47 protein-coding genes (1 of these 47 only partly in view) are annotated in these 57,671 nt (G+C 73.6%); 9 read left to right on the top strand and 38 right to left on the bottom strand.

All coding sequences use genetic code 11. From position 1 onward, the window contains the following. Positions 1–152: 152 nt before the first annotated feature. The gene (locus tag ACFY2K_RS21260) at positions 153–1,055 is read left to right on the top strand and encodes a sucrase ferredoxin (RefSeq protein ID WP_380590526.1); all 903 of its coding nucleotides are present in this window, start codon (positions 153–155) and stop codon (positions 1,053–1,055) included. A gap of 107 nt (positions 1,056–1,162) precedes the next feature. Here the strand turns inward: ACFY2K_RS21260 and ACFY2K_RS21255 are convergent, their stop codons facing one another. The 3 genes from ACFY2K_RS21255 to ACFY2K_RS21245 are packed head-to-tail and all read right to left on the bottom strand — an operon-like array spanning position 1,163 to position 3,937. Beyond that, positions 1,163–2,218, bottom strand: a complete 1,056-nt coding sequence (locus ACFY2K_RS21255; protein WP_380527114.1) for an ABC transporter substrate-binding protein — start codon at positions 2,216–2,218, stop codon at positions 1,163–1,165. Between the two features lie 38 nt (positions 2,219–2,256). After that, positions 2,257–3,138 (bottom strand): ABC transporter permease, encoded by an 882-nt coding sequence (locus ACFY2K_RS21250; protein WP_375889270.1) that lies wholly within the window; start codon positions 3,136–3,138, stop codon positions 2,257–2,259. After that, positions 3,128–3,937, bottom strand: coding sequence for an ABC transporter ATP-binding protein (locus ACFY2K_RS21245; RefSeq protein ID WP_387713137.1), 810 nt, complete (start codon positions 3,935–3,937; stop codon positions 3,128–3,130). Before ACFY2K_RS21245 ends, ACFY2K_RS21250 begins: the two co-directional genes overlap by 11 nt. A gap of 303 nt (positions 3,938–4,240) precedes the next feature. On the opposite strand from ACFY2K_RS21245, the gene ACFY2K_RS21240 reads away from it, so the two are divergent. Together ACFY2K_RS21240 and ACFY2K_RS21235 are read left to right on the top strand one after the other, a co-directional pair. Continuing rightward, the gene (locus ACFY2K_RS21240; protein WP_375889276.1) at positions 4,241–5,851 is read left to right on the top strand and encodes an ATP-binding protein; all 1,611 of its coding nucleotides are present in this window, start codon (positions 4,241–4,243) and stop codon (positions 5,849–5,851) included. Next, the gene (locus ACFY2K_RS21235; protein WP_387713134.1) at positions 5,851–6,537 is read left to right on the top strand and encodes a response regulator; all 687 of its coding nucleotides are present in this window, start codon (positions 5,851–5,853) and stop codon (positions 6,535–6,537) included. Before ACFY2K_RS21240 ends, ACFY2K_RS21235 begins: the two co-directional genes overlap by 1 nt. Positions 6,538–6,607: 70 nt before the next feature. Here the strand turns inward: ACFY2K_RS21235 and ACFY2K_RS21230 are convergent, their stop codons facing one another. The 6 genes from ACFY2K_RS21230 to ACFY2K_RS21205 all read right to left on the bottom strand — a co-directional run bounded on the left by ACFY2K_RS21230 (position 6,608) and on the right by ACFY2K_RS21205 (position 13,748). Continuing rightward, on the bottom strand, positions 6,608–8,284 hold the full coding sequence (locus ACFY2K_RS21230; RefSeq protein ID WP_375889279.1) for a cation acetate symporter: 1,677 nt from the start codon (positions 8,282–8,284) through the stop codon (positions 6,608–6,610). Beyond that, the gene (locus ACFY2K_RS21225; protein WP_380590523.1) at positions 8,281–8,922 is read right to left on the bottom strand and encodes a DUF485 domain-containing protein; all 642 of its coding nucleotides are present in this window, start codon (positions 8,920–8,922) and stop codon (positions 8,281–8,283) included. The genes ACFY2K_RS21230 and ACFY2K_RS21225 overlap by 4 nt, the downstream gene beginning before the upstream one ends. Before the next feature lie 128 nt (positions 8,923–9,050). Further along, entirely contained in the window at positions 9,051–9,794 is a 744-nt protein-coding gene (locus tag ACFY2K_RS21220; RefSeq protein WP_387713130.1) for a response regulator, read from the bottom strand. Then, complete coding sequence (locus tag ACFY2K_RS21215) at positions 9,791–10,966, bottom strand: sensor histidine kinase (RefSeq protein ID WP_375889287.1); 1,176 nt, start codon at positions 10,964–10,966, stop codon at positions 9,791–9,793. Before ACFY2K_RS21215 ends, ACFY2K_RS21220 begins: the two co-directional genes overlap by 4 nt. Positions 10,967–10,996: 30 nt before the next feature. Continuing rightward, complete coding sequence (locus tag ACFY2K_RS21210) at positions 10,997–11,482, bottom strand: DUF1453 domain-containing protein (protein ID WP_375889290.1); 486 nt, start codon at positions 11,480–11,482, stop codon at positions 10,997–10,999. A gap of 154 nt (positions 11,483–11,636) precedes the next feature. Then, positions 11,637–13,748 (bottom strand): type IIA DNA topoisomerase subunit B, encoded by a 2,112-nt coding sequence (locus ACFY2K_RS21205; protein WP_380529964.1) that lies wholly within the window; start codon positions 13,746–13,748, stop codon positions 11,637–11,639. Between the two features lie 538 nt (positions 13,749–14,286). On the opposite strand from ACFY2K_RS21205, the gene ACFY2K_RS21200 reads away from it, so the two are divergent. Next, positions 14,287–14,520 (top strand): hypothetical protein, encoded by a 234-nt coding sequence (locus ACFY2K_RS21200; RefSeq protein WP_375889296.1) that lies wholly within the window; start codon positions 14,287–14,289, stop codon positions 14,518–14,520. A 217-nt stretch (positions 14,521–14,737) separates the two neighbouring features. Here the strand turns inward: ACFY2K_RS21200 and ACFY2K_RS21195 are convergent, their stop codons facing one another. The 8 genes from ACFY2K_RS21195 to ACFY2K_RS21160 form a co-directional block, all read right to left on the bottom strand. Beyond that, a complete protein-coding gene (locus ACFY2K_RS21195; RefSeq protein WP_375889299.1) occupies positions 14,738–15,658 on the bottom strand; it encodes a trypsin-like serine protease in 921 nt (306 codons plus the stop codon). A gap of 214 nt (positions 15,659–15,872) precedes the next feature. Continuing rightward, positions 15,873–17,516, bottom strand: coding sequence for an RNA polymerase sigma factor (locus tag ACFY2K_RS21190; protein ID WP_375889302.1), 1,644 nt, complete (start codon positions 17,514–17,516; stop codon positions 15,873–15,875). A gap of 515 nt (positions 17,517–18,031) precedes the next feature. After that, positions 18,032–18,910 carry a FadR/GntR family transcriptional regulator gene (locus ACFY2K_RS21185; protein ID WP_387713124.1) on the bottom strand — a complete coding sequence of 293 codons (879 nt, stop codon included), beginning with the start codon at positions 18,908–18,910 and terminating at the stop codon, positions 18,032–18,034. 251 nt (positions 18,911–19,161) lie between these two features. Beyond that, positions 19,162–20,067 carry a hypothetical protein gene (locus ACFY2K_RS21180; protein WP_387713121.1) on the bottom strand — a complete coding sequence of 302 codons (906 nt, stop codon included), beginning with the start codon at positions 20,065–20,067 and terminating at the stop codon, positions 19,162–19,164. A 3-nt stretch (positions 20,068–20,070) separates the two neighbouring features. Next, the gene (locus ACFY2K_RS21175) at positions 20,071–21,531 is read right to left on the bottom strand and encodes an ATP-binding cassette domain-containing protein (RefSeq protein WP_387713118.1); all 1,461 of its coding nucleotides are present in this window, start codon (positions 21,529–21,531) and stop codon (positions 20,071–20,073) included. Between the two features lie 212 nt (positions 21,532–21,743). Beyond that, positions 21,744–22,031 (bottom strand): hypothetical protein, encoded by a 288-nt coding sequence (locus tag ACFY2K_RS21170; RefSeq protein WP_375889310.1) that lies wholly within the window; start codon positions 22,029–22,031, stop codon positions 21,744–21,746. Positions 22,032–22,142: 111 nt separating this feature from the next. After that, a complete protein-coding gene (locus ACFY2K_RS21165; RefSeq protein ID WP_375889312.1) occupies positions 22,143–22,901 on the bottom strand; it encodes an NUDIX domain-containing protein in 759 nt (252 codons plus the stop codon). Positions 22,902–23,022: 121 nt separating this feature from the next. Then, complete coding sequence (locus ACFY2K_RS21160) at positions 23,023–25,146, bottom strand: glycogen debranching N-terminal domain-containing protein (protein WP_387713115.1); 2,124 nt, start codon at positions 25,144–25,146, stop codon at positions 23,023–23,025. Between the two features lie 628 nt (positions 25,147–25,774). Between ACFY2K_RS21160 and ACFY2K_RS21155 the strand changes: the two genes are divergently transcribed. Continuing rightward, positions 25,775–27,088: an alpha/beta fold hydrolase gene (locus tag ACFY2K_RS21155; RefSeq protein WP_387713112.1), complete on the top strand. Its 1,314-nt coding sequence runs from the start codon at positions 25,775–25,777 to the stop codon at positions 27,086–27,088. Between the two features lie 31 nt (positions 27,089–27,119). On the opposite strand, the gene ACFY2K_RS21150 is transcribed toward ACFY2K_RS21155, so the two are convergent. Then, positions 27,120–28,649, bottom strand: coding sequence for a DUF4192 domain-containing protein (locus ACFY2K_RS21150; protein WP_387713109.1), 1,530 nt, complete (start codon positions 28,647–28,649; stop codon positions 27,120–27,122). Between the two features lie 229 nt (positions 28,650–28,878). Here ACFY2K_RS21150 and ACFY2K_RS21145 point away from each other — a divergent pair, with 229 nt between their 5' ends. After that, a complete protein-coding gene (locus tag ACFY2K_RS21145; protein ID WP_387713107.1) occupies positions 28,879–31,074 on the top strand; it encodes a RecQ family ATP-dependent DNA helicase in 2,196 nt (731 codons plus the stop codon). Positions 31,075–31,441: 367 nt separating this feature from the next. After that, the gene (locus ACFY2K_RS21140) at positions 31,442–32,161 is read left to right on the top strand and encodes a hypothetical protein (protein WP_375889320.1); all 720 of its coding nucleotides are present in this window, start codon (positions 31,442–31,444) and stop codon (positions 32,159–32,161) included. Positions 32,162–32,346: 185 nt separating this feature from the next. On the opposite strand, the gene ACFY2K_RS21135 is transcribed toward ACFY2K_RS21140, so the two are convergent. The 3 genes from ACFY2K_RS21135 to ACFY2K_RS21125 form a co-directional block, all read right to left on the bottom strand. Next, positions 32,347–32,793 (bottom strand): hypothetical protein, encoded by a 447-nt coding sequence (locus ACFY2K_RS21135; RefSeq protein WP_375889322.1) that lies wholly within the window; start codon positions 32,791–32,793, stop codon positions 32,347–32,349. A gap of 389 nt (positions 32,794–33,182) precedes the next feature. After that, complete coding sequence (locus ACFY2K_RS21130) at positions 33,183–33,881, bottom strand: ribonuclease HII (protein WP_380529950.1); 699 nt, start codon at positions 33,879–33,881, stop codon at positions 33,183–33,185. Between the two features lie 81 nt (positions 33,882–33,962). After that, a complete protein-coding gene (locus ACFY2K_RS21125) occupies positions 33,963–34,601 on the bottom strand; it encodes a TetR/AcrR family transcriptional regulator (protein WP_380404202.1) in 639 nt (212 codons plus the stop codon). Positions 34,602–35,142: 541 nt separating this feature from the next. Here ACFY2K_RS21125 and ACFY2K_RS21120 point away from each other — a divergent pair. Then, positions 35,143–36,594, top strand: coding sequence for an MFS transporter (locus ACFY2K_RS21120; protein ID WP_375889459.1), 1,452 nt, complete (start codon positions 35,143–35,145; stop codon positions 36,592–36,594). 206 nt (positions 36,595–36,800) lie between these two features. Here the strand turns inward: ACFY2K_RS21120 and ACFY2K_RS21115 are convergent, their stop codons facing one another. The 16 genes from ACFY2K_RS21115 to nrdR form a co-directional block, all read right to left on the bottom strand. Then, positions 36,801–38,528, bottom strand: coding sequence for a DUF4153 domain-containing protein (locus ACFY2K_RS21115; protein ID WP_387713102.1), 1,728 nt, complete (start codon positions 38,526–38,528; stop codon positions 36,801–36,803). 254 nt (positions 38,529–38,782) lie between these two features. After that, entirely contained in the window at positions 38,783–39,673 is an 891-nt protein-coding gene (locus ACFY2K_RS21110; protein ID WP_380526516.1) for a carbohydrate ABC transporter permease, read from the bottom strand. 50 nt (positions 39,674–39,723) lie between these two features. Beyond that, positions 39,724–40,746 (bottom strand): carbohydrate ABC transporter permease, encoded by a 1,023-nt coding sequence (locus ACFY2K_RS21105; protein WP_380590496.1) that lies wholly within the window; start codon positions 40,744–40,746, stop codon positions 39,724–39,726. 262 nt (positions 40,747–41,008) lie between these two features. Then, positions 41,009–42,394, bottom strand: a complete 1,386-nt coding sequence (locus ACFY2K_RS21100; protein ID WP_375889335.1) for an ABC transporter substrate-binding protein — start codon at positions 42,392–42,394, stop codon at positions 41,009–41,011. Between the two features lie 303 nt (positions 42,395–42,697). Then, the gene (locus ACFY2K_RS21095; RefSeq protein WP_375889336.1) at positions 42,698–43,918 is read right to left on the bottom strand and encodes a cytochrome P450; all 1,221 of its coding nucleotides are present in this window, start codon (positions 43,916–43,918) and stop codon (positions 42,698–42,700) included. Between the two features lie 161 nt (positions 43,919–44,079). Then, a complete protein-coding gene (locus ACFY2K_RS21090; RefSeq protein WP_375889338.1) occupies positions 44,080–45,318 on the bottom strand; it encodes a cytochrome P450 in 1,239 nt (412 codons plus the stop codon). After that, positions 45,315–46,043: an ATP/GTP-binding protein gene (locus tag ACFY2K_RS21085; RefSeq protein ID WP_387713096.1), complete on the bottom strand. Its 729-nt coding sequence runs from the start codon at positions 46,041–46,043 to the stop codon at positions 45,315–45,317. The genes ACFY2K_RS21090 and ACFY2K_RS21085 overlap by 4 nt, the downstream gene beginning before the upstream one ends. Next, positions 46,024–46,392, bottom strand: coding sequence for a DUF742 domain-containing protein (locus ACFY2K_RS21080; RefSeq protein ID WP_387713093.1), 369 nt, complete (start codon positions 46,390–46,392; stop codon positions 46,024–46,026). Before ACFY2K_RS21080 ends, ACFY2K_RS21085 begins: the two co-directional genes overlap by 20 nt. Next, on the bottom strand, positions 46,389–46,835 hold the full coding sequence (locus tag ACFY2K_RS21075) for a roadblock/LC7 domain-containing protein (protein ID WP_375889342.1): 447 nt from the start codon (positions 46,833–46,835) through the stop codon (positions 46,389–46,391). Before ACFY2K_RS21075 ends, ACFY2K_RS21080 begins: the two co-directional genes overlap by 4 nt. Next, positions 46,835–48,655 carry a sensor histidine kinase gene (locus ACFY2K_RS21070; RefSeq protein ID WP_387713090.1) on the bottom strand — a complete coding sequence of 607 codons (1,821 nt, stop codon included), beginning with the start codon at positions 48,653–48,655 and terminating at the stop codon, positions 46,835–46,837. The genes ACFY2K_RS21075 and ACFY2K_RS21070 overlap by 1 nt, the downstream gene beginning before the upstream one ends. Before the next feature lie 262 nt (positions 48,656–48,917). Then, a complete protein-coding gene (locus tag ACFY2K_RS21065) occupies positions 48,918–49,064 on the bottom strand; it encodes a Clp protease N-terminal domain-containing protein (RefSeq protein WP_387713169.1) in 147 nt (48 codons plus the stop codon). Positions 49,065–49,154: 90 nt separating this feature from the next. After that, positions 49,155–49,481, bottom strand: a complete 327-nt coding sequence (locus tag ACFY2K_RS21060; RefSeq protein WP_387713087.1) for a Clp protease N-terminal domain-containing protein — start codon at positions 49,479–49,481, stop codon at positions 49,155–49,157. 3 nt (positions 49,482–49,484) lie between these two features. Next, the gene (locus ACFY2K_RS21055; protein WP_387713085.1) at positions 49,485–49,721 is read right to left on the bottom strand and encodes an RNA polymerase subunit sigma-70; all 237 of its coding nucleotides are present in this window, start codon (positions 49,719–49,721) and stop codon (positions 49,485–49,487) included. An 85-nt stretch (positions 49,722–49,806) separates the two neighbouring features. Next, on the bottom strand, positions 49,807–50,568 hold the full coding sequence (locus tag ACFY2K_RS21050) for an SDR family oxidoreductase (protein WP_387713083.1): 762 nt from the start codon (positions 50,566–50,568) through the stop codon (positions 49,807–49,809). A gap of 176 nt (positions 50,569–50,744) precedes the next feature. After that, positions 50,745–53,642, bottom strand: coding sequence for a vitamin B12-dependent ribonucleotide reductase (locus tag ACFY2K_RS21045; RefSeq protein ID WP_375889350.1), 2,898 nt, complete (start codon positions 53,640–53,642; stop codon positions 50,745–50,747). Positions 53,643–53,880: 238 nt separating this feature from the next. Beyond that, complete coding sequence (nrdR, locus tag ACFY2K_RS21040) at positions 53,881–54,378, bottom strand: transcriptional regulator NrdR (protein ID WP_360237507.1); 498 nt, start codon at positions 54,376–54,378, stop codon at positions 53,881–53,883. 439 nt (positions 54,379–54,817) lie between these two features. Here nrdR and lexA point away from each other — a divergent pair, with 439 nt between their 5' ends. Further along, complete coding sequence (lexA, locus tag ACFY2K_RS21035) at positions 54,818–55,603, top strand: transcriptional repressor LexA (protein WP_380526524.1); 786 nt, start codon at positions 54,818–54,820, stop codon at positions 55,601–55,603. A gap of 105 nt (positions 55,604–55,708) precedes the next feature. On the opposite strand, the gene ACFY2K_RS21030 is transcribed toward lexA, so the two are convergent. Continuing rightward, positions 55,709–57,671: the 3' portion of an ATP-dependent DNA helicase gene (locus ACFY2K_RS21030; RefSeq protein WP_375889353.1), read on the bottom strand. 167 nt of this gene lie beyond the right edge of the window; 1,963 of the gene's 2,130 nt are visible here — the last part of the coding sequence; its start codon lies beyond the right edge, outside the window — the gene reads right to left on this strand; its stop codon occupies positions 55,709–55,711.

Genomic DNA, 57,671 nt, shown 5'->3' with positions numbered 1-57,671 from the left:
GCTCGCCCGTGCTGACGGGGTCGGAGGGCGGGGTGCCTGCGGGTGCCCCGCCCTCCGGCGCGTCCGGGGCCGGTCGCGGCCGCTCCGGGCCTGGTCGCGGGCGTTGCGCGGCCCCCGGGCCGGGCCGGACCGCCGGGGGTAGCCTTGCCCGGGTGAGCACCTGTGCGACCCTCTCGCGTGAACTTTCGGAACCGTTGACCGCGACGGCGGCGGTGGCGACCACCTGGCTGCTGCTGGAGCAGAACGGCCCCTGGGGCGCGAAGGCTCTGGGCGAGAGCCACCTGGACGGGGCGGTCGGGCGCGCGCTGGAGGCCGCCGCGGCGGGCACCGGCGTACGGGTCGCCCTGATCCGGCGCCCCGGGCGGCACGCGGACTGCCTGCCGACGGCGCGGCACGAGGTGGTCGTGGCGCACGCGGTGCCGGGCCGCGGCTGGGTCCGCCGGGCGCAGGTGGCGGATCCGGCGGAGCTGCTGGGGCTGGACTTCGCGGCGCTGGGCGCCGGTGACCACACGGGTTTCGGGGTGGAGCACGTCGGCGGCCCGCTGGCGCTGGTGTGCACCAACGGCCGCCGGGACCGCTGCTGCGCGCTGCTGGGCCGTCCGCTGGCCGCGGAGCTGGCGGCGGCCGGGCACAGCGAGGTGTGGGAGGTCACCCACCTGGGCGGGCACCGCTTCTCCCCCACGATGCTGGTGCTGCCGTACGGCTACGCGTACGGGCGGCTGACGCCGGAGAGCGCCAAGGAGGTGCTGGCGGCGACGGCGGCCGGGCACATGGTGCCGGAGTGGTCGCGGGGCTGCTCGGGCTGGGAGCGGCCGGGCCAGGCGGCCGAGCACGCGGTGCGGCTGGCGATCGGCGAGACCGGGGTGGACGCGCTGACCCTGGCGCAGCGGGTGGACGGCCCGGGCCGCTGGCTGGTGGCGGTGATCCACCGGGACGGGCGGGCCTGGGAGGTGGACGTGATCGAGTCGGTGAGCGAGCCGGCGCGCCCGGAGAGCTGCGGCAAGGCGGCGGGGACGCCGTCGCGGATGGACGTGCTCTCCGTACGGGGGATCTGAGCCGGGAACCGAGCCAGGGAACCGAGCCAGGGAACCGAGCGGGGGGTCCGAGCACCAGGGCGGCCCCGCGCCCGTGGGGGTGGGCGCGGGGCCGCGAGGGCCGGGCGTCAGCCGGCGGCCTTGCCGACGAACTCCGTGGTGTACGTCCTGGCCAGGTCGATCGTCCCTTCCTTGCCCTTGACGTCCGGGTGGAAGGCGGCGAGCACCGCGAGCACGGTCCTGGGCCCGTCGGCGGGCATCACCCCGTCGGTGGTGAACATCGGCAGGGTGGACTTGATGGCAGCCGCGTACTGCTCGGCGCCGCCCTGCGCGTAGTCGGCGGGCATCTTCGCGGCGATCTCCTCGGGGCTGTGGGTGGACATCCACTTGAGGGTCTTGACGAAGGCGTTGGTGAGCTTCTGGGTGGTGTCCTTGTTCTTCTCGACCCACTCGGTGTTCATGTACAGCGAGGAGGACGGGTAGAGCCCGCCGAGCGCCTGGCGCGAGCCCTCGGGGGTGCGCATGTCGTAGAGGATCTTGCCGAGGCCCTTGTCGAGGACGGTGGCGACGGTCGGGTCGGTGGTCATCCCGGCGTCGATGCTGCCCTGCTGGAGGGCGGCGATGAAGGTCTGCCCGGCGCCGACCGCGATCGGGCTGAAATCGCTGACGGAGGCGCCGTTCTTGACCGCGAGGTACTTGGTGAGGAAGTCGGTGGAGGAGCCGATGCTGGTGACGCCGAGCTTCTTGCCCTTGAAGTCGGCGCCGGACCTGATGGCGTCGGCCTGCTTGGCGGAGACCAGTTCGACCTCACCGGGGGCCTGGGCGAACTGGACCACGGACTCGACGTGCTTGCCCTTGGCCTGGAGGTCGATGGTGTGGTCGTAGAAGCCGACGGCGCCTTGGACGTCGCCGGCCAGCAGCGCGGTGGTGGCGTTGACGCCGGCCGGTTCGGTGAGCAGTTCGACGTTGACGCCGGCCTCGGCGAAGTAGCCGAGCCGCTGGGTGAGCATCGCGGGCAGGTAGATGACCTTGTCCAGGCCACCGACCATGATCTTGACCTTGGGTCCGTCGACCTGCTGCCCAGCCGGGGCCGCGCCGTGGGACGAGGTGGCGGCGTCGTTGGCGCAGGCGGAGAGCGGGACGAGCAGGGCGGCGGCGAGGACGGCAGTGAGAGCTCTGCGCATCGTGGGGGAACCTCTCGGTGCGTACGGGTGGGGGGAGTTCAGCGGCCGTCGCCCGCGTCGGCGGGCTTCCAGCGGAAGAGTCTCTTCTCGGCGAAGGTCAGCAGCCCCTCGGTGAGCAGCGCGACGACGGCGAGGATGGTCATGGCGGCGTACACCCCGGCCGCGTTGAAGGTGCCCTGGGCGGCGGCGACCAGCAGGCCGAGGCCCTTGGTGGCGCCGATGTACTCGCCGACGATCGCGCCGATCAGCGCGAAGCCGAAGCTGACGTGGAGGCTGGTGAAGATCCAGGTGGTGGCGGCGGGGATGACCACCTGGAGGGTGACCTTGCGGTTGTCGGCGCCCAGGATGCGGGCGTTGGCGACCAGGTTGCGGTCGACCTCGCGGGCGCCCTGGAAGGCGTTGAAGAACACCGGGAAGAACACCAGGACCACCGCGGAGGCGACCTTGGAGGCCGGGCCGAGGCCGAACCAGATCAGGAAGATCGGGGCGAGCACGATCCGCGGGATGGCGTTGAGGACCTTGATGTACGGCCCGAACACGTCGGCCAGGAAGCGGACCCGGCCGAGCGCGATGCCCAGCAGCACACCGCCGACCACGCCGATCACCCAGCCGGTGAGGGCCTCGTACAGGGTGTAGCCGATCTGCTCGCCGAGCGAGCCCTGGGCGGTGCCGTGGGTGGTCCACTGCCAGATCTGGTCCCAGATCCTGGACGGCTGGGAGAAGTTGAACGGGTCGATGACCTCGGTGCGGGCGCACACCTCCCACAGGCCGAGGAAGGCGACCAGCACCCCGAGCCGGGCCGCGTAGACGGTCAACTTCCGGTTGCGGGCGGCCCGTTCGCGGGCCTCGGTTCTGGTCGTGGCGGCCGGGGGCTTCCCGGCGGCGGTCGACGCGGTCTCGGACGCGGTCTCAAGCGGCACGACCCGCTCCTCTCTCCCGGGTGATGCGCACCTCTTCGCCGAGCGAGGCCCAGATCTCGCGGTACAGCTCGACGAACCTCGGTTCCAGCCGGACGGCCTCCACGGTGCGCGGTCGTGGCAGGTCGACGGTGAAGACCTCCTTGACGGTGGCCGGTCCGGCCGTCATCACGACGACCCGGTCGGCGAGCGCGATGGCTTCGTCCAGGTCGTGGGTGACGAAGACGACCGACGAGCCGGTGCCGGCCCACAGCTCCAGCAGCTGGTCGGACATCAGGGCGCGGGTCTGCACGTCCAGCGCCGAGAACGGCTCGTCCATCAGCAGGATGGTCGGGTCGTTGACGAAGGTCTGGGCGAGTGCGACGCGCTTGCGCATGCCGCCGGACAGCTGGTGCGGGTAGCGGTCCTCGAAGGCGGCCAGGCCCACCCGGCCCAGCCAGTCCCGGGCCCGCTCCTTCGCCTCGGCGGCGGTCACGCCGCGGAAGCGCGGCCCGGCCATCACGTTGGACAGCACGGTGCGCCAGGGGAAGACGGCGTCCTGCTGGAAGACGAACCCGACCTTGGGGTCGATCCCGCGCACGGGCTCGCCGTACACCCGGACCTCGCCCTCGGTGGGCTCCTCCAGGCCGCTGACCAGGGTCAGCGTGGTGGACTTGCCGCAGCCGGTGGGGCCGACGACGGCGACGAACTCGCCCTGGGCGACGGTCAGATCGAGATCGCGGACGGCGGTGTGCAGCGCACCGGAGGGGGTGCGGAAGCGTTTCGTCGCGCCGGTCAGCTCGATCGCCGGGGTATCGGTCATTCATTCCTCCCGGATCAGTGCTTGCCCCGGAAAGGTAGGAGCGGGCCCGGCCCCGGCGGGAGCCATCTGCGCGTAGTGCGACTTCTCCGCATTGAGGGGTGTTCTGCTCCTTTTGCTTCCGCTACAACTGCGGGGACGCGGGCTGACAGAAACACGTCGGAAACATAGGGTGTCCCGACCCCACCCCTGTCGGCCCCCACCCCTCAGGACCCCGCCCCTCGGGACCCCGCCCCTCGGGACCCCGCCCAGCAGGCCCCCACCTGGTGGGTCCCCGCCACACCCAGCCGCCGAGAGGAGGCCCGGATGAAGCTCCCCCACTGGCCCCGCCGGGTCTTCGCCCAGCTCCTGCTGAGCCAGACCGTCGTCACCGTCGGCGTCACCGCCCTGACCGCCGGGCTGTTCCTGGCCCCGGTCAGCAGCGAACTGGACCACGACGCCATGCAGCGGGCGCTGTCCATCGCCCAGGCCACCGCCACCGACGAGACCCTCGCCCGGGCCGCCGACGCCCGCGACGTCGTCACCGCGCAGCGCAACGCCGAGCAGATCCGGCTCGCCACCGGCGCCAGCTTCGTCGTGGTCACCGACCTGGACGGCATCCGCCTCTCGCACACCGACCCGGGCCGGATCGGCCAGCGGGTCAGCACCGACCCCGAGCCGGCACTGGCCGGCCGCAGCGTCACCGCGATCCAGCAGGGCACCCTGGGCCGCACCGCCCGCGGCAAGGTGCCGCTGCGGACGACGGACGGCCGGATCGTCGGCGAGGTGTCGGTCGGCATCAGCGACGACTCGATCCGCCGCCGGCTGCTGAAGATGCTCACCGGCATCCTGCTGTGCGCCGCCGCCGGCCTGACCGCCGGCACCGTCGCCACCCTGGTGCTGGCCCGCCGGCTCAAGCGCCGCACCCACAACATCGCGCTGGCCGACATCTCGGCCCTGCTGGTCGAGCGCGAGGCCATGCTGCACGGCATCCGCGAGGGCCTGGTCGCGCTGGACGAACGGGGCCGGATCCGGCTGGCCAACGACGAGGCCCTGCGGCTGCTCGACCTGCCCGGGGAGTGCACCGGCCGCCCGATCGCCGCGGTGCTGCCGCCGGGCCGGCTGGCCGACGTGCTGACCGGGCGGATCACCGGCACCGACCTGCCGGCCGTCCGGGACGACCGGGTGCTGGTGGTGAACCGGACGGCCACCGCCGAGGGCGCCGTGGTGACGCTGCGCGACCGCACCGAGCTGGAGTCGCTGGTCCGCGAGCTGGACACCACCCGCAGCCTCACCGAGGCGCTGCGCGCCCAGGACCACGAGCACGCCAACCGGATGCACACCCTGCTCGGCCTGCTCGAACTCGGCCGCCACGAGCAGGCGGTGGCCTTCATCTCGGAGCAGTCCGGCTCGCACGCCGTGGTCGCCGCGCGGATCGCCGAACAGGTGCAGGACCCGCACGTGGCGGCGCTGCTGGCGGGCAAGACGGCGGTGGCCGACGAGCGCGGGGTGCGGTTGGTGCTCGCCCCGGCGGCGCACCTGCCGGACGCGGTGGTGGACGCCCGGGCACTGGTGACGGTGCTCGGCAACCTGATCGACAACGCGGTGGACGCCCTGGTGCCCGGCGGCAGCGGGCGGACAGGCCCGGGCGGGCGGCTGGAGGTGACCCTGGCGGCGGCCGGCTCCACCCTGCTGCTGCAGGTCGCGGACAGCGGCCCGGGCGTGCCGGAGGAGCTGCGCGAGCAGGTCTTCGAGGAGGGGTGGACCAGCAAGGACGCGCCCGCGCACCGTCCGCGCGGGCTGGGCCTGGCGATGGTGCGGCGGCTGGTCGAACGGACCGGCGGCCGGATCGTGCTCGACACCGGCCCGCTCGGCGGCGCCCGGTTCACCGTCGAGCTGCCCGAGGCCCTGCTCACCACTCAGCTCGTGGAGGCGTGATGATCGACGTACTCGTGGTGGACGACGACTTCCGGGTCGCGGACGTGCACGCCGCCTACGTGGCCAAGGTGCAGGGCTTCCGGGTCACCGGCACCGCCCACTCGGCCGGAGAGGCGCTGGCCGCGCTGGAGCGCCGCCCGGTCGACCTCCTGCTGCTCGACCACCACCTGCCGGACGAGACCGGCCTGGCGCTGGTCCGCCGGCTGCGGGAACGCCAGGTGACCTGCGACGTGATGATGGTGACCGCCGCCCGGGACGTCTCCACCGTGCACGCCGCGATGCAGCACGGCGCCCTGCAGTACCTGGTCAAGCCGTTCACCTTCGCCGGGCTGCGGGACAAGCTGGTCTCCTACGCCCAGCTGCGGCACGCCCTGGCCACCCCGGCCCGGGAGGCCGGCCAGGACGAGGTGGACCGGCTGTTCGCCACCCTGCGCAGCGCCGCCGCGCCCGCCGGGACACTGCCCAAGGGCCACTCGGCGCCCACCACCGACCTGGTGCTGGGCGTGCTGCGCCGGGCGGGCCGGCCGCTGTCCGCCCAGGAGGTCGCCGATGCCACCGGGCTGAGCCGCTCGACCGCCCAGCGCTACCTCAAGCAGCTGGAACGGGACAGCCGGCTGCGGCTGACCCTGCGCTACGGCGACACCGGCCGCCCCGAGCACCGCTACGGGCTGTCCGCCCGGGCGTGACCGGCCCCGGACGCCCGACCCGCCAGGGCACAACCGCCCCCGGACGCCCGACCGGCCCGGGTCACGGCGGCTACGCCGCACCCGCTCCGGTGAGGGCCCGCACCTCCAGCTCGGCGAAGCGGTCCGCGTCGGCCGGTTCGGGAGAGGTGAGCGTCCCGATCCAGCCCGCCAGGAAGCCGAGCGGGATGGAGACGATCCCGGGGTTCTCCAGCGGGAACCAGTGGAAGTCGACGCCGGGGAACAGCGCCACCTTCGAGCCGGAGACCACCGGCGAGAAGAACACCAGCACGATCGCCGGGACGAGCCCGCCGTACACCGACCAGACCGCGCCCCGGGCGGTGAACCGCGACCAGAACAGGCTGTACAGCAGCACCGGCAGGTTCGAGGAGGCGGCCACCGCGAAGGCCAGGCCGACCAGGAAGGCGACGTTCAGCTGCTGGGCGTAGAGGCTGATCACGATCGCCACCGCGCCGATCCCGCCGGCCGCGAACCGGGCCACCACCACCTCCTGCTGCTCGCTCGGCTTCTCCTCGGTGCGCTCCGCGCCGCGCCGGCCCGGCCGGCTCCGCCAGGCGCCGGCCCAGATGTCGTGGGCGAAGGCGGCGGAGGAGGCCAGGGTCAGCCCGGCGACCACGGCGAGGATGGTGGCGAAGGCGATCGCCGAGATCAGCGCGAACAGCACCACCCCGCCGGTGCTGCCGTTGCCGCCGCCGAGCACCAGGGCGAGCAGCGGGACGGCGGTGTTCCCGGCCGCGTTGGCGTGCCGCACCTCGGCGGAGCCGACCAGTGCGGTGGCGCCCAGGCCGAGCGCGATGGCCATCAGGTAGAAGCCGCCGACCAGGCCGATCGCCCACATCGTGGAGCGGCGGGCGGCCCGCGCGGTGGGCACCGTGTAGAAGCGGGACAGGATGTGCGGCAGGCCGGCGGTGCCGAGCACCAGGGCCAGGCCGAGGCTGAAGAAGTCCAGCCGGCTGGTGAAGGTGGCGCCGTACTTGAGCCCGGGTTCGAGGTAGCGCTGACCGGCGCCGCTGTGCCGGGCGGCCTGGCGCATCAGCTCGAACAGGTCGCCGTGGAAGCGGGCCACCAGCAGCACGGTGAGCAGCACCGAACCGGCGATCAGCAGGAACGCCTTGACGATCTGGATCCAGGTGGTGGCCCGCATCCCGCCGATGGTGACGTAGACGATCATCAGCGCGCCGACCGCGATGATCGTCCAGGTCCGGGCCTGGGCGCTGTTGGTGCCAAGCAGCAGGGCGACCAGCGAGCCGGCGCCGACCATCTGGGCGACCAGGTAGAGCAGGGTGACCACGACGCTGGCGCCGCCGGCCGCCGCCCGCACCTTGCGGCGGCGCAGCCGCAGCGCGAGCACGTCGGCGAGGGTGTACCGGCCCGCGTTGCGGACGAGTTCGGCGACCAGCATCAGCACGACCAGCCAGGCGACCAGGAAGCCGATGCTGTACAGCACGCCGTCGTAGCCGTACAGGGCGATCAGCCCGGCGACGCCCAGGAAGGAGGCGGCGGACAGGTAGTCGCCGGAGAGCGCGAAGCCGTTCTGCAGCGGGGTGAAGTCGCGTCCGCCGGTGTAGAAGTCCTCGGCGGCGCTGCCCTGGCGGCCGACCCAGAGGGTGATCCCCAGGGTGACCAGGACGATCACGGCGAACAGCACGATCGCCAGGCCGTGGTGCTGGCCGGCCGGGGCGACGGGGGGCGGGGTGGCGGTGGTCAGCACGCCGGTGGCGGCGGTCACCGCAGCTGGTCCTGGGTGTCCCAGCGCAGGCCCAGGGCGGCGCGGTCGCGCTTGGTCCGGGCGTTGCGGGCGTAGAGCCAGGTGAGCAGGAAGGTGGAGGCGAACTGGAGCAGGCCCAGTACCCAGGCCACGTTGAGCGGGCCGACCACCGGGCTGCGCATCACGCCGGGCGCGGCGGCCTCGGCGGCGACGTACATCAGGTACCAGCCGAGGAAGGCGCCGCTGGTGGGGAAGACGAACGAGCGGTAGCTGCGGCGGATGTCCTGGAAGGCCGCGCTGGCCTGGACGTTCCGGTAGACCTCGGTGCTGTCGGTGGTGCTCACCGCCGCTGCCGGTGCCTGCGGCACCACGGGCGGTACGGCGGGCGGGGCGAGCGGCGGGGCGGCGGCCGGTACCCGCGGCGGTACGGCGGGTGGCGCGACCGGCCGCGCGGCGACGGCCGGGGCGGGCGGCGCGGCCACCGGCTCGGGAGCGGCGGCCGACCGGGCGGCGGCCGGACGGGTGGCAACCGGCTGGCCCGGTACGGCCGTTCGGCGGGTGGCGGCAGTCGGCTCGGACGCAGTGGCGGCGGCCGCCGGAGCGGCCCACCAGTCGAATCGCTGCCCCTGTCCGGGACTGCTGGTCTGCTGCTGTGGCACTGCTGCTCCTGGGCGCGGGCCGGGCGTTCTGACCCCAACCATCATGGAGGCCCCCGGACACCGTCCCTGACCATCGCAGATACGTTCACTCAATGAGGTGATCGATCATCTGACGGACGCTCATCCGACTACTGCTGCGTACCGGTGATTCCGTGCCGGAAGGCGTACGCGACCGCTTGCGCCCGGTCCCGCACCGCCGTCTTGGCGAACAGGTTGTTGATGTGCGTCTTGACCGTCGCCTGGCTGACGAACAGCCGCTGGGCGATCTCCGCGTTGGAGAGCCCCTCGGCGATCAGCGCGAGCACCTCGGCCTCGCGCAGCGTCAACCCGTCCGGCAGCTGACCGCCCCTCCCGCCCGGCGGCACGCCCGGCGCGGCCGGTGCGGCCGGTGCGGTCGGTGCGGCCGGTGCGGTCGGTACGGTTGACCCGCTCTTCGCCGGCCCCTCCGAAAGCCGCTCCAGCAAGCGGAGTTGGACCTGCGGGGAGAGTCCGGCCGCACCCGAGCGGACGTCCGCGATGGCCTTGGCGATCTCCTCACCGCCGGCGTCCTTGGTGAGGTAGCCGCGCGCCCCGGCCTGCAACGCCGGGAACAGCGACTCGTCGTCGGCGTAGGTGGTGAGCACCACGACCTCGGTCCCCGGGTGGGCGGCCCGGATCCGCCGGGTCGCCTCGACGCCGTCCACCCGCGGCATCCGCAGGTCCATCAGCACCACGTCCGGGTGGTACCGCTCCACCAGGGTGACGGCCTCCTCCCCGTCCGCCGCCGCGCCGACCACCTCGATGCCGGGCAGCAGGCCCAGCAGCATCACGATGCCCTCGCGCACCACCGTCTGGTCGTCCGCCACCAGCACCCTGATGACCCCGCCGTTCATGCCGGCACCCGCAGCAACACCCGCCACCCTCCGTCCTCCGGGCCCGCCAGCAGGGTGCCGCCGAGCAGTTCCGCGCGTTCGCGCATCCCCAGCAGACCGTACCCGCTGCCGCTCCCGGCCAGGTCGCCGGAGGACGGCTCGCCCGTCGACTGGCCGCGCGGCGCCCGGGTGTTGCGCACCTCCAGCTCCACCGCGTCGTCCAGGTAGCGCAGTTCGACCGAGCAGCGGGCGCCCGGCGCGTGCTTGCGGACGTTGGTCACCGCCTCCTGCGCCGTGCGCCGCACCGCCAGCCCGGCCTCGGCGGCCAGCGGCCGGGGCGTACCGGTCACGGTAAGCGGAGCCCGCTCGCGCTCGGTCAGCTCCACCAGGAACTCCCCGACCGGGGTGAACTCCCCGCGCAGCGCGGACAGCGCCTGCCGCGTCTCGACCAGCCCGTCCTGGGCCATCCGCCGTGCGGCCACGACCCGTTCGCGGACCTGCGCGCGGTCCGTCCCGGCGTCCAGCATCAGCCGGGCCGCCTCCAGGTGGACCAGCTGCGCGGAGAGGCTGTGGGCCAGCACGTCGTGGATCTCCCGGGCGATCCGGGCCCGTTCGGCGAGCGCCGCGCTCTCCGCCTCGGCGGCCCGGACGGCGCGCTCCTGGACCAGCAGCCGACGGGCGGTGCCGCGGGCCTCGATGTCCAGCCTCAGCAGGAAGCCGACCAGCAGCGACCCTCCGACGGTGGCGGCCACGCTGAGCCAACTCGCCGGGGAGGCCGCCGTGTACGAGGCCAGCGCGGCCGCCGCGGTGAGCAGGGCCGGCGCGGGCGGCAGCCGGATCAGGGCCGTGACGGCCAGCCCGATCCAGAGGAAGTCGGCCAGCGTGTAGGCCTGTCCCTGGTTGGCGAGCCAGCCGGCGCCGATCAGCACCGCGGCCAGCAGGTACGAGGGGACGGGGCGCTGTTCCCGGCTGACCCTCAGGTACAGCACGCTGAGGGCGACGGCCGCGACCAGCCCGGCCGCCGCGGCCGCCGCCGCCCAGCCGGCGTACCTGCCGCCGGAGAAGGTCGCCCAGCCGACGACGACCAGCAGGACGGTCCGGCCGAACACGGTGAGGACCCGCCGCGGTCGGCTCTCGGCCTCGCGCTCCAGTCCCTCCCGGGACTGCCAGCGGGTCCAGTACCACCCGGGCAAGGGGGCCTCCTCGGTGCTCACGGCGACGGTTCAGTGCAGCAGGGCGGTCGCCCGCGCGGGCTCCAGCGTCCGGGCCCTCCAGTTGACCACGAGCGAGCGGACCAGCAGCAGGACCGCCATGCCGAGCATCAGCGAGCTGCCCGCCTGGTGGACGCCCAGGGCCGAGCCGGCCGCGTACAGGCCGATCCGGACGACGACCATGCCGCCCCAGGCGGCCAGGGTGGCCTTGGTTCCCTTGACCATGACGTTGCCGTCGGCGGCCCGCCAGACCCGGACGGTCCAGCCCCACACCGTCCCCATCGCGAGGGTGGTGACCAGCCCGGCGGCGAGCAGGGCGCCCGACAGCGCGGTGTGCTGGTGGTCGATGATCTGGGGGTCGCGCAGCGCGAGCACGCCCAGGATCAGCGGGAGCAGCCAGAAGCGGCGTTCGGTGTCCAGTCGCTGGACGCGCATCTGGCGTCCGACGACCAGAACCACCACCGCGGCGATCACGAGGAGGTTGGCGAGGGATCCCATCGGATTCTCCGTCCCGGGAGAGGCGTGTTGCTGACCTCTCCGACGCTACGGATCCGGCGCTCCCCGCTGATCGGAGCCGGGGTGGACCCCGGGTGGAACCGACGGCGCGGGGGCCCTCCACCCGTGGGTGGAGGGCCCCCGTCGGCCGGCCGCGTCAGGCGTCGATGCGGGAGCGGTCCAGGGTGGCCGCCGAGTCCACGATGAACTCCTTGCGCGGGGCGACGTCGTTGCCCATCAGCAGGTCGAAGATCTTCTCGGCCTGCTCCAGGTCGCCCAGGTTGATCCGGCGCAGGGTGCGGTGGCGCGGGTCCACGGTGGTCTCGGCCAGCTGGTCGGCGTCCATCTCGCCCAGGCCCTTGTACCGCTGCACCGGCTCCTTCCAGCGCTGCCCCTTGCGCTGGAACTCCAGCAGGGTGGAGCGCAGCTCGGCGTCGGAGTAGGTGTAGTGGTACTTCTCCTGGCCGCGCTTGGGGCTGGTGAGCTCGATCCGGTGCAGCGGCGGGACGGCGGCGAAGACCCGGCCCTGCTCGACCATCGGCCGCATGTAGCGGTGGAAGAGGGTCAGCAGCAGGGTGCGGATGTGCGAGCCGTCGACGTCGGCGTCGGCCATGAAGATCACACGGCCGTAGCGGGCCTGGTCGATGTCGAAGGTGCGGCCCGAGCCGGCCCCTATCACCTGGATGATCGCGGCGCACTCGGCGTTCTTGAGCATGTCGCTCACCGACGCCTTCTGCACGTTGAGGATCTTGCCGCGGATCGGTAGCAGCGCCTGGAACTCGGAGTTGCGGGCGAGCTTGGCGGTGCCGAGCGCGGAGTCGCCCTCGACGATGAACAGTTCGCTGCGGTCGACGTCGTCGCTGCGGCAGTCGGCCAGCTTGGCGGGCAGCGAGCTGGTCTCCAGCGCGGTCTTGCGGCGCTGGGCCTCCTTGTGCTGCCGGGCGGCGACCCGGGTGCGGGCGGCCGCGACGACCTTCTCCAGCACGGCCCGGGCCTGCTGCTTCTGGTCCTTCTTGGCCGAGGTGAGGAAGGCCTTGAGCTCCTTGGCGACGACGGCCGCGACGATCCGGTTGGCCGCCGAGGTGCCGAGCACCTCCTTGGTCTGGCCCTCGAACTGCGGCTCGGCGAGCCGGACGGTGACCACGGCGGTGAGGCCCTCGGTGGCGTCGTCCTTGGTGATGTCGTCCTCGGCGACGCGCAGCAGCTTGGCGCCGCGCAGCGCCTCGTTGACGGTCTTGGCCAGCGAGCGCTCGAAGCCGGTGACGTGGGTGCCGCCCTTGGGGGTGGCGATGATGTTGACGAAGGAGCGCAGGGTGGTGTCGTACCCGGTGCCCCAGCGCAGCGCGATGTCCACGCCGAGGTGGCGGGTCACCTCGGTCGGGGTCATGTGGCCGAGGTCGTCCAGGACCGGCACGGTCTCCTTGAAGGTGCCCTCGCCCTGCAGCCGCACCACGTCGCTGACCGGCTTGTCGGGGGCCAGGAACTCGCAGAACTCGGCGATGCCGCCGTCGTAGTGGAAGACCGACTCCTCGACCTGCTCGCTCTCGGTGAGCCGCTCGTCACGCACGACGATGGTCAGGCCGGGGACGAGGAAGGCCGTCTGCCGGGCGCGGTTGTGCAGGTGCTCCAGGGAGAGCTTGGCGTCCTTGAGGAAGATCTGCCGGTCGGCCCAGTAACGGATCCGGGTGCCGGTGCGGGTCTTGGGCACCTTGCGGGTCCTGGTGGTGCCGTTGGCGGGCTCGAAGGGCGCGTCCGGGCTGGCCTCGGTGAAGATGCCGGGGGTGCCGCGGCGGAAGCTGATCGCGTGGGTGTGGCCGCTGCGGTCGACCTCGACGTCCAGCCGCGCGGAGAGCGCGTTCACGACCGAGGCGCCGACGCCGTGCAGACCGCCGGAGGCCGCGTAGGAGCCGCCGCCGAACTTGCCGCCGGCGTGCAGCTTGGTCATCACGACCTCGACGCCGGACAGCCCGGTCTTGGGCTCGACGTCCACCGGGATGCCGCGGCCGTTGTCGCGGACCTCCACCGAGGAGTCCGGGTGCAGCAGCACCTCGATCCGGTCGCAGTAGCCGCCCAGCGCCTCGTCCACCGAGTTGTCGATGATCTCCCAGAGGCAGTGCATCAGGCCGCGGCTGTCCGTGGAGCCGATGTACATGCCGGGGCGCTTGCGGACGGCCTCCAGGCCTTCCAGGACGAGCAGGTGCCGCGCGGTGTAGTTGGAACCGTCGTCGCCGGCCAGCAGCGCGGACGGCACGGTCGTTTCGGCACTCACGCGGCACTCTCCTCGGTGAAGTTCTGTCTCATCGGTCACATCCGGACGCATCCGGACCAACCGCCAGTGCAGCACGCCGCACCGACAGTCGTCGCTCTGTGTGCTCGCACCCCTGCGACGGGTGCACAGCACGGCGGGCCGGCCCCGCGCAGCTTGTACGCGCTGCGCGAACAAGGACCGCGCCCGGGCTTGGGCCCCGGGGGCGCCATCTCCTCCCGGTACCACCGGTCCTGGCGGATCGTGGGGTCCGGCACAGGCTCCGGAACTGCCGTTATGCAGGCTACCGGGGCCCGGGACGGGGCTTATGCTCCAACCCGGCAGAGGATTATGCTACGCGGACCTCGACCCCGGTCCCGATCGGACGTTCGAGCGACGGGCGGATCCCGGGATTCGGTACGCATGAACCACCGACGCCCGGGGCACCTCCTCATCAACACAGCAGAATCCTCAGAGAAGAAAAGCCACGAGCGGGAACGTTTTCGGCCTGGTTGGATGTTGACCCTGGTACGACAGCTCGTCGAGCTAGAGAAGAGGCGACGTGACTACTGTTCTGACACCTGCGAGCCCGCTCACCGCGGCGGACCGCTGCGACCGCTGCGGCGCCCAGGCCTACCTGCGCGTCGTACTCGCCAGCGGCGGAGAGCTGCTCTTCTGCGCCCACCACGGCCGGAAGTTCGAGCCGGAGCTCAAGAAGATCGCCGTGGAGATACAGGACGAGAGCGGCCGTCTCACCACCAGCACCACCGCGACGGCCGCCGAAGAAGAGCGCTGATCCCAGGCGCCGCCACCAGCAGCCAGCGTCGAGCTGTGTCCGGCCGCGCACCGCGCGCGACCGGGGAGCCGGGTGGTCGACCCCTTCGGGGGCCGACCACCCGGCTCCGCTGTTCTCCCGACCGCTCTCCCGCGTTCACCGCCACCCGGACCGCGGGGCCCCGGGCCGGAGCCGAAACGGCGTCAGGACGTCATCGCCCCATCACCCTCGGCGATGGTCAGAGCGCGGAGCGCACCGCGTCCGTGACCGAGGACACCCTGGTGTAGACCCCGGGGTGGGCCGCCTCGGCACAGCCCGTCCCCCAGGAGACCAGCCCGACCAGCCGGCCGGCCACGATCAGCGGGCCGCCGCTGTCGCCCTGGCAGGCGTCCTTACCGCCCTTCTCCTCGCCCGCGCAGACCATGCCGCGGGCGTCGAACTTGCCGTCCTGCCCGCCCGGGTAGGCGTGGGCGCAGGTCTGGTCCGCGACGATCGGCACGTCCACCCGGCGCAGCACCGGCGAGTAGTCGCCCCGCCCGCTGGTGTCGCCCCAGCCGTAGACCTGCGCCGCCGTCCCGGCCGCGTACGGTCCGCTCTCGCCCTGGCCGACCAGCTCGACCACCGGCCGGGAGCCCTGCGACTCGTCCAGGGTGAGCACCGCGACGTCGTTCATGTTCGCGGCGAAGTTGTAGTCGGGGTGGACCCAGATCCGCTGGACGGCCACCTCGTGGCCGGCCGAGCCGCGCATGTCGTCCCGGCCGACGACCACCTTGAGCCCCGGGCGGTCCACCCGGCCCTTGGCCTCGTCGTAGAAGCAGTGCGCGGCCGTCACCACCTTGGTCGGGGTGACCAGCGCGCCCCCGCAGAACTGGCCGGAGCGCCCGCTGCCGAACTGCTGGCGGCTGGCCAGCGCCACGATCCACGGGTGGTCGGCGGTGCTCACGGTGGCACCCCCGACGACCCGGCGCTGCGCCTGCGCCGGGCCGGCCGCACCGAGCGCCGCCAGCGGCACCGGAACGGCGGCGAGCAGCGCCAGCAGCGCGCCCCGTCGCCGCAGGCGGCGGCCGGTCCGGGCGACGGCCGGGACGACGGCGCGGTCGCTCCGGCGCGGGACGGGGGTCGGCAGGTCGACTGGGTCCGGGTCGGTCAGCACCGTCACTCCACAAGGCTCGGCAGCAGGCAACCGGCACAGCGTAGGTGACCGACTACACTGGGCGACCGCTTCCGGGTGTGCCGCCACCCGGACGAGCGACAAGCGCCACCCGGACGCTGACGCACCGCCCCCGAACGGCCCGAAGGCCCGGAACCGTGGGGTTCCGGGCCTTCGTCACGTACTGCCGCCGGTCGGACCTGCCGACCGGTCGGGCCGCCGATCAGTCCAGGTAGTCGCGCAGCACCTGGGAGCGGGACGGGTGGCGCAGCTTCGACATGGTCTTCGACTCGATCTGGCGGATGCGCTCACGGGTGACCCCGTACACCTTGCCGATCTCGTCGAGCGTCTTCGGCTGGCCGTCGGTCAGGCCGAAGCGCATCGAGACCACGCCGGCCTCGCGCTCGGACAGGGTGTCCAGCACCGAGTGCAGCTGCTCCTGGAGCAGGGTGAAGGAGACCGCGTCGGCCGGGACGACCGCCTCGGAGTCCTCGATCAGGTCACCGAACTCGCTGTCGCCGTCCTCGCCGAGCGGGGTGTGCAGCGAGATCGGCTCACGGCCGTACTTCTGGACCTCGATGACCTTCTCGGGGGTCATGTCGAGTTCCTTGGCCAGCTCCTCCGGGGTGGGCTCGCGGCCCAGGTCCTGGAGCATCTGGCGCTGGACGCGGGCCAGCTTGTTGATGACCTCGACCATGTGCACCGGGATGCGGATGGTGCGGGCCTGGTCGGCCATGGCGCGGGTGATCGCCTGGCGGATCCACCAGGTGGCGTAGGTCGAGAACTTGTAGCCCTTGGTGTAGTCGAACTTCTCGACCGCACGGATCAGACCGAGGTTGCCCTCCTGGATCAGGTCCAGGAACAGCATGCCGCGACCGGTGTAGCGCTTGGCCAGCGAGACCACCAGGCGGAGGTTGGCCTCCAGCAGGTGGTTCTTGGCCCGGCGGCCGTCCTCGGCGATGATCTCCAGCTCGCGCTTGAGCTTCGGGGCGAGCTTGTCGGCGGCCGAGAGCTTGTCCTCGGCGAACAGGCCGGCCTCGATGCGCTTGGCGAGCTCGACCTCCTGCTCGGCGTTGAGCAGCGGGACCTTGCCGATCTGCTTGAGGTAGTCCTTGACGGGGTCGGCGGTGGCACCGGCGACGGCGACCTGCTGGGCCGGCGCGTCGTCCTCGTCGTCGTCGGAGAGCACGAAGCCCTGCGACTCCTCCTCGGGCTCCGCCTCCTCGCCCGCCTTGTCGCCGGGCAGCGCGACGTCCTCGAGCAGCTCCTCCTCGCCGATGAGCTCCTCGTCGCCCTTGCCGGCCTTGGCGCCGGCGGTCTTCTTGGCGGCGGTCTTCTTGGCCGGGGCGGCGGTCTTCTTGGCCGCGGCCTTCTTGGCCGGGGCGGCCTTCTTCGCCGCGACGGCCTTCGCCTCGGTGACGACCGTGGTCGTCTCCACGACGGTGATGTCGGCGGACACGGTGGGGGCGGGCGCCGCGGCGGCGGCGACGGCCGGAGCCGCGACGGGAGCGCCGGGGGCGATCCGCACGGGCGGCTTGGTAGGGGCCGACGGAGCGGCCGGGGTCCGGGTGGTGACAGCCTTGGTGGCGGTGCGCTTGGTGGGGCTCTTGGCGGCAACGCTCTTGCGCTTGGCGCCGGCCGGCTCGGCCGCGCTGACCATGAGGTCCACGCCCTCCTCAATCAGCACCTGATTGAGGCTGCGCATGACGTTCTTCCACTTGGTGACCGGGATCTGGTCCGCCTCGAACGCCTGGCGCACGTCGTCACCGGCGATCTGCCCCTGGGCCTTGCCCCGCTCGATGAGCGCCAGCAGAGCCGCGGACTCGGCGATCTCGGGGGGAAGCGAACGGGATGTGCTGGCCGACACGAACAACCTCTCGGACGATGAGTGGACTCGAACCCGTACCGGCCGCCCGAGCGGGCGGGGAAGGAAATCGCGCGTCGGACGCGCGGTGTCGATTCCGACCGACTCGGGCTTGAGGACTGGGTTTGCAGGACGGCAGCAGCGCCGCGGACCAACACAGCATTCTGACATGTTGGAGTATTCCGGAGCTGCTCCCGCTCAGGAGACATCGCTGCTACTCGTCAAGTGTTACGCATGGCCTTGGTGTCGCGGGTCACACCGTTCGGTGCCCTCGACCCCGGGCCGCCATCCATCATCGCGCACTCGCGGTGAAGTCTATTGTCATGCGCGGAACATTGGCGGGGCGCGGGGCCGGACGCGGGCAGAACTCGGGCGGGACGTGGGCGGGCACGGGCTGGACCCGGGCGGGACGCCGACCCCACGCGAAGGCCCTCCGGCTGCGCCGCGCGGTGCGGCGGCCGGAGGGCCCTGGCGGAGCGGCCCGCACCCGGCGGGCCCGCTCGCGGAGAACAGCCCGCTCAGTGCTCCCGGGGGGCGGGGACGGAGGGCTCCAGCTCGGGGTGGACGGTGAGCAGCGCGCGCATCGCGGCCTCGCCCGCGGTGCCGTCGCCGGTGCCCAGCGCATCCACCAGCCGGGCGTGCAGGTTGACCGAGGACTCGGAGGGCCGCTCGCAGGAGATGGTCGGACCGCCCGAGACCTGCAGCGCGCAGGAGACGATCCCGGACAGGTGCTCCAGCATCCGGTTGCCGGCCATCTGCAGGATCAGCACGTGCAGCTCGGCGTCGGCCCGGGTGTAGGTGGACAGGTCGGCCTGGGCAGCGGCGTGGCCCATGATCTCGACCAGCTCGTCCAGCCGCTGCTGGACGTCCTCCCGGCCGTGGCCGGCCGCGAGCCGGGCGGCCAGCGGCTCGATCGCCCAGCGGAGCTCGAACAGCTCCCGGCGCTGCTCGTCCCGCTGCGGCCCGAAGGCCCGCCACTCGATGATGTCCGGGTCCAGCAGGTTCCAGTCGCCGACCGGGCGGACCCGGGTGCCGACGTTCGGGCGGGCACTGACCAGGCCCTTGGCCTCCAGCACGCGCAGCGACTCGCGGACGACGGTCCGGGACACCTCGAACCGCTGGCCGATCTCCTCCGGCACGAGCGGACGGTCGGCGCCGAGGTCGCCGGAGACGATCATCTGGCCGAGCTGCTGGACCAGCTGGCCGTGCAGACCGCGACCGCGGCTGCTGGTGGTCTTGCGGCCGACCCGGCCGATGTCGGACTCGGCGCCCTCCCAACGGGGCGCCGGCGGCATCGGCCGGTCGGCGTACGAGAAGCGGTCCAGGTCGCCGGGGCCGTGGATCGGCCCGTCGGCGGAACGGGCGGGGGTCATGGTGGGGTGCGCAAGGGTACTCACGCCTCCTTTGTCGGCGATCGGCAGGCGCAGCTTGAGAATTCTCGTGAAAAGCACACGAAAGGGTGATCGACCGTGACTGGATAATTGACTTCTTATCAGGAAGAACCGCGCATTGCGGTCACTGCTGGTCGATCTTGGTGCTTCGGGACGGCGCACCGCCCCGGGACGGGCGGTACCGGTCCGCAGCACCGGTACCGCGGCGGCGGGTCCGCGGCGCGGGCCCGAGGTCCACGGGGTGGGTCACCCATGGGTCACAGCGCGCGGCGGCGGGCCTGGACGAGCAGGGCGGCCAGCAGCAGGGCCCCCGCGGGGGCCGCGACCGCCGCGAGCAGCGCCGGGTCCGTCAACGCCGCGCCCCCGGCCGCCGCCTCGCGCGTTCCGCCGTACACCCAGCCGTAGGCCCACTCGACGCCGGACTGGAAGGGCAGCAGCTCCGCCGCCCGGGTCGGCCACGGACGGCCGGTGCGCCGCAGCAGCAGGGCGACGCCGGACTGCAGCAGCGGCGGCAGCGCGCACAGCAGCAAGACCCCGGCGGCGGCGCTGCGGGTCAGCGAGGCGGTCAGCACACCGGTCCAGGCGGCCACCACGGTCAGCAGGACGAAGGCCAGCAGCGCGCCCGGCACCCCGTGACCGGTCGCCGGCGCCAGCGGGGCGAACAGGCCCGGCAGGTCGGCCGGCCGGTCCAGCCCGACCGCGCCCAGTGCCGCGGACGCCCCGCCGGACAGCGCGCCCGGATCCGTCCGGGCCGCCACCGTCACGCCGTCCGGCAGCGCGAGGTGCACGGCCACCAGGTCGACCAGCAGGGTGGCCAGCGCCAGCAGCGCCGCCACCGGACCGACCACCAGCAGCTTGGCCAGCAGCAGCCGCACCCGGCGCCCGTACGCCACCTGCGAGGCCGCCAGCCCCGGGTGGCGCACCTCGTGGCCGTACGAGAGCGCGCCCAGCACACCGGCGCCGAGCGCCGCGAAGGGCAGCGGGATCAGCGGGACGGCGGCGGTCAGCAGGCGCACCCCGGCCGGACCGGCCAGTGGGCCGGGAGGGGCCTGGCTCGCCAGGACGGCGGCCACGACCGCGTCGCAGAGCAGGACGGCGGCGAGCAGCAGCCAGGTGGAACGCAGGCCGCGCAGGCGGCGCAGCTCGTAGGCCAGGACACGCACGGTTCACTCGCTCCGGTGGTCGTCGGGGGTGGCGGGGGCGGCAGCGGGGCCGTTGCCGGGGATGACCCGGCCGAGGCGGACGGTGTCGTCGGTGAGCAGGTCGGCCCCGCTCCCGACAGCGGGCCGCGGCTCGGGCGTGCGCACGGTCACGGGCTCGGCCGGGGGCACCGCCTCGGTCGCGGTGGCGGTGGCGGCCTCGGCCACGGTGCGGACCGGGGCGGTGGGGAGGGGCTCGACGGGGAGGGGCCCGGGTGCCGGGGCGGGACGGTCGCGGAAGAGCCGCTCCACGGCGACGGTGGGCGCTGGCGCGGGGGCCTGCTTCCGCGCGGGGGCGGCGAGAACCGGCAGGGCGGCCGTCACGGCGGCGACCGGGAGCGCCCGGGTGCTCCGGAGCGCGTCCTCGCGGGAACGGCCCTCCGAGGCGGGCTCCGGGACGGCGGCTGCGGGGAGCCCGGGCTCGGGGGCGGCGAGCTCGGGGGCGGGATCGGGGACGGGACCAGCGGCTGCCTCGACGGCGGCCTCGGCCTCCGGCTGGAGGGGGAGGCTGCCCGAGCGGCCGGAGGCCACCGGCAGGGCGGTGCGGGGCACCGGCTGCTCGACCACCCGGTCGGCCAGCTCGTGCAGCAGGATCCCGTGGCGGTAGGCGAGTTCACCGATCTCGGTGCGGTCGATGCCCGCCACCGCGATCCCCGCCCCGCCGTCCCGGCGGACCTCGGCGCCCTGACTGACCAGCAGGTCCGCGAGCCGTGCCATCTGCGGCCCCCGGACGGCCACTTCGGGGCTCAGCCTGGTCCGGCAGAACTCCGCCACCGGCTGGTCGGCCAGCATCCGGCCACGGTCCAGGGTCACCACCCGGTCCGCCAGCTGGGCCGCCTCCTGCGGGGTGCGGGTGGTCACCAGCACGGTTCCGCCCGCGACGGCGAAGGAGCGCAGGAAGGAGTGGAACCACTCGACGTTGCGCGGGGACAGGCCCTCGGTCGGGGCGTCCAGCAGCAACGTGCCGGGATCGCCGAGCAGCGCGGCGGCCAGCGAGAGCCGGCGGTGCATCCCCGGGGAGAAGGTGCGCAGCCGCTGTCCGGCGACGGAGGCCAGCCGGGTCTGCTCCAGCAGTTCGTCGGCCCGCCGGGTCGGGACCCCGACCGCCGCGGCCAGCATCCGCAGGTGGCCGCGCGCCTTGCGGCCCGGGTTCCCGGACACCGCCGCGGCACCTTCCCCCAAGGCCGGCAGCAGCACGCCGATCTCGCGCTCGGGGCGGCGGATCCGGCGGTAGGTGCGGCCCTCGAAGAGCGTGATGCCCTGGCCGCGTTCGAGTTCGAGCATCAGCCGCAGCGCCGTGGACTTGCCCGCCCCCTCGTCGCCGAGCAGTGCGGTCACCATCCCGGGCCGGGCGTCGAAGGTCAGATCGAGCACCGCGGGCGGGGCGCCCTTGCGATGGACCTTGGTCAGTCCGGTGATCTGGATCATCGCTGGCTGCTCCCATGCCCTCGGCCGACCTGTTCGACGCCAGCACATTAGGGGTCAGCAGCGCCGATTCCGGGCATTACCGAACCGCGACGGGCCCACCGCCTGCCCACCTCACCCGATCAGGGGACAATCCGATCCTGCGATTCACCGGAGGAGGCGGCCGGGGGACAGCCGTGTGGGCCGTGGGTCGACAAGCGTCCGCGGGGCGCGCCCTACGGCGACACGAAGACCTTGGCACCGGGCGGGAGCGGCTGGCCGACGCACTCGCCCCGGTACTCGTCGACGGCGGCCCGGCCCTGGACGGCGGTCTCGGCCAACTGCTCCTTCTCCGCGCTCAGCCGCTCCTCCACGGAGGCGATCGCCTGCGGGTCACCGTGCGCGGCCTTCAGCGCGGCCAGCTCCTTCTCGGTCCGTTCGGTGACCTCGGTGAGGTTCTCGAAGTCCGCGACGAAGGTCTCGATGATGCCTCGCTGCCGGGCGCAGTCGTCGGTGACGGCCATCGCAGGGCTCCCAGGGTCCGCAGGCCTTCGGTCCGGTGACCGAAGCGTCCACCGCCACTGTGCCCCGGTGCCGCCGGTCCGGCTCCCGGGCCGGGGCCGTTCGGTGGGGGCTCAGGAGTCGGGGCGGAGCATCGGCGGGTTGAGGACGGTCGCGCCGCCGGCGGTGAAGAGCTGCGCCGGGCGGCCGCCCTGGCGGGTGGTGGTGCCCCCGGAGGGGAGGAGGAAGCCGGGGGTGCCGGTGACCTTGCGGTGGAAGTTGCGCGGGTCGAGGGCGACGCCCCAGACGGCCTCGTAGACGCGGCGCAGCTCACCCACGGTGAACTCGGTCGGGCAGAAGGCGGTGGCCAGGGAGGAGTACTCGATCTTGGAGCGGGCGCGCTCCACACCGTCGGCGAGGATCAGGCCGTGGTCGAAGGCCAGCGGGACTCCGTCGGCCGGGCTCCCGCCGAGGAGTTCGCCGACCGGCGCCCAGCGGGCGCCGCTGGCGTCACCGCCGGCCCGGGGGGTCGGCAGGTCGGGGGCGAGCACCAGGTAGGCGACGCTGACCACGCGCATCCGGGGGTCGCGCTGCGGGTGGCCGTAGGTGGCGAGCTGCTCCAGGTGGGCACCGGCCGCGCCGGGGCCGACCGCTTCGTGGCCGGGGGCGGAGTGGGCGCGCAGACCGGTCTCCTCGGCCAGCTCGCGGGAGGCCGCCTCGGCCAGGCCCTCGTCCGGTCGGACGAAGCCGCCGGGCAGCGCCCAGTACCCCTGGTAGGGCGGCTCACCCCGTCTGACCAGCAGGGCGCAGAGCGAGTGGTCGCGCACCGTCAGAACCACCAGGTCAACCGTGACAGCGAACGGGGGGAAGGCCGACGGATCGTAGCGCGACATGGCGACGATCATAGTCGTCTCTCTGACGATAAGCACAGGCCCGTACGCGGAGCGCACAGCAGCCGGCCGCCGTCCGTCCGAGACGGTTCGCGCACGGGTGGTCCCGGCTCGGGAGCCGGTGTCAGCGGGCGACCAGTTGCAGGTGCGCGGGGGCCTCCTCCACCATCGCCACTCCGATCCGACTCACCCGCACCGAGAAGGGCTCCCCCGCCACCCGCAGGCCGGTCAGTTCGAGTTCGCCGAGCGGGGCGGTGCTGGCCGGGCGGACCAGGACCCGGCCGCCGGGGACGTCCGGCCGGACTCCGGCGAGTGCGAACACCGCGTGAACGGCTCCGGCCGCGGAGACCGCCGCCGGGCGGCAGGCGGCCGGGTGCGGCACCGGTGGGCAGCCGGGGGTGCGCTGCTCGCCCGCGTACATCTCCGGCAACCGCCCCTCGAAGTGGGCGGAGGCGGCGAGCAGGCCCTCCAGCAGGGCGCCGGCCTCGTTCTCGTGGCCGGCCTCGGCGAGCCCGGCGATCGCCAGCGCGGTCTCGTGGATCCGCACCGCGCCGCCGCGGTGGCCCAGCGGGTTGAAGCGGGGTGACTTGGCGCTGAGGGTGCGCAGGCCCCAGCCACTGTCCAGCTCGGGCGCGACCAGCCGCTGGGCGAGCAGCCGGGTGTGCTCGCGGTCCAGCAGGCTCTCGTGCCGGCCGCCGTCGGCGGCGAGCCCGGTGTCGAGCAGGTGCACCAGGGAGGAGGCGACGGCGGGCAGCGGCTGGCCGCCCGGGGCCAGCCCGGCGGCGGGACGGCCGCCGGAGAGGTCGTCGATCCAGAACCGCTCGCGGAAGCGTCCGCGCAGCCCGGCGGCCCAGGCCCGCCATTCCCCGGCGCCCGGCCTGCCGAAGGCCTCCAGGAGTTCGGCGCCGTGCAGGGCGGCGCGGTGGGCCTGCGCCTGCACCTCGGCACGGGCGGCGACCGGCTGGGCGGCGCGGTCCTCCGCCGGGCGGCCGAGGTCGGTGACGAAGCCGTCGACCAGGCCCTCGCGCAGGGCGGCCAGGGCCCGCTCGGCGGACGGGAGCAGCTCGGCGACCTCCGCCCGGGGCAGCCCCCAGCGCCAGGCCTCGGCCAGCACGGTGACGAACAGCAGGGTGGCCTCGGTGGCCGTGCAGGTGGGCGGCAGCTCGGGGCCGCCGTGCCGCAGGGCGCCGGGGAGCAGGCCCTCGGTGCGGCCGGGGGCGGGGGCGAGCTGCTGACGGCGGGCCAGGGCGCGCAGGGTGCCGGCCGCGAGCCGGGTGCCGAGCGGGAGCGCCAGCCGGGCGGCCCAGAGCGCGTCGGCCGGGGCGAGTCCGAAGCGCCAGGGCGCGCCGGAGGCCGGGTAGAGGTCGGTCGGGCGGTCCGGGTCGGCGAACAGCAGCCCGCCGAGGGCGTCCAGGGAGCGGTCGACCAGCAGCGTGGCGCGCGGGTCGTCGCAGCGCACCTCCGGTTCGGCCCAGGGCAACGGGACGCCGGTGCCGCGCCCGCCGGGCGGGCGCGGGCCGCCGGGGACACTCTCCAGTTCGACCCGTAGCTCGACCGACCAGCGGGCGCCGGGCTGGACCTCCAAGTCCCAGCGGAGCACCCCGGCCCCGGCGAGGACGGCGTGTGGCGAGGGCTTGGCGCCGACCACGGCACTGTGCACCGGGCCGGACCAGCGCAGCCCGGCCGACTGCACCTGGCCGGGCAGGTCGGGCGGGCGGTGCCCGGCGGCGATCTCGGCGACCGGGCCCAGGTCGGTGCCGAGGGCGATCTCCAGCGGCAGCCGCGCGGGCCGGGCGCCGGTGTTGCGCACCGTGACGGTCTCCACGCCGTCCGCGTGGCGCAGCCGCTCGACGGTGAGCGCCGGGTCCGGGTCGGGGTCGCCGGGGAGGCGGACGGCGCCGAGGAAGCGGGCCTGGGCGGTGCTGGTCAGGGTGCCCTGGAGCGGCAGCGGCTCCATCCCGCCCAGCCGCAGCTCCATCCGGGCCAGCACCCGGACGCCGTTGCGGTAGAAGCCGTGCAGACCGTGGCCGCGCAGCTGGCCGTCCGGGCCGGAGGCCGCCATCGCGGGGGCGTTGACGCAGAGCAGCGCGTGGTGGACGGCCGGGGGCTGGGGGCGCGGCGGGGCCGCCGGTCGGCCGGGGCCGGCGGGTGCGCCCGTGGGCCCGGCCGGCGGGACCTGGTCGGGACGGCCGACCGGTCTGGGCGCGCCGACCACGCTCTCGGCCGGCATGGCCTGCAGTGGCCTCATGGCGGTCACCGGACTCTCCTCCCCTCGGCGGTCCGGTGGCCGTCAGGCCGGTGGGCCGCGAGCATGCTCGATCGCGTGCTGGTGGTGCCCGGCCGACGGGGACGCTCCCGTCGGCGGTCGTGCCGTGTCTGGCCGTACCCGACGGTGGGCCGTGCCATGCGGTGTGCGGTACCGGTCCGGTACCGGCGCTCCGCGCCTTTCGCGTCGGGCACACCCGTCGTGCCCGGTACTCCGTCACACCCGGCGCCCCGGCCTACCTGTGACGCCCCGCCCGTGCCACCCCGCCCCGCGACCCGCGCCCGCCGGACACAGGGCCCCGGGGGGTGAACGCCGCGCACCGCCGCCAGGTCACGCCCGCCGGGACTGTCGCTGGTCGCACCCAGCCCCCGACGGTGGCGCCGCCCCTGCCGGGCCGTCACCGGAGGCCTGCCCGGGAGCTCGGAGCCGCCCCTGACCCGGGCCGCACTCCGGGGCCGGGGCGCTGCCGGCCGCCCGGTCCGCTGGGCGGAGGCGGTCGAACCGGTGCTCGACCGCGGTCAGGATACGGTGCGGGAGTCGCGGCGCCCGTACCCGGTGACCCCGTGAACCGCGACGCAACCGCTGTGACCAGCAGAGACCGAGGAGTTGCATGTCCACCGTCAGCCGGCTGCCCGGGATTGTCACGACCGACCACGTCTTCCAGGTCCCGCTCGACCACGCCTCCCCGGAGGGCGAGCAGATCGAGGTCTACGCCCGCGAGGTGGTGGCCTCCGGCCGCGAGCGCGGCGACCTGCCCTGGTTGCTGTTCCTCCAGGGCGGCCCCGGAGGCAAGGCCGCCCGCCCGCTCGGCCGGGACGCCTGGCTGGAGCGCGCCCTGGACGACTACCGGGTGCTGCTGCTCGACCAGCGCGGCACCGGCCGGTCCACCCCCGCGACCCGGCAGACCCTCGCCCGTCGCGGTGGCCCGCAGGAGCAGGCGGACTACCTCGCCCACTTCCGCGCGGACGCCATCGTCCGGGACGCCGAGCTGATCCGCCACCGGCTGCTCGGCGCCGACCGGCGCTGGAGCGTGCTCGGCCAGAGCTTCGGCGGCTTCTGCACCCTCACCTACCTCTCCTTCGCTCCCGAAGGCCTGACGGAGGCCTTCATCACCGGTGGCCTCTCCGGCCTCGGCAGTTCGGCGGACGACGTCTACCGCGCCGCCTACCCGCGTGTCGTCCGCAAGAACGAGGAGCACTACGCCCGCTTCCCGCAGGACGTCGAGGCCGTCCGGCGGATCGCCGCCCACCTGGCCGACTCCCCCGCCACGCTGCCCGACGGCGGACTGCTCACCGTCGAGGCCTTCCAGGTGCTCGGGATGATGCTCGGCGGGGGCAGCGGCTCCGGCTCCCTGCACTACCTCCTGGAGGAGGCCTGGGTGGAGGGCCCGGCCGGGGCCGAGCTCTCCGACACCTTCCTGGCCGGCGTCCAGGCCCGGCTCTCCTTCGCCGAGGGCCCGCTGTACGCCGTGCTGCACGAGTCGATCTACGGTCAGCGCTCGGTGGACCAGGGCGGCACCGCCTGGTCGGCGGAGCGCGTCCGCAAGGAGTTCCCGCAGTTCGACGCCCGGGCCGCGCTGGAGGGCGACGCCCCGGTGCTGTTCACCGGGGAGATGATCTACCCCTGGATGTTCGACACCGACCCGGCGCTGCGCCCGATCAAGGAGACGGCGGACCTGCTCGCCGCCCGCACCGACTGGCCCGACCTCTACGACCCGGCGCGGCTGGCCGCCAACACCGTGCCCGTCGTGGCGGCGGTGTACCACGACGACATGTACGTGGACACCGCCGACTCGCTGGAGACCGCCCGCGCGGTGCGCGGGCTGCGGACCTGGATCACCAACGAGTGGGAGCACGACGGCCTGCGGACGAGCGGCGGCAAGGTGCTGGACCGGCTGATCAAGATGGCGCACGGGGAGGCGTAGCACCCTGCCGACCGGTGGGGCGGCGGGCGGTTCAGTGCGCACGGTGGGCTCCTCCCGCCCCCTGTCGGGCACCGCGGCCCCGGTGCAGGCCGGCGCCGGACCGGACGGCGGCCGAGGCGCAGGCCGCCGCCCGGCCGAGGCGCACACCCCGGGTGGGCCGTGCCCCGGCCGCCGGCCCGCAGCCCAGGGCCGGGAGCAGGGCGACCGAGCCCCGGGGTCGACCGGCCGGCCCCGGCCCACCGGGGTGGTCGGGACCGCCCTGGCTCTGATCCTCCGGAGCCGGAGTCGGCATCGCGGTCGGCGTCGGGGCCGCGGAACCGCCCTTCCGGCGCCCGCCCCGGTGCCGTCGGCGCGCCTTGCCCGGCGAGCCTGAGCGCGGCCCGGGTTCGCCGCCCGGGGCCCGCTCGGCACCCGGCGGCGCCCCCGGCCCGTCCTCGGCCGCGGGCCCGGAAGCGCGCCGCACCGCCGCCGCGCGCTCCTCGCGGCGCCGCCGCTGGGCCTCGACGGCGGACAGCAGCGCCCCGGGCGTCATGCCGTCGTTCATCGACTCGTACAACAGCTCCGCCAGCAGGTAGCCCGGCGAGAGCCGCAGGACGTGGCCGAGCACCACCCGGGCGGTGGCCGTGTCCCCCGCGACCCAGGACGCCCAGGCCAACAGGGTGAGCGGGGCCACCGCGCAGCCCTCGTACGGCGGGACGGCCCGCCGTACGAGGAAGCGCCAGAGCCGCTCGGCGGGCGCGAGCTCGGCCGGCCGGACGAACTCGACGCCGCGGTCCCGGGTGAGGCGGTCGCGCAGGGCGAACAGCAGCCGGGCCGTCCGCTCCTCGTCGAGCTCCCGGGCACCGGCCGCGAACTCGGCGAAGGCCTGCTCCAGCAGTTCGAGACCCTGCTCCCGGGAGACCGACCCGGCGAGCGCCTCGGCACGGGCGAGCGCCTCGCGCTGCGCGGCGTCCGCCGGCGGGCCGACCGGGGCCAGCGCACCGACGATCGCCTTCCGGCTGCCGCGCGGCACGAGGCCGGCCACCGTCGCGGCGGCGGCCGCCGGGCCCGGATCGGGCCCGCGCCGCACCGGGTTGCCCGCCGGATCGCAGCAGCCCTCCCGGCGGCAGAGGAAGGACCACCAGCGGCCGTCCGAGACGCACAGCGACTCCTTGACCGCCACTCCCCTGCGTCCGAAGGCCGCGCGCAGTTGGTCGGCCAGCGGCCGCAGTTCGTCCACCGCGGGCGGGGCGTGCGCCGTGACCGGATCCTGGCAGAGGTAGAGGAGCACTTCGAGCGGCCGGCCGCCGTGCCGCTCGGAGAGGGCGACCAGCAGGGCGGCCGTCTCCTCCGCCGCCGCCGGCCAGTCCGCGGACGAGAGCGGGAGATCCGCCCGGATGACCCCGCCCTGGTGGAGGTCGGGGCCCTGGAGACCCACCGCGACGATGCTGTCGTCGGGGTAGAACCCCAGGAGATAGGGCAACAGCTCGGCCATATCGGCCGGACCGCGCATGACGACGGGCCGCTGCTCGGAAGCCGGACCCAGGGACAGGGTGACGTGTTCGTTGTTCATCGCGTTCATGGCCGCAAGCGTGGGCGCAATGCGCGAACGACTCCGGCACTTTCTTTTTTCCTGTGGATAACTCGGCCCCCGAATTTTCCTTCGCTCGATCGGAGCGCAGAACGGCCACTCCGGAGAGTGAATTTTGGCGGCCGTTCAGCGGATCAGCGGATGAAATACGCCCGGCCTTCCACTCCACCACCCCACCCGCATTCGCCCCTTGTCGGCGGCATGGGGTTACATCGACGCCATGCAGCAGCCCGACATCCACACCACCGCCACCGCCGACCGCGCCGAGGTCCGGGCGCGGGCCGAGGCCGTCCTGCGCGAGCTGGCCGGCCCCGCCGCCAGCCTGCGCGAGGACCAGTGGACGGCGATCGAGGCCCTCGTGGTCGACCACCGCCGCGCACTGGTCGTCCAGCGCACCGGCTGGGGGAAGTCCGCGGTCTACTTCATCTCCACCGCCCTGCTCCGGGCCCGCGGCGCCGGGCCGACGGTGATCGTCTCCCCGCTGCTCGCCCTGATGCGCAACCAGGTCGAGTCGGCGGCCCGGGCCGGGATCCACGCCCGCACCATCAACTCGGCCAACACCGACGAGTGGGACGAGGTCCAGGCCGAGGTCGCCGCCGGGAAGGTCGACGTCCTGCTGGTCAGCCCCGAGCGGCTGAACAACCCGGACTTCCGCGACCAGGTGCTGCCGAAGCTCGCCGCCTCCACCGGCCTGCTGGTGGTCGACGAGGCCCACTGCATCTCCGACTGGGGCCACGACTTCCGCCCGGACTACCGCCGGCTGCGCACCATGCTGGCCGACCTGCCGCCCGGCGTCCCGGTGCTGGCCACCACCGCCACCGCCAACGCCCGGGTCACCGCCGACGTCGCCGAGCAGCTCGGCACCGGCAGCACCGACGAGCACGCCCTGGTGCTGCGCGGACCGCTCGACCGGGAGAGCCTCACCCTGGGCGTGCTCGCGCTGCCCGACCCGGCGCACCGGCTCGCCTGGCTGGCCGACCACCTCGACCGGCTCCCCGGCTCGGGCATCGTCTACACCCTGACGGTGGCCGCCGCCGAGGAGGTGACGGCCTTCCTGCGCGAGCGCGGCTTCCCGGTGGCCTCCTACTCCGGCCGCACCGAGGACGCCGAACGCCGCACCGCCGAGGCCGACCTGCTGGCCAACCGGGTCAAGGCGCTGGTCGCCACCTCCGCGCTCGGCATGGGCTTCGACAAGCCCGACCTCGGCTTCGTCGTCCACCTGGGCTCGCCCAGCTCCCCGATCGCCTACTACCAGCAGGTCGGCCGGGCCGGCCGCGGGGTGGACCGGGCCGAGGTGCTGCTGCTGCCCGGGCGCGAGGACGAGGCGATCTGGCGCTACTTCGCCTCGCTCGCCTTCCCGCCGGAGGAGCAGGTGCGGCGCACCATCGACGCGCTCGCCGACGCCGGCCGCCCGCTCTCCACCGCTGCCCTGGAGCCCCGGGTGGACCTGCGCCGCGCCCGGCTGGAGACCATGCTCAAGGTGCTGGACGTGGACGGAGCCGTCCGCCGGGTCAAGGGCGGCTGGACGGCCACCGGGCAGAGCTGGGCCTACGACGCCGCCCGCTACGCCAAGGTCGCCGCCTCCCGGGAGGCGGAACAGCGGGCGATGCGCGAATATGCGGCGACCACCGGCTGCCGGATGGAGTTCCTGCGCCGCCAGCTGGACGACGAGCAGGCCGTGCCGTGCGGGCGGTGCGACAACTGCGCGGGGCCGCTGCACACCCCGGAGGTCTCCGCGGAGGCACTGGCCGCCGCCCGGGCCGCACTCGGCCGCCCGGGCGTGAGCTTCGAACCGCGCCGGCTCTGGCCGACCGGGATGGACTCGCTCGGGGTGCCGTTGAAGGGCCGGATCCCGGCGGGCGAACAGGCGGAGACCGGCCGGGCGCTCGGCCGGCTGTCCGACATCGGATGGGGCACCCGGCTGCGCACCCTGCTCGCCGACCAGGCGCCGGACGTGCCGGTGCCCGGCGAGGCGGTGGACGCCCTGGTGGCGGTGCTCGCCGACTGGGCCCGCGGCCCCGGCGGCTGGGCCGGGCCCGCGACGGCGGAGGGCACCCGGCTGGAGCGGCCGGTCGGTGTGGTGACCATGGCCTCCTCGACCCGCCCGCAGCTGGTCGGCAGCCTCGGCGCGCGGATCGCCGAGGTCGGACGGCTGCCGCTGCTCGGCCGGATCGAGTACGCCGGCGGGCTGCCGCCGCACGGGGCCCGCAGCAACAGCGCCCAGCGGCTGCACTCACTGGCCGGATCGCTGGTGCTGCCGCCGGAGCTGGAGCAGGCGGTGGCGGCCGCCGGCGGACCGGTGCTGCTGGTGGACGACCTCGTGGACTCGGGGTGGACGGTCACCGTGGCCGCCCGGCTGCTGCGCCGCGCGGGGGCCGGCGCGGTGCTGCCGCTGGTCCTGGGGGTGCAGGGGTGAGCGGGCGGCGGGCGGCCGCCGCTCCCGAGGCCGTCATCACTCGAATGGTCTAACGGAAAGGAGTTGCCAGGGCGATTTCGATCACACCGGAGATCCGACCCGGGATAAGGAGGGCCCAGCGTGCCGACAACGGTTCGACATGCCCTTCGCGTGGTGTGGATCAAGGTCGGGCGTCACCCGAACCCCACTCGGGCCGACGTGGAACATATCCGGCAGAACATGGGCTATCGGGTGGCGTTCATCATTTCATCGTTGCCGCTCCGGCCCCGTTGCCCTGAGAATTGGGAGGTACCCGAAATCCGGTCCGCTGGGCCCGCCCTTCGGCGTACCCAGGCACCCGCCTGCCCACGGGCCAGGAAGGAGGATCGTGATCAACGGTATCGGCCGAGGTCAGCATCCCCTCTCCGGAGGTTCGGCGCCCAGACGGCTGCTGGACCTGGAGACCTGGACCGCCTCGGGGATCCCGTTGCTGCGCGATCCGCGCGAGTTCGTCCTGGAACTGCACCAGCGTCACCTGCCCCAGCCGGGCACGGTCGTGGTGGCGGTCCTGGACGCGCTCCACCACCTGGCCGCCTCGGCCTCGTTCACGCCCTGGCCGCACGACACCGACGGCTGGCAGCACCGGAACGCCCTGCTGACGCACCTGCGCCGGGTCACCCCGCACGACCTGCGCCAGCCCGAGCCGACCCGGACGGCCGTGCTGCTGCGCTGCCGCGACGGTGCGCCCGGCTGGACGGAACAGGACGGCGCCTGGATGTGGGCACTGCGGGACGCGGCCGGGCTGCACGGGCTGCGCTGCGGCTCGTACATCGGGCTCACCGCGACGGGCTGGCAGATCCTCGGCGACGGGCGGGGCGGACGCAACCCGCACGCGGGTTCGTGGGCGGACGGACCGCTGCACATCGTGACGGAGCTGCCGCCGCGGTCGGTGCTCGACGACGCCCCGCGCAGCCAGCGGGCCCGGCAGCAGGCCGCCGAGCAGGCCAAACGGGTCGACGCCCCACAGCGCTCCGCGCAGGCCGAGCCGCCCTGGATCCCGGCGCGGGTCACGGCCGTGGAACCGGGCCGTCGCACCGGGACGCGCTGATCGGTCCTCAGCGCTCGGCCCTCACCGCTGGACCCTCACCGCGCAGCCCTCACCGCTCGGTCCTCGGCGCCTGACCCTCAGCACTCGGTCCGGGCCTCGGCCACGGGCCGCCGGCCGTGCGGACGGGCCCGGGCCCGGCACCGTAGGCACCGGACCCGGAGCGAGGACGACGGTCGGAGTTCCGGTCAGGCCTTGACCGGACGCGCGGGTGCGGTTGCGGACGCCGCCGTGGCGGCCGGGCCGGCCTCCCCACACACGAGCAGCAGGGCGTTGGCTCGGCCGAGCGCGTCGGCGTACGCCTCGGCGGCCCGGGCGGGCGGACCGCCGTTGACCACCAGGACGACCACGTCGCGGCGGACCGGCCTGGCCGGCGCCGCGTCCGCGTAGAACACGTCGCCGCCCTCGGCGAGTTGCGCCCAGTAGCGCTCCTCGCCGAAGGACAGCTCGTGCTGCTGCCAGGGGTGGGCGTCGCCGACGGTCAGCACCAGGATCTCGCCCGGGTTGCGGCCCGAGTCCAGGAGCAGGTCGACCGCGTCGTCGGCGCGTTCCAGCGCCTGCGCCGGGGTGGCGGCGATGCGCTGGACCTCGACCTGCGACGTGGTCGGGGCCGACGACGTGGCCTGGGCCGGCAACGTGGCCGACGACGCGACCGGGGCCGGGGCAGGGGCCGGGCGGCGCGGTGCCGGACCGGGCTTGGGGATCAGGCGCGACGGTCCCGGGCGGTCGGCACGCGGCGGTGCCGGACGGGGCGCCGGTCGCGGGCCGGGCACCGGGAGCGGCGCGGCGGTGGTGGGTGCGGTGGCGGGTGCGCCGCCGTTGGCAGGCGCGTGGAGGGCTTGTGCGTCCGACTCGCGGGGGAAGGGAACGCCGGGGCCCGGGAGGCTCTCGTGAATCTCCGGCTCCTCGGGGAAGACAGGCATACCCGGATATCTATCAAATGCCGGTCGAACGCGCACGGGCGCCCCACCCATTGGGCACGGGACTTCCGTCACCCCCACCCCGGGCAATCCCAGACGGACCGTCAGAAACCGAGCGTCAACTGTTCGTCGGCGGATCCCTGACCGGCACCGAAGGCGTCCCGACCGCGCTTCAGATGGCGCCACTTGGGCAGTGCGTCCAAGTACGCCCAGGAGAGCCGGTGGTGGTCGGTGGGGCCGAACTCCTCCAGTGCGGAACGGTGCACCGGGGACGGATAGCCGGCGTTGTCCGCGAAGCCGTACTCCGGGCAGGTCTCGCCGAGTTCGGCCATCAGCCCGTCACGGTGGACCTTGGCGAGCACCGAGGCGGCGGAGACGCAGATGCAGGACTGGTCGCCCTTGATCACCGTGCGCACCCGCCAGGGGCCGCCGAGGTAGTCGTGCTTGCCGTCCAGGATCACCGCGTCGGGTTCGACCGGCAGCGCCTCCAGCGCGCGGACGGCGGCCAGCCGCAGCGCCGCCGTCATGCCGAGTTCGTCGCACTCCTGCGGCGAGGCGTGACCGAACGCGTACGCGGTGACCCAGTCGGCGAGCACCGGCGCGAGGGCCTCGCGGCGCAGCTCGGTGAGCAGCTTGGAGTCGGTGAGCCCCTCCGGCGGCTTCCGCAGGCCGGTGACGGCGGCCCCGACGGTGACCGGTCCGGCCCAGGCGCCGCGCCCCACCTCGTCCAGCCCGACCACGACCTTGGCGCCGGCCCGGCGGAGCGAGCGTTCGACGGAGTGCGTCGGCGGGACGATGGGCATCACGGACTCCGTTCGGCAGTGCGGCCCCCCTGCGGTGGGGCGCTCTCCAGCCTAAGCCCGCCCGCACGGGCCCCGGACCGGCTACGTCCGCCGGACCATCGGGACCAGCACGTCGTCCACCAGCCGGACCGCGAAGTCGGGGGCCAGGTCGCGTTCGGCGACCTTCACCTGGAACATCAGCATCGCGGGGACGACGTCGGCGACCAGTGGGGTGACCGCGTCGGGGCGCACGTCGCCGCGCTCGACGCCGCGGCGCAGGATGTCCAGGATGCTGTCCTTGGTCGGCCCGATCACCCGCTGCACGATGAAGTCCTTGAACACCTCGGCCTGTTGCTGGGAGAGCTCGGCCATCAGCGCGTGCAGGGCGGCGCCCGCCCGGGAGCAGATCGCGTCCGTGAACAGCTCGATGAGCTGCAGCAACTCGGCCCGGGCGGACCCGAGGTCGGGGATGCCGTAGGGGCGTGGCAGAGTGGCGTCCAGGGCGTCGATGACGAGTTCGTCCTTGGACGCCCAGCGCCGGTAGAGCGCGGCCTTCCCAGTCCGCGCCGCACCGGCGACGCCTTCCATCGTCAGCCGCGCGAATCCGCCGGAGGTGAGCTGGTCGAGCGCGGCCTCGAAGATCGCGTTCTCCAACTCCTTCCCCCGCCGCCGCACCGGCCGGGCCAGCGCCTCCCGGACGGCCTGCACCGGGCAGCAGTGCTCGGCCCCCTCCCCCGGCACACCCGACACCGCCGATACCGCCGATATCGCCGACACCGCCGACCCTCCCGACACCCCGGGCGTTGCCGGGAGTCCGCCGGACGGCAGCGGCACGGCGGGCCCCCCGGGCGCCCGGTCCGCCGCCGGTCGCCGTATCAACCGATCCATTGCCACCATCCTTAAGGAACGCTTGCGTTCACTATCGAGCCCAGGCTATCGTCCAGATTAGTGAACGGCATCGTTCCTTCCCAGTCTGCGCCGACGCGCAGCTGCGCGTTCGGGGCGGCGGATCCGCTGCGCCCCCGAACACGCGAAGGACCACCGATGCACCGCCGATGCACCGCTGACGCACCACCGACACACCACTGACGCACCGCAGTTCCCGCGCACCGAGCGCACCACCACACCCACCACACCCATCGCACCCACCGCACCGCGCGCGTAGCCAGCAGGGGGCACATTCGTGGCTATCTCCGACACGCTCAGCAAGAACCCACCACCGAAGACCGGCCAGGGCCGGGGGAAGAACATCACCCTGGCCGTCATCGCGGCCACCCAGCTCATGGTGGTGCTCGACGCGACCATCGTGAACATCGCGCTGCCGCACATCAAGGACGCGCTGAACTTCTCGACCACCGACCTGTCCTGGGTCATCAACGCCTACACGCTGACCTTCGGCGGCCTGCTGCTGCTCGGTGGCCGGGCGGGCGACATCCTCGGCCGCCGCCGGGTGTTCATCTTCGGCACGCTGCTGTTCGGCCTGGCCTCGCTGCTGGGCGGCTTCGCCCAGGACAGCACGCTGCTGCTGGCCGCCCGCGCGCTCCAGGGCATCGGTGGCGCGATCTGCTCGCCCACCGCCTTCGCCCTGATCGCCACCAACTTCGAGGAGGGGCCGGAACGCAACAAGGCGTTCGGCGTCTTCTCCGCGGTGGCCGGCTCGGGAGCGGCGATCGGCCTGCTGGCCGGCGGCCTGCTGACCGAGTACCTGGACTGGCGCTGGGTGTTCTTCGTCAACGTGCCGATCGCCGCGCTGATCGCGATCGCCGCGCCGCGCTACATCGCCGAGTCCGAGCGCCACCCGGGCCGCTTCGACCTGCCCGGCGCCTTCACCTCGACCCTCGGCCTGGTCGGCCTCGTCTACGGCTTCATCCGGGCCGCCTCGGACGGCTGGTCGGACCCCCTGACGCTCGGCTCCTTCGCCGCCGGTGCGGTCCTGCTGGCCGCCTTCGTCGTGATCGAGCGGCGCACCGACCAGCCGATCACCCCGCTGCACCTGTTCGCCGACCGCAACCGCACCGGCGGCCTGGTGATGATGCTCTGCCTGGCCGCGGCCATGTTCGGCATCTTCTTCTACGTCGTCCTGTTCGTGCAGGGACCGCTCGGGTACAGCCCGCTCAAGGCCGGTGTCTCGTTCCTGCCGATCAGCGTGGCGATCATCATCGCCGCGCAGCTCGCCTCGACCTTCCAGGCCAAGTACGGCCCGAAGCCGTTCATGGCGGGCGGTGCGCTGCTGGTCACCGTCGGCCTCACCTGGCTGACCCAGATGGGCAAGGACAGCGGCTACCTCGACGGTGTCCTCGGCCCCACGGTGATCTTCGGCTTCGGCATGGGCCTGATCTTCGTCCCGGTGATGCTGCTCTCGGTCGCGGGCGTCCCGGGCGAGGAGACCGGCGCCGCCTCCGGTCTGCTCAACTCGATGCAGCAGATCGGCGGTTCGCTCGGCCTCTCGATCCTGACCACGGTCTTCGCGCACTACGCGACCGCCGAGGGCAAGCTCCAGATGCCGGCGTTCCTGCAGAACGGCAGTCCGGCGGAGCACAGCTACTTCGAACAGCACCACGAGTTCCTCCCGGGCTCCGACGCCGCCAACTCGGTGCTCGCCCAGGGAATCTCACACGGCTTCATCGTCGGCGCGGTGCTCGCCGGGATCGCGCTGCTGATCGCGGTCTTCGTCGTCAAGGCGAAGGCGAGCGACCTGCCGAGCGGCGACAGCGCCGGCATCGCGATGCACTGATCCGCACCGGGCCCCGGCGAGGCACCGGAACCCCCGCAGGGCACCGGGCCCCCGCGGGGCACCGGAACCGCCGAGGGGCATCGGAACCGCCGAGGGGCACCGGAACCGCCGCAGGGCACGGAACCGCCGAGGGCCGGCCGGGAGCAGCACGCTCCCGGCCGGCCCCGCGGCGTTCCCAGCCGCCCCCGGCCCGGGCCCGGCGGCCGCTACCAGCCCCGCTCGGACGCCAGCCCGGCCCACTCGCAGGGCCCCCGCCCCGACCGCGGCCCCTCCACCAACGGCCGTTCGGCCAGCACCTGCCGCGCCCCGGTGACCGAGCCGCCGGCCGCGTACCAGGGCCGGGTGTCCCGGTCGAGGTCGCGTCGGATCAGTTGCAGCGCGCAGGACCGCTGCGGCTCGGGCAGCCGGTCCAGGGCGGGCACCGCGTCGGCCGAGAGGTCGCGGACGTTGCGCAGGTCGATCTGCTGCGACCGCTCGTACCGGGCCACGTTCTGCTCCGCGACGATCGCGTCCGGCCCCATCAGCCCGTAGACGGCGACGGTGAGCATCCCGCTGAGGACGACGGCGCGCGGCAGCCAGCCCCCGCCCCGGCGGGTGAGCCCGGCGGCCAGCAGCAGCAGGAACACGGCGCCCAGCCAGATCTCGACCACCAGCACCCACAGCCGCAGTGTGGTCAGCCCGGAGGCGTCCACGTAGAACCACATCCGGCCGAGCGCCGAGGCGACCACGGCCAGCGCGAGCAGGCAGAGCAGTCCGAGCAGGATCCGGGCCAGCCGGCGGTCATTCGGGGTGGTGCGCGGCGCCCAGCGCTTGGCGACGGCCACCACGACCAGGGTCAGCACGGTGATCACGCTCAGCTGCCAGAAGCCCTGCCGGGCATACGCGGAGCGGCTCATCCCGGTGTTGGCCAGCACGGCGTCCGCGCCGCCGAGCACCATGACCGCCTGGATCACCGCGAAGGCGCCGAACAGCAGGTCGAGCGCGACCAGCGGCAGCGCCCACTCCAGCCGTCGCCGTTCGCGGCCCGGGCGGACCTCCAGCCGGTCCCAGCGGCGCGGCCCGGCGGCGATGTGCGCGAAGCCGAGGGCGGTGAGCGTGCCGAGCCCGAACAGGGTGCCGCGCCCCGGCAGCTGGTGGACGTCGAAACTGGGGACCAGGCCGGCCAGCAGGTCCGCCATGGCGGCGTCGGCGCCGGCGAACAGCAGGCCGAAGACGGTCAGCAGGACGGCGGCGACGGCGAGCGCCTTGAGCACCGGGACGAGCCGTCCGGCTCCCGGCAGCGGGCGGCCCTCCAGGCTGTCCCAGATCCAGCTCAGCCCTGGGATCAGCTGCCAGACCAGGGCGGGCAGGGCGAGCAGCACCCCCGGCCAGCGGCGCCCGCCGTGCAGGGCGAGCGAGGCCAGTCCCAGCGCACAGCCGGAGGCGAGCAGGGCGGGCCAGCCCGCGTCCCAGCGGGCCGGGACGGCGAGCAGGGCGAGGGCCAGCAGGCTCCAGGCGAGCGTCCAGGGCCGGATCCGGCGGCCGGCGGTTCGGGCGACCAGGCCGGCGGCGCCGGCCGTGGCGGCGCCGCAGATCAGCAGGTTGGCGCCGATCCCGTCGTACAGCAGCCAGGCCGTCAGCAGTCCGGCGAGCACGGCGAGCAGGAGGACCCGGGGGGTGGCGGCCGCGTGCCGCTCGGGGTCGGTGGCGCGCAGCCGACCGGGCTGCGGGGGCACGGGGGCGTCCGGCGCGCGGTGCGGGGCGCCGGGCCGGTACATGTCGAACGGCGAGTCCGGGGCGGCTTGCGCGTCCGGCTCGGCCGACGGGCCGTACTCGGCCGACAGGCTGTGCTCGACCGACGGGCTGTGGCCGGCCGACAGGCTGTGGCCGGCCGACGGGCCGTGCTCGGCTCCGGGCTGCGGATCGGTCGGGGCAGGCGTGGACGGGCCTGGCATGAGTCCCCCTCGGTGGTCGGCGGGCATGCGGAAGCCGTCCTCCGGGCGGTCCGCGGGGCGGGCGTACTCGACGCCTCCCGCAGCCGACTGTAGACGATTCTGAACAAGTTCAAAAGTTGGTTCTGAACGCGTTCAGAAGAGCCCGGAGGGCCGCCACCCCGGCGCCCGCCACAGCCGGACCCGAGCCGGACCCGAGCCGGACCCGAGCCGGATCCGAGCCGGATCCGAGCCGGACCCGAGCCGGGCCGTCCGCCCTACCCCTTGACCGAACCCGCCAGCAGTCCGCGGACGAAGTACCGCTGGAGAGCGAAGAAGACGATCAGCGGCACGATGATCGACAGGAACGCCCCCGCCGTGAGCAGCTCCCAACGCCCGCCCAGCGACCCGGACAGCTGTGCCAGCCGGACCGTCATCGGCGCCACCTCCGGTGTGCCGCCGGCGAAGGTGAGCGCGACCAGCAGGTCGTTCCAGACCCAGAGGAACTGGAAGATCGCGAACGAGGCCAGCGCCGGGGCGCACAGTGGCAGCACGATCGAACGGAAGATCTTGAAGTGCGAGGCGCCGTCCACCACCGCCGCCTCCATCAGGTCGCGCGGCAGCTGGGCGATGAAGTTGTGCAGCAGGAACACCGCCAGCGGCATCGCGAACATGGTGTGCGCCAGCCAGACCGGCGCGTAGCTGCCCTTGAGGTCCACCGCCGGGATCAGCGTCAGCGCCCCCAGGTGCGCACCGCCGGAGAACAGCCGCAGCAGCGGGATCAGCGCCATCTGGAGCGGCACCACCTGGAGCGCGAACACCGTGAAGAACACCGCGTCGCTCCCCCGGAACCGCACCCACGCCAGCGCGTACGCCGCCATCGCCGCGAGCACCAGCGGGAAGAGGGTGGCCGGGATGCTGATCGCCAGCGAGTTCACCAGGAAGGGCAGCAGGCCGGTGGAGCCGCCGGAGCCGCCCTCGAACAGCACCGTGTGGTAGTTGCCGAGGCCGAAGTCCGGGTGGAGCAGGGCGTTCCACCAGCCGTCCTTCGTCACGTCCTGCTTGGGGCGCAGCGAGGTCACCAGCAGGCCGAGGGTCGGGACCGTCCAGAGCACCGTCACGGCGATCACGAACAGCGAGGCCAGGGGGCTGCTGAAAGCCTTCCGCACGGGGCTCCCCCCGACCGGACGGCGGCTGACGGCTTTCGCCTCAGGAATGCTCACCGCACCTCACGCTCCCTCCGCAGCTGGACGATGTTGTAGGCCACCAGCGGCAGCACCGCGAGGAACAGCAGGACCGCGAGGGCGCCGCCCCGCCCGTCGTCGAACTGCGCGAAGGACTGCGTGTACATCTCGTTGGCCAGCACCTGGGTGCCGAAGTTGCCGCCGGTCATGGTGCGGACGATGTCGAAGGCCTTCAAAGTGATGATCATGACCGTGGTCAGGACGACCATCACCGTGGTGCGGATCATCGGCACGGTGACGTGCCAGAACAGCCTCACCCCGGTCGCACCGTCGAGCCGGGCCGCCTCCACCACCTCGTCCGGGATCGCCTTGATCGCCGCCGAGAGCACCACCATCGCGAAGCCGGTCTGCACCCAGACCATCACCGCCATCAGCAGGAAGGTGTTCAGCGGCTGGCTGAGCAGCCAGTTCGGCGGGTCCGACCAGCCCACCGCGTGGGCGAGCTGGCTGAGCAGGCCGATCTGCGGCTGGTCCTTGCCGCGCGCCTCGTAGACGAACTTGAAGATGATCGAGGCGCCCACCAGTGAGATCGCCATCGGCATGAAGATCAGCGACTTGTAGACCGACTGGCCGCGCATCCGGTCCACCAGCAGGGCCAGCACCAGGCCCAGACCGGTCGCCACCAGCGGCGCGACCACCAGCCACAACAGGGTGTTGAGCAGCACCTTCCGCACCGATTCGGTGGTGAACGCCCAGCCGAAGTTCTCAGCGCCGACGAAGGTGCTGCCGTCCGGGCCGTGCAGGCTCAGGTAGACCGTGCGGATCAGCGGCACCACCAGGCCGACCGCCAGCAGCAGCACCGCCGGGCCGAGGAGGACCAGGACGGCCAGCGGGCGGGCCAGCCGGCCCCGGGCGCGCCCGGCGACCAGGAAGACCACCAGCAGGACGCCGAGGAAGCCCGCGATCGCGCCGAAGCTGTTGCCGAACTTGATCGCCGCGTCGCCCCAGGCGCCGACGGCCAGGGAGTCGGCGGCCGGCGGGGAGCCGGTTACGGGCATGGCTGCACGTCCCTTCGGTTCGTCCAGCGGGAAGGGGAAGCGGGTCGGGAAGCAGGGTCGGGAAGCAGGGTCGGGGAGCAGGTCAGGGGAGCAGGTGAGAGAGGAGGGGCGGGCGGTGCGGGTGGGTGGCCCCGCACCGCCCTCGGCGGGTGGTCCCGGACGCCGGCCGGGCGGGCTGCTCCGGCGGCCGCTCGGTCGGCTGCCCTGCCAGCTGCTCAGTCAGCTGTTCCGTCAGCTGCTCGGTCGGCGGCCGCTCGGGCGGCTACTTCGGCCAGGCGGCGTCGATGTCGGCGGCGACCTTCTGGATCGACTGCCCCTCGGCGAACCAGGCGGTCAGCGACGTCCACTCCTGCCCGGAGCCGATGGCCGCCGGCATCATGTCGGAGGCGTCGAAGCGGAAGGTGGCGCTCGGGTCGGTCAGCGCCTCCGCGGAGAGCTTGTCGATCGGGTCGGTGTAGAGGCTCTTGTCCACGCCCTGGTTGGCCGAGACCCAGCCGGTCGCGGTCCTCACCCGGCTGCTCGCCCAGTCCGCACTGGACAGGTAGTTCTGCACCGCCTGCGCCTCGGGCTTGCTGGAGAAGGCGGCCAGGAACTCGCCGCCGCCCTCGACCGGGTTGGCGATCGACGGGTTGACGGCGGGCAGGTGGAAGGCGAAGACGTCGCCGTCCGGGGCGACCTTGGTGCCCTTGGGCCACTGCGCCTCGTAGAAGGAGGCCTGCTGGAGCATCGCGCACTTGCCGGTGAGGATCGGCGCGCCCGCGTCCTGGAACGTGGTGGTGGCGATCGACTTGACGCCGCCGTAGCCGCCGTTGACCCAGGCCGGGTTCTGCATCCAGTCGGCGACCGTCCGCATCGCCGTGGCGATCTTCTCGTCGGAGAACTTCACCTGGTGGCCGACCCACTGGTCGTACACCTCACCGCCGTACGTGCCCAGCACCACCTCCTCCAGCCAGTCGGTGGCCGGCCAGCCGGTGGCCGTGCCGGAGGCGATGCCCCCGCACCAGGGCTTGGGACCGCCCGCCTTGGCGATCCGGTCGCTGAGCGCCATGAGGTCCGCCCAGGTCTTCGGCACCTCGTAGCCGGCCGCCTTGAAGGTCTTCGGCGAGTACCAGACCAGGGACTTCATGTTGGCGCTCATCGGCGCCGCGTAGAAGGTGCCGTCGACCGAGCCGTAGGTCTTCCAGACCGGGCTCCACTTGCCCTGGTTGGCGACGGTCTCAGCGGGCGGCTTGACCACCTTGCCGCTCTTCACCATCTGCGCCAGCAGGCCCGGCTGGGGGATGATCGCGAAGTCCGGGGCGTTGCCGCCGGCCACCCGGACCGGCAGCTGGGACTCGAAGTCGTTGGACCCCTCGTAGCTGATCTTGATCCCGGTGCACGAGCTGAACTCGGCCCAGGACTTCTCCAGGTTGTCCGACTCCGGGCTGAGGATCGAGGCGAACATCGTCACCGTGGTGCCCGAATGCCCTGCGTACGGCTGGTACTTGGCGCAGTCACCGGTCAGCGTCCGGGCCGCCCCGTCGCCGCCGCCCGAACCGCCGGAGCTGTTCGAGCAGGCCGCGGTCAGGGCCAGCGCCGCCAGCAGAGCGGATACGGCCAGCGGTCGACGGCGCGAACTCGCGGACGGCGCGGTCGGGTTGAAGGTCAATGCGGTCCTCCTCGCCAGGGCATGCTGCCTCGGGTGGGCTGAACGACATTGCGCTGTACCGGAGATGGGCGTGCAGGGATCGCTGGGCGAGCGGGCGGCCGAACCGATTCGACGACGTTAACGCAGCCTTCCGCCGCCGCCAAGGTCCATGGTCGACCTTCCCCACACCGGTGCCCCGATCATCACGTCCGAAACCGGCGAACGCCCGCGGCCCCGCCCGGAATCCGGACGGGGCCGCTCATCTGACGTACTGTCAACACGCTTCGGCCAGGCCGGTCGGGCTGGTCGGGCCGGTCGGGCCGGTCACCAGAGCCGGACGGGCAGCTCCCGCAGGCTGTTCACCACCAGCGACGGGCTCGGCCGCAGCTCGCCGTCCGGCACCGCCGGAGCCAGCCCGGGGAAGCGCTCGAACAGCGCCGGCAGCGCGACCGCCGCCTCCAGCCGGGCCAGCGGCGAGCCGGGGCAGACGTGCGGACCGTGGCCGAAGGACAGGTGCCGGGTCGGGTCCCGGGTGATGTCGAACAGCTCCGCCGTCACCCCGTGCTGCAACGGGTCCCGGCCGATCGCGTTGTACGAGACCAGCACCGGGTCGCCCGCCGGGATCACCAGCTCGCCGACCTCGATCGGCTCGGCGGCGAAGCGGAACAGGAAGTTGCTGGTCGGCGGGGTCCAGCGGAGCGACTCCTCGACCACCGCGTCCCAGGAGACCTCGCCCGCGCGCACCAGCGCCAGCTGGTCCGGGTGCGCCAGCAGCGCCCGCACCGCGTTGCCGATCAGGTTGACGGTGGTCTCGTGGCCGGCCGCGATGATCACCCGCAGGGTGGCCGCCGCCTCCGCGTCGGTGAGCGCCCCGCCCTCGGTGTCCGCCGCCAGCAGCACGCTCGCCAGGTCCTCGCCCGGCGCCGAACGGCGCTGCGCCACCAGGCCGTTGACGAAGGCGTTCAGCCCGGCGACGGTCGCCTGGATGCCCTCCGGGTCGGGCTTGACCCCGAAGAACCGCTCGTACAGGTCGCGCAGCAGGCCGTGGTCCGACTCCGGGACGCCCAGCAGCGAGCAGATCACCGTCATCGGCAGCGGGAAGGCGAAGGCCGACTTGAGGTCGACCAGCGGCTCCCCGGCCGCCAGGGCGTCCAGCAGCGCGTGGGTGATCTCCTCCACCCGCGGGCGCATCAGCTCGACCCGGCGCGGGGTGAAGGCCTGGGCGACCAGCGCCCGCAGTCGGCGGTGCTCGGCACCGTCCGTGGTCACCATGCTCGGGCCCGGCACCGCCAGGCCGATCAGCGGCCAGGTCTTCGGCACCTCACCGCGCTGGTAGGCCGCCCAGTGCCGGGCGTCCTTGACCAGCCGGGCGTCGGTCAGCAGGTCGCGCGCGGCCGCGTGCCGGGTCACCGCCCAGGCGGCGACCCCGCCGGGCAGCACGACCGGCACCGCCGGACCGGCGGCCCGCAGCAGGGCACCCTCGGCGGCGTTGTCGCGGGCCAACGGGTCGAGGGCGATCGGGGCCGGGGCCGGGGCAGCGGTCATCGGCGGCAACTCTCCTTGACGTAAAGGTTCTTCGAACGGTTGTGCACGTCCTGTGGATCCTGACCCGCCCGACCAAGATCCGCAAGGCCTCGCCGGGGCCCGTCCTCGAACGCCCCGCGGGCGGGAGTCGGAAGACAGGCCCTCGGCACATCGGACGGAACCTAGTACCCCGGGCTGAACGAGACCGGCAGCGCGACCAGTCCGCGCACCCAGGCCGAGGGCCGCCACACCAGGGCGTGCTCGGCCACCGCCAGCCGCAGGTCCGGCAGCCGGTCCAGCAGCACCTCGATCGCGGTGGTGGCGATCACCTCGGCCGCCTCCTGGGCCGGGAACGGGCAGCCGTGCTCGCCGTACGAGTAGCTCATGTGCGCCCGGTTCCCCTCGGCCGGACGGCCGTCGGGCCGGCGCACCGACGGATCCGCGTTGGCCCCGGCGAAACCCAGCAGCAGCATGTCGCCCTCGGCGATCCGCTGGCCGCCGAGCTGGGTGTCCCGCACCGCCCAGCGGCCGGCGAAGATCTGGGTCGGGGTGTCCTCCCAGAGCGCCTCGTTGAGGGCCTGGCTGATGCTGCGCCGGCCGCCGGCCAGCGAGGCCGCGAAACGCTCGTCGGTGAGCATCAGCCGCAAGGTGTTGGAGATCCAGTACGAACTGGGCTGGTGACCGGCGATCAGCAGCACCCGCAGGTCGCGCATCACCTCGTCGTGGGTCAGCCCCGCCGGGTGCTCCAGCATCCGCGAGGCCACGTCGGCCCCCGGGTGCTCGGACTTCTCCTCCACCAGCGCGAGCATCAGCTCCAGCAGCCGCTGGGCGCCGGCCGGGGCGTCCGCACCGCCGTCCAGCATGGCCAGCAGCGCCGCGATCAGCTGCGGCGCCTGCTCCTCGTCCAGACCGAGGACCCGGCACAGCACCAGCAGCGGCATCCGGTGCGCGTACTCGGCGACCAGGTCGGCCTCGCCGCGCCCGGCGAACTCGTCGATCAGCCCGTCGGCGATCTCCTCGGCGTGCTTGCGCAGCTCGTACGGGTCGATCCCGGCCAGCGCGTCGGTGACCGCCCGGGAGCGCCGGACGTGCTCCTCGCCCTCCGCGTACAGGATCGACGGCACCGGGGCCATCATCGGCTTCAACGGCCAGTCCGCGGGCAGCGTCCGCCACGCGTGCCAGCGGCTGGAGTCCCGGCCGAACAACTGCGGCTGGCCGGTGACCTGCTGGAGCTCCCGGTAGCCGATGACCAGCCACGCGGGCACGCCGCCGGCCAGCTCGACCGGGGCGACCGGGCCGTGCGCGGCGCGCAGCTCGCGGTAGAGCTGGGCCGGGTCGGTCTGGAAGCGCGGCCCGTACAGCGGCGTGGCGCCGGCGTGCGCCGGGCAGCCCGGGGGCGGGGTGACGGCGGGCTCGGTCACGGGGTGCTCTCCTCGTAGATCGCGTCGGGTGCTCCGGGTCCGGCCAGCGCGGCCGCGTCCGCCCCGGCGAGGGCGGCCAGGTGGTGGACCAGCTCGATCAGCACCTGCTTGCCGGACTCCCGGTCACGGGCGTCGCAGTCCACCAGCGGGACCTCCGGCGGCAGGTCCAGCGCCTCCCGGACCTGCTCCAGGGTGTGGCCAGGCTCGCCGAAGTTGTTGCGGGCCACGACGAACGGCGTGCCGTGGTGCTCCAGCCGGTCGATCGCGTACCAGGAGTCCTCCAGCCGCCGGGTGTCCACCAGCACGACCGCCCCCAGCGCACCGCTGAACAGCCGGTCCCAGAGGAACCAGAAGCGCTCCTGCCCGGGCGCGCCGAACAGGTACAGCACCTGGCGCTCCGACAGGGTGATCCGGCCGAAGTCGAAGGCGACGGTGGTGGAGCGCTTGCCCCAGCTGCCCGCCGGGTCGATGCCCTCCCCCGCCCGGGTCATCACCTCCTCGGTGTTCAGCGGGCGGATCTCGCTGACCGAGCCGACCAACGTGGTCTTGCCCACCCCGAACCCGCCGACCACGACGATCTTCAACGCGTTGTCGGCGGTCGCCCGCAGCGGGGTGCGCCCCACGGGCCGGAGGTCCTGGACGTCCGGGACGTCCTGGACATCCTGGACGTCCTGGAGGTCCTGGAGGTCCTGGACATCCTGGAGGTCAGAGCCGTTGGAGGCCATGCAGCACCTGCTTCAACGTGTCGAGATCGGGCAGCCGGGCCTTGTTCGGCGCGAACCTGGGGTGCCGGGCGGTGACCGCCCCGGCCTCCAGCAGGTCGCCGAGCAGGATCTTCACCACCGAGACCGGCAGCTGCAGCTCCGCCGCCACCTCCACCACGGCGGTCGGGGCCTCGCACATCCGCAGGATCCGGACGTGCTCCGACTGCATCCCCGGCGCCGGCTGCCGCTCCGCGACGATCAGGGTGACCAGGTCGAAGGCGACCGAAGGGGCGCGGCTGCGGCCCCCGGTGATGGTGTAGAGGCGGTCCGGGTCGTCGTCCCGACCCGGCAGCAGGGGCCCGGCGTTCATATCCCGGCGCTCTCGCCCGCGGCGTCCGCGCCGGGTTCCGCGTCCGCCTCCCGGGCGGGCGCGCTGAGGTGGACGCCGATCTGCTCGATCAGGCCGTGCATGTTGTGGCCGACCACGCCCACGTCCGCCTCGTCGTCCGTGACCACCGCGAGGTGCGCGCCCTCACCGGCCGCCACGATGCACAGGATGCCGCCGTGGAACTCGGTCATCGACTGCCGCACGCCGCCGCTGCCGTCCCCGAACTCGATCGAGGCGCCGTGCGCCAGGCTCTGCAGTCCGGAGGCGATCGCCGACAGCTGGTCGGCCTGGTCGGCGCTCAGCCCGGCGGTGTGGCAGAGCTTGAGGCCGTCGGCGGACAGCACCAGGGCGTGCCGGCTGCCGGGGGTGGCCGCCAGCAGGTTTTCCAACAGCCAGTCGAGGTCGCGGTCGGTGGCGCTGCTCATCAGGAGTCCTTCTCGGTGACGGGGGAAGCGTCGGGCGTGGTCTCGGTGTCGGTGTCCGCGGTCGGCGCCGCCCCGGGGGCGGGCAGCGCCGGCTGGGCGGCCCGGCGGAAGGCCCCGAACCGGGCGGCGGCGCGCACCGCGTCGGTCCGTACGGGCTTCGCGGCCGGGGCCGTCGCCGGGGTGGTGGTGGCCATCGTCTGGCCGCGGCGGCGCTGCGGCAGGCCGCTGTCGGTCATCCGGGTCGGCCCGGACGGGGTCTGGGCGGGGGCGGCAGCCGCCGGGACGGCGTGTGCTGCGACGGCGTGGGCCGGGGCAGCAGGTGCCGGGACGACAGGTACCGGGACGGCCACGGCGGGCGGGGTCGAGGCAGTCGGGTTCGAGGCGGTCGGGGTCGAGGCGAGCGGCAGCGAGGCGGGCGCCGGGCGGGCGGGGGTGAGCGCCGGGCGCACGGACTCCACGGCCGGCGCGGACGGCGTCACGGGCGCGGCCGCCGGGGCGGGCGTCGGAACCAGGTGGGTGACCACCTGCTGCGGGATCAGCATCACCACCCCGGTACCGCCGCGGGCCGACGGCCGGAAGGAGATCTGCAGCCCGTGCTTGCGCGCCAGCACGCCGACCACCGCGAGGCCCAGCCGGGTACCGGCGGACAGCGTGGCGAGGTCCAGCGGCTCGGCGGAGACGGCCCGTTCGGCCCGGCGCAGCCAACTGTCGCTCAGGCCCAGCCCGCTGTCCTCGACGGTCACCGCCAGACCGGCCGGCACCTCCTCGACGTAGACGTGCACCTCGGCCGGCGGAGCGGAGAAGTTGGTGGCGTTGTCCAGCAGTTCGGCCAGCGCGTGCATCACGCCTTCGGCCGCGAAGCCGGCCACCGCGGCGGTGCTGGCGTTGTGCAGCCGGACCCGCTGGTAGGCGCCGATCCGGCCGAGCGCACCGCGCAGTACCGACTCCACCGCGATCGGCTTGGCCCAGCGGCGGCCGGAGCGGGCGCCGGTGAGTACCGCGATGCTGTCCGCCATCCGGCCCGCCTGGGCGGTCGAGTGGTCCAGCCGCAGCAGGTCGCCGAGGACCTCCTCGTCGTGCCGGTGCTGCATCTCGCGCAGTTCGGCGTGCATGCTCGTGGCCAGCGCCTGGACCCGGCCGGCGGCGGTCGCGCAGACCGCGAGCGCGGCGGCCCGCAGCCGCTCGCCGCGGCCGACCTCCTCGCCGACCGCGCGCAGCAGCGCGTACTGGGGGTGCTTGCGGTGGGCGGCCAGCGCGCTGTCCACGGACGAGCCCCCGCGCAGCTTCTCCACCACCTCGGGCAGGACGCCCTCGGGAATCCGCTCCAGTTCGGCCCGCTCGTCGGCGGCCCGCTCCCGCTCCGCCCCGGCCGCGGCCCGCTCGGCCTCCAGCCGAGCCCCCAGCCGGGCCAGTTCGGCGTGCGCGGCGGTGAGGTCCGCCTCGACCCGGGCGTGCTCGGCGCGGGCGGCGTCCCGTTCGGCGAACGCGGCGGCGGCCCGGTCCTGGGCGGCCGTCTCGGCCTGCCGGGCGGTTCCGGCGGCGACCAGCGCGGCCCGGGTCTCCCCGTGCTGGACGGCCAGGTCGTCGGTCAGCCGGCGGGCGCGCTCGGCGCCGCTCGCGGCCAGGCCGACCACGATCAGCCAGAGCACCGCCACGGCGGCCACCGCGAGCGCGGTGAGCGGTTGGTGCGCGCCCAGGGCCCGGCTGACGCCGACCGGCGCGGCGACCAGCGCCAGCAGCACGGCGGCCGCGGTCAGGGCGATGGTGCGCGGCGCGGAGCGGCGGCGCGGCCGACCGTCGGGGCTGGTGGCTTCTCTCATCGGGGCGGTCCTCGGCAACGTCGGCGGGCGGCGGCGCGGGCGGCGGGTCGGCGACGGTTGCGGCCGCCGCCAGCTGGTCGGGCGCATACCAGACCGCCCGGTGGCGTCGCGAAACGCCTCCGGGCGGCTGATCGGTTCACGCTTTCGGCCGATCATATCGATTCAGACATTGGCCTCAACCCGCTAGTTGACGGTCAATCTCCTTCATTCACGCCGAGTACACCGCACGGCGACACCTTCCACCCCTTCCCGGCACCGCCGCTCAGGCCAGTTCCGCCTCCACCGCCTGCCGCACGGCGGCCGTGTCCAGCCCGTGGTCGGCGACCACCAGCACCCCGAGCCCCTCCCCCTCGCGGAGCACCCCGAGCAGCAGGTGGCCCACCCCGATCTCCTTCGACCCCAGGCGCAGCGACTCCCGCAGGGAGAGCTCCAGCGCCTTCTTCGCCGGGGTCGAGAACCGGATGTGCCCGGCCGTCGAGCCACCGGAGCGGAACCGGCCTCAGCGCTTGCGCCCCTCCTCCGGCGGGGCGTCCAGCGCCCCCTCCCCGAAGGCCGCCTCGACCGCCTCCCGCACCGCGTCCAGGTCGACCCCGATCGTGGCCAGGACCTGCCGGTCCCCCTTCCCCCGCAGGCGCCGCACCGCCTGCCGCGCGGCCTCCTGGTCCAGGCCGGCCCCGATCAGCACGGACGCCGCCGGATCCTGCGACTGCTCCAGGACCCCCAGCAGGAGGTGCTCCGTCCCGACCCGGTCGTCCCGCAGCTGCCTCGCCTCCTCCTGGGCGATGACCACAACCCTCCGGGCCTCCTGGGTGAACCGTTCGAACATCGCTCAGTCTCCGTCCTCGCCCTTGCCGGGCCCCCGTCGTGCGTGCTTCTTGTGGACCGCCTGCCTGGTCACCCCGAGGCAGACCGCGATGTCCTGCCAGGACCAGCCCTGCGACCGGGCGTTGTCCACCTGGAGGGCCTCCAGACGGTCCGCCAGATCACGCAGGGCGCGGACCGCCCGGAGCCCCACGGCGGGGTCACGACTGCTCGCGGCGGCCGCGAGCTCTCCGCTCTCGCTCATGACGTCATCTCTGGTTGACGCCCTCGGGAATGTCAACCCTGGTTGACAACTGCGTGGCAGTTCGGCCGAGCGGCGGGCCCCCGGCTCAGCCGAACCGCCGCGCCAACGCCTCCTCGAAGGTCCCCCGCCCCACCGCCCGCTCCGGCGTCGTCAGCCCACCCGCCCGCAGGGCCCGCCCCACCGCCCCCGGCACCCGCAGCGGCAGCACCGGCCGCCGCCGACCCGCCGCCCGCAGGTACGCCTCCGCCAGCTCCCGGTACGACCGCACCCGCGGCCCGCCCACCTCCGGCGCGAACCCGGCCGGCTCCCGCCCCACCAGCTCCACCAGCCGCTCCGCCACCTCCCGGACGTCCACCGGCTGCACCCCGGCGCCGCTCACCACCGGGAACACCGGCAGCCGCGCGCTCAGGTCGAAGGCCTTGAACAGCAGGTCGTGGAACTGCGTCGCCCGCAGCACCGTCCACCCCAGCCCCGACTCCCGCACCACCCGCTCGCAGTCGAGCTTCGCCCGGTAGTACCCGAGCGGCACCCGGTCGATCCCCACGATCGACACGTACACCAGGTGCCGCACCCCGGCCCGCCGGGCCTGCGCCACCAGCCGCCCGACCCCCGCCACGTCCTTCCGCCCCTGCGTGGTCGCACAGTCCAGCACCGTCTCCACCCCGGCCACGGCCGCCGCGATCCCGGCCCCGCCCACCAGGTCCCCGACCACCCACTCGACCCCGTCACCCGCCGCCCGCGCCCGACGGCTCAACCCCCGCACCGCCACCCCGCGCGCCACCAGCAGCCGCACCACCTCCCGCCCCAACGTCCCCGTCGCCCCGGTCACCAGCACCGTCCCCGTCACCGCACCACTCCTCTCACCGAACGCCGAGCACCCGCGCACCCGCGCACCCCCTACGACCGACCACCACCCCCATCCGTGACATCGGCGCCCCGGGACAACGAGAAGAGGCGGGGCGAGGACGTGAAGTCCTCGCCCCGCCTCAGCGGTTGCTCACCCGCGCGGGGTCAGCGCTGCGGTCAGCTGCAGCCGCTGGTGGAGCCGCAGCCCTCGCAGAGGTAGCAGCTGCCGGCGCGGCGCATCTTGGTGCCGCAGGAGAAGCAGAGCGGCGCGTCGGCGTTGAGGCCGAGCTGGATCTCCATCAGCTCCGTGGAGTTGTGGGCCTGCTTCGGGGCCGCCTTGGGCGCCTCGACGGCCGGGGCGGGGGCCGGGGCCGGCTTGGCCGCGGCGACCGGGGCGGACTGGGCGAGGGACTCGGTGTCGAGCTCCTCGGCCTCCAGCGGCTCGTAGGAGCCGGTCTCCAGGTGGCGGGTGCGCTCCTCGACGGAGTGGATCCCCAGCGCCGAGCGGGTCTCGAACGGCAGGAAGTCCAGCGCCAGGCGGCGGAAGATGTAGTCGACGATCGACTGGGCCATCCGCACGTCCGGGTCGTCGGTCAGGCCGGCCGGCTCGAAGCGCATGTTGGTGAACTTCGAGACGTAGGTCTCCAGCGGCACGCCGTACTGGAGGCCGACCGAGACGGCGATGGAGAAGGCGTCCATCATGCCCGCGAGGGTCGAACCCTGCTTGGACATCTTCAGGAAGACCTCGCCGAGGCCGTCGTCCGGGTAGGAGTTGGCGGTCATGTAGCCCTCGGCGCCACCGACCGTGAAGGAGGTGGTGATGCCCGGGCGGCCCTTGGGCAGGCGCTTGCGAACGGGGCGGTACTCGACGACCTTCTCGACCACGGCCGCGGGGGCGGGGGCCTCCTCCGCCTTGGCCTCGGTCTCGGAGTCCTTCTTCTTGGCCGAGAGCGGCTGGCCGACCTTCGAGTTTTCGCGGTAGATGGCGAGCGCCTTGACGCCCATCTTCCACGCCTCGAAGTAGATCTCCTCGACGTCCTCGACGGTCGCCGTGGCGGGCATGTTCACGGTCTTGGAGATGGCGCCGGAGATCCACGGCTGGATCGCCGACATCATCCGCACGTGGCCCATCGGGGAGATGGAGCGCTCGCCCATCGCGCAGTCGAACACCTCGTAGTGCTCGGTCTTGAGGCCCGGCGCGTCCACCACGTTGCCGTGCTCGGCGATGTGGGCGACGACCGCCTCGATCTGCTCGTCCTGGTAGCCGAGGCGCTTGAGGGCGCGCGGGACGGTGCCGTTGACGATCTGCATCGAGCCGCCGCCGACGAGCTTCTTGAACTTGACCAGGGCGAGGTCGGGCTCGACGCCGGTGGTGTCGCAGTCCATCATCAGGCCGATGGTGCCGGTCGGGGCGAGGACCGAGGCCTGGGCGTTGCGGAAGCCGTTCTGCGCGCCGATGCGCAGCACGTCCTGCCAGGACTTGTTGGCCCGGAGCCAGACCGGGGCGTCCAGGTCGTCGAAGGAGACGGCGTCCAGGGAGGCGTCGGCGTGCTGCTTCATGACCCGCTGGTGGGCGGTGGCGTTGCGGGCGTAGCCGTCGTACGGGCCGACGACGCCGGCGAGTTCGGCGCCGCGGCGGTAGGCGGTGCCGGTCATCAGCGAGGTGATGGCGCCGGCCAGGGCGCGGCCGCCGTCGCTGTCGTAGGCGTGGCCGGTGGCCATCAGCAGGGCGCCGAGGTTGGCGTAGCCGATGCCGAGCTGGCGGTAGGCGCGGGTGGTCTCGCCGATCTTCTCGGTGGGGAAGTCGGCGAAGCAGATGGAGATGTCCATCGCGGTGATGACCAGCTCGACGACCTTGGCGAACCGCTCCGCGTCGAACGAGTCGTCGTCGCGCAGGAACTTCATCAGGTTCAGCGAGGCCAGGTTGCAGCTGGAGTTGTCCAGGTGCATGTACTCCGAGCACGGGTTGGAGGCGTTGATGCGTCCGGACTCGGGGCAGGTGTGCCACTGGTTGATGGTGGAGTCGTACTGGATGCCGGGGTCGGCGCAGGCCCAGGCGGCCTCGGCCATCTTGCGGAACAGCTTCTTGGCGTCGACGGTCTCGATGACCTCGCCGGTCATCCGGGCGCGCAGGCCGAATTCGGTGCCGTTCTCGACGGCGGTCATGAATTCGTCGTTGACGCGGACCGAGTTGTTGGCGTTCTGGTACTGGACGGACGTGATGTCGTCGCCGCCGAGGTCCATGTCGAAGCCCGCGTCGCGCAGGGCGCGGATCTTCTCCTCCTCCTTCACCTTGGTCTCGATGAAGGCCTCGACGTCCGGGTGGTCGACGTCCAGGACGACCATCTTGGCCGCGCGCCGGGTGGCGCCGCCTGACTTGATGGTGCCGGCGGAGGCGTCGGCGCCGCGCATGAAGGAGACCGGGCCGGAGGCGTTGCCGCCGGAGGAGAGCAGCTCCTTGGAGGAGCGGATCCGGGAGAGGTTGAGGCCGGCGCCGGAGCCGCCCTTGAAGATCATGCCCTCTTCCTTGTACCAGTCGAGGATCGACTCCATGGAGTCGTCGACGGACAGGATGAAGCAGGCGCTGACCTGCTGGGGCTGCTTGGTGCCGACGTTGAACCAGACCGGCGAGTTGAAGCTGAACACCTGGTGGAGGAGGGCGTGGGTCAGCTCGTGCTCGAAGGTCTCGGCGTCGTCCTTGGTGGCGAAGTAGCCGTGCTTCTCGCCGGCCGCGCGGTAGGTGAGCACCACGCGGTCGATGATCTGCTTGAGGCTCCACTCGCGCTGGGGGGTGCCGACGGCGCCGCGGAAGTACTTGGACGTGACGATGTTGACGGCGTTGACCGACCAGAAGTCGGGGAACTCGACGCCGCGCTGCTCGAAGTTGATGGAGCCGTCACGCCAGTTGGTCATGACGACGTCGCGCCGCTCCCAGCTGACCTCGTCGTACGGGTGCACGCCAGGGGTGGTGTGGATGCGCTCGATCCGGAGACCGCCCTTGGGGGCCTTGGCACCCTTGGTCACGGCCTTCTCGGACTTCGACCCGCGTGCGGAACCGCTCGTGGTGTCTGTCACTTCTCGCTCCTCCTCCTGGGCAAACGCCCGAAGTGCCCCGAAAAATCCGGGCACCGCTGGTTCGTTCTTCCGGTGTGCGGGCAGACGGGACCCCGTCCGCTTACGCACGGTTTGTAGTGTTCTGTGCCCCGTTTTCGGGCACGCGTGGGCCCACGCGGGGCCGGTGTGGTGCTACCGGCCCACGGGGGCCGCATGGTGGTGGCTCCTGGGCGGGCCCGCGTGGGGCCCGGCGCGCCTCCTAGGGCGCGGCGGCGGGAACGGGCACGCAGGTGCCGTCCGCCTCGGGGGCGGGCCGCTCGGCGCGGATCTCCGCGATGGCGGCCTCGAAGTCCTCGAGTCCGTCGTACGCCTGGTACACGCTGGCGAAGCGCAGGTAGGCGACCACGTCGAGGTCCCGCAGCGGGCCGAGTATGGCCAGCCCGACGTCGTGGGTGGTCAGCTCGGCGCTGCCGCTGGCCCGCACGCACTCCTCGACCCGCTGGCCGAGCTGGGCGAGGGCGTCCTCGGTGACCGGGCGGCCCTGGCAGGCCTTGCGGACTCCGGTGATGACCTTCTGCCGGGAAAACGGCTCGGTGACGCCACTGCGCTTGATGACCATCAGCGCGGCCGTCTCCACGGTGGTGAAACGGCGACCGCAGTCCGGGCACTGTCGACGACGGCGAATGCAGCTGCCGTCCTCGGTGGTCCGACTGTCGACGACGCGGCTGTCGGAGTGCCGGCAGAAGGGGCAGTGCACCTGGGGATCCCTCCCTGGCAGGACGTGCGGACCGGTTGAGTCTATGCGATGCGCCCCCGCCTTCGGCAAGCTGATCATGCGGCGCGACCACTAGTACTGGGCACGGAGAGGACTCTAGCCACTACATCTAGGTCTCGGGGGGAGGTGACACCCCTGGCGTGTCGGCGCCGATTAGACTTCCGGAGTCGACATCCGGTCGAACATTTACTCGATGTACAACAAAGCCTTGATCGAGTCAGTCAACTCCCGAATAATTCACTCGAACGTGTGTTTGGCGCAACCTTTCGATAGGAGGCGCGTTGGGTTGGAAAAGGGGAGAGGACAGCCGTCGAGAGGGGCCGCCGTGAACACCGTCGAAACCAACACCATCCCGGTGCAGGAACACTCCCAGTTCAAGGTGGGGCAGCGCACCACGAATCAGCAGAGCGTGGACATCAGCATGGACCGCAGCGAAGACCACCGCCTCTCCGGCCCGGCCGTTTCCACCACGGGCCGCGTCCCCGACCAGCCGATCGAGCACTCCCCCACCATGGACGACACCCATCCCTCCCCGGCCCGCGCGATGCCCGGCCGCCCCCCCGGCATCCGCACCGACGAGGCCGGGCTCACCGAGCGCCAGCGCCGGGTGATCGAGGTCATCCGCGACTCCGTCCAGCGCCGCGGCTACCCGCCGTCCATGCGCGAGATCGGCCAGGCCGTCGGCCTGTCCAGCACCTCCTCGGTCGCCCACCAGCTGATGGCCCTGGAGCGCAAGGGCTTCCTGCGCCGCGACCCGCACCGCCCGCGCGCCTACGAGGTCCGCGGCGTCGAGGTGGCCCGCCCCAACACCGCCGAGACGGCCGGGCGGCCCTCCACCTCCTACGTGCCGCTGGTCGGCCGGATCGCGGCCGGTGGTCCGATCCTGGCCGAGCAGACGGTCGAGGACGTCTTCCCGCTGCCCCGCCAGCTGGTCGGCGAGGGCGAGCTGTTCGCCCTCACCGTGCGCGGCGACTCGATGATCGAGGCGGCCATCTGCGACGGCGACTGGGTCACGGTGCGCCGCCAGCCGGTCGCCGAGAACGGCGACATCGTGGCCGCCATGATCGACGGCGAGGCCACCGTCAAGCGGCTCAAGCGCGAGGACGGCCGGATCTGGCTGATGCCGCACAACCCGGCCTACGAGCCGATCAACGGCGACAACGCCACCATCCTGGGCAAGGTGGTCGCGGTCCTGCGCCGCCTCTGACGGCGACACCCGGCCGCCACCGCGAGCGGTCGGCACGACGGGAAGGGGCTCCACCGCGTCAGCGGGGAGCCCCTCCGTCCGTCCTGCGCCACGCGCCGGGGCCGCTCAGCCCCGCTTCACCACCGGCCGCACCGGCGCCGCCGAGGCGTCGATCGCCGCCAGCGAGCGCCGCACCTGGTTGCGGTCCGTGGTGTACCAGAACTCCGGCATCGAGGACCGGAAGAAGCCCCCGTACCGCTTGGTCTCCACCCGCGGGTCGAGCACCGCGACCACGCCCCGGTCCTCCGCCGCGCGCACCAGCCGGCCCGCGCCCTGTGCCATCAGCAGCGCCGCGTGGGTCGCCGCGACCGCCATGAAGCCGTTCCCGCCGTGCTGTTCGACGTCCTTCTGGCGGGCGCTCATCAGCGGGTCGTCCGGCCGCGGGAAGGGGATCCGGTCCATCACGACCAGCTGGCAGGCCGAGCCGGGCACGTCCACGCCCTGCCAGAGCGAGAGGGTGCCGAACAGGCAGGTGGTGGCGTCCGAGGCGAACTCGCGGATCAACTCGCCGAGGGTGTCCTCCCCCTGGAGCAGGATCCGGTGGTCGAGCCGCTCCCGCATCGCCTCGGCGGCGGCCTGGGCGCCGCGCATCGAGGAGAACAGGCCCAGGGTGCGCCCGCCGGCCGCTTCGACCAGCTCGGCCAACTCGTCCAGCATGTCGGGCCGTTCGGGGTCGCGCCCGGGGTCCGCGAGGTGCTTGGCCACGTACAGGATGCCCTGCTTGGGGTACTTGAACGGCGAGCCGACGTCGATGCCCCGCCAGTGCGGGACGGCGTCCTCGCCGAAGCCGGAGCCGGCCTCCGGGTTGTCACCGGGGGTGCGCCGGTCCGGCAGCCTGGTCTCCTTGGGCAGGCCGAGCGAGCCGGCCACGCCGTTGAAGTCCCCGCCGAGCTTGAGGGTCGCCGAGGTCAGGACGACCGAGCGCTCCTTGTACAGGCCCTCGCGCAGCAGCCCGGACACGCTCAGCGGCGCGACCCGCAGCGAGGCGGTGCCCAGCCCGTAGCGGTCGCTGCGCTCGATCCAGACCACGTCGTACTCGGAGCCCTCCAGCAGCCGGTCGGCCGTCTCGTGCAGGGTCTCGGCCGAGGCCATCGCCTGCTTGCGGACGGCGTCCTCGTCGCTGAGGCCCTTGTCCCGGGTCTCGCCGAGCGAGGTGATCACCTGCCGGGAGGCGTCCCGGATCGCGGTGACGGCGTAGGCCAGGTACTCGGGCAGTTCCTCGACCCGGCCGGGCTGGGCGGTCTCCATCAGGCCGTGGTAGTTCTCGGCGGCGGCCTGCAGCGCGTCCACGGCCTTCTCGTTGGCCAGCCGGGCGGCCCGCTTGACCGCCCGGTTGACGGCGCCGACGGTCAGCTCGGCGGTGGCCGCGCCGGTGACCCGGTTGACCAGCTCGTGCGCCTCGTCGACGATCAGCAGCCCGTGCTCGGGCAGCACCGGCGCGCCCTCGATCGCGTCGATCGCGAGCATCGCGTGGTTGGTGACCACGACGTCCGCGAGCTTGGCCCGCTCCCGGGCCTTCTCCGCGAAGCACTCCTGCCCGTACGCGCAGCGGGTCGCGCCCAGGCACTCCTTGGAGGTGACGGAGAGCTGCGCCCAGGCCTTGTCCGAGACGCCGGGGCTCATGTCGTCCCGGTCGCCGGTCTCGGTCTCGTCGGCCCAGTCGCGCAGCCGGAGCACGTCCTGGCCGAGCTTGCCGGTGGGGCCGCCGAGCGCGTCGACCGGGTCGAACAGGCCCTCGCCCTCCTCGCTCGGGGTGCCCTCGTTGGCCCGGTGCAGGCACAGGTAGTTGGAGCGGCCCTTGAGCATCGCGTACAGCGGGCGGCGGCGCAGCACCGGGTGCAGCGCCTCGACCGTGCGCGGCAAGTCCCGTTCCACCAGCTGGCGTTGCAGGGCCAGGGTGGCGGTGGCGACCACCACCCGGTCGCCGTGGGCGAGGGCCGGCACCAGGTAGGCGAGGGACTTGCCGGTGCCGGTGCCGGCCTGGACGAGCAGGTGCTCGGAGTGGTCGACGGCGTCGGCGACGGCCTCG

The organism is Kitasatospora sp. NPDC001309, assembly GCF_042896295.1.
GTDB lineage: Bacteria > Actinomycetota > Actinomycetes > Streptomycetales > Streptomycetaceae > Kitasatospora.
The sequence above is the reverse complement of the archived record's forward strand: the minus strand, read 5'-3'. Positions and strand labels throughout refer to the sequence as shown.

Bases quoted from the DNA above. Each gene is read 5' to 3' on its own strand.
- ACFY2K_RS21245 (WP_387713137.1), bottom strand. From the start codon at position 3,937: ATGACCGATACCCCGGCGATCGAGCTGACCGGCGCGACGAAACGCTTC.
- ACFY2K_RS21175 (WP_387713118.1), bottom strand. From the start codon at position 21,531: ATGATCCAGATCACCGGACTGACCAAGGTCCATCGCAAGGGCGCCCCG.
- ACFY2K_RS21160 (WP_387713115.1), bottom strand. From the start codon at position 25,146: ATGAGGCCACTGCAGGCCATGCCGGCCGAGAGCGTGGTCGGCGCGCCC.
- ACFY2K_RS21115 (WP_387713102.1), bottom strand. From the start codon at position 38,528: ATGCCAGGCCCGTCCACGCCTGCCCCGACCGATCCGCAGCCCGGAGCC.
- ACFY2K_RS21150 (WP_387713109.1), bottom strand. From the start codon at position 28,649: ATGAACGCGATGAACAACGAACACGTCACCCTGTCCCTGGGTCCGGCT.
- ACFY2K_RS21070 (WP_387713090.1), bottom strand. From the start codon at position 48,655: ATGAGAGAAGCCACCAGCCCCGACGGTCGGCCGCGCCGCCGCTCCGCG.
- ACFY2K_RS21155 (WP_387713112.1), top strand. From the start codon at position 25,775: ATGTCCACCGTCAGCCGGCTGCCCGGGATTGTCACGACCGACCACGTC.
- ACFY2K_RS21220 (WP_387713130.1), bottom strand. From the start codon at position 9,794: ATGAACGGCGGGGTCATCAGGGTGCTGGTGGCGGACGACCAGACGGTG.
- ACFY2K_RS21130 (WP_380529950.1), bottom strand. From the start codon at position 33,881: ATGCCCATCGTCCCGCCGACGCACTCCGTCGAACGCTCGCTCCGCCGG.
- ACFY2K_RS21080 (WP_387713093.1), bottom strand. From the start codon at position 46,392: ATGAACGCCGGGCCCCTGCTGCCGGGTCGGGACGACGACCCGGACCGC.
- ACFY2K_RS21095 (WP_375889336.1), bottom strand. From the start codon at position 43,918: ATGACCGCTGCCCCGGCCCCGGCCCCGATCGCCCTCGACCCGTTGGCC.
- ACFY2K_RS21210 (WP_375889290.1), bottom strand. From the start codon at position 11,482: ATGGGATCCCTCGCCAACCTCCTCGTGATCGCCGCGGTGGTGGTTCTG.
- ACFY2K_RS21255 (WP_380527114.1), bottom strand. From the start codon at position 2,218: ATGCGCAGAGCTCTCACTGCCGTCCTCGCCGCCGCCCTGCTCGTCCCG.
- ACFY2K_RS21145 (WP_387713107.1), top strand. From the start codon at position 28,879: ATGCAGCAGCCCGACATCCACACCACCGCCACCGCCGACCGCGCCGAG.
- ACFY2K_RS21105 (WP_380590496.1), bottom strand. From the start codon at position 40,746: ATGCCCGTAACCGGCTCCCCGCCGGCCGCCGACTCCCTGGCCGTCGGC.
- lexA (WP_380526524.1), top strand. From the start codon at position 54,818: ATGGACCGCAGCGAAGACCACCGCCTCTCCGGCCCGGCCGTTTCCACC.
- ACFY2K_RS21240 (WP_375889276.1), top strand. From the start codon at position 4,241: ATGAAGCTCCCCCACTGGCCCCGCCGGGTCTTCGCCCAGCTCCTGCTG.
- ACFY2K_RS21170 (WP_375889310.1), bottom strand. From the start codon at position 22,031: ATGGCCGTCACCGACGACTGCGCCCGGCAGCGAGGCATCATCGAGACC.
- ACFY2K_RS21085 (WP_387713096.1), bottom strand. From the start codon at position 46,043: ATGGCCTCCAACGGCTCTGACCTCCAGGATGTCCAGGACCTCCAGGAC.
- ACFY2K_RS21055 (WP_387713085.1), bottom strand. From the start codon at position 49,721: ATGAGCGAGAGCGGAGAGCTCGCGGCCGCCGCGAGCAGTCGTGACCCC.
- ACFY2K_RS21235 (WP_387713134.1), top strand. From the start codon at position 5,851: ATGATCGACGTACTCGTGGTGGACGACGACTTCCGGGTCGCGGACGTG.
- ACFY2K_RS21120 (WP_375889459.1), top strand. From the start codon at position 35,143: ATGGTGGTGCTCGACGCGACCATCGTGAACATCGCGCTGCCGCACATC.
- ACFY2K_RS21060 (WP_387713087.1), bottom strand. From the start codon at position 49,481: ATGTTCGAACGGTTCACCCAGGAGGCCCGGAGGGTTGTGGTCATCGCC.
- ACFY2K_RS21165 (WP_375889312.1), bottom strand. From the start codon at position 22,901: ATGTCGCGCTACGATCCGTCGGCCTTCCCCCCGTTCGCTGTCACGGTT.
- ACFY2K_RS21075 (WP_375889342.1), bottom strand. From the start codon at position 46,835: ATGAGCAGCGCCACCGACCGCGACCTCGACTGGCTGTTGGAAAACCTG.